This window comes from Neorhizobium huautlense (genome assembly GCF_030811685.1).
GTDB lineage: Bacteria > Pseudomonadota > Alphaproteobacteria > Rhizobiales > Rhizobiaceae > Neorhizobium > Neorhizobium huautlense_A.
This window is the reverse complement of the sequence record NZ_JAUSRF010000008.1, coordinates 111,499-167,843: the sequence shown is the minus strand read 5'-3', so window position 1 is coordinate 167,843 and position 56,345 is coordinate 111,499. Positions and strand designations below refer to the sequence as shown.

General features: G+C 59.1%; 59 protein-coding genes and 2 tRNA genes (1 of these 61 running past the window's edge). 16 read left to right on the top strand and 45 right to left on the bottom strand.

What is annotated here, in order from left to right:
• From J2T09_RS13925 to J2T09_RS13875, 11 genes are all read right to left on the bottom strand, one after another.
• Nucleotides 1-226, bottom strand: partial view of a GlsB/YeaQ/YmgE family stress response membrane protein gene (locus J2T09_RS13925; protein ID WP_112503624.1) — the 5' portion only. It extends 20 nt beyond the left edge of the window; the window shows 226 of its 246 coding nt (coding positions 1-226); the start codon lies at nt 224-226; its stop codon lies off the left edge, out of view.
• Between the two features lie 77 nt (nt 227-303).
• Complete coding sequence (lpdA, locus tag J2T09_RS13920; RefSeq protein WP_306835563.1) at nt 304-1,749, bottom strand: dihydrolipoyl dehydrogenase; 1,446 nt, start codon at nt 1,747-1,749, stop codon at nt 304-306.
• 68 nt (nt 1,750-1,817) lie between these two features.
• Entirely contained in the window at nt 1,818-2,456 is a 639-nt protein-coding gene (locus J2T09_RS13915) for an SGNH/GDSL hydrolase family protein (protein ID WP_306835650.1), read from the bottom strand.
• 69 nt (nt 2,457-2,525) lie between these two features.
• Complete coding sequence (locus J2T09_RS13910) at nt 2,526-2,747, bottom strand: hypothetical protein (RefSeq protein ID WP_306835562.1); 222 nt, start codon at nt 2,745-2,747, stop codon at nt 2,526-2,528.
• 141 nt (nt 2,748-2,888) lie between these two features.
• Nucleotides 2,889-4,241: a pyruvate dehydrogenase complex dihydrolipoamide acetyltransferase gene (locus J2T09_RS13905; protein ID WP_306835561.1), complete on the bottom strand. Its 1,353-nt coding sequence runs from the start codon at nt 4,239-4,241 to the stop codon at nt 2,889-2,891.
• Between the two features lie 15 nt (nt 4,242-4,256).
• Entirely contained in the window at nt 4,257-5,663 is a 1,407-nt protein-coding gene (locus J2T09_RS13900) for a pyruvate dehydrogenase complex E1 component subunit beta (protein ID WP_306835560.1), read from the bottom strand.
• An 18-nt stretch (nt 5,664-5,681) separates the two neighbouring features.
• On the bottom strand, nt 5,682-6,752 hold the full coding sequence (pdhA, locus tag J2T09_RS13895; RefSeq protein ID WP_306835559.1) for a pyruvate dehydrogenase (acetyl-transferring) E1 component subunit alpha: 1,071 nt from the start codon (nt 6,750-6,752) through the stop codon (nt 5,682-5,684).
• Between the two features lie 186 nt (nt 6,753-6,938).
• Entirely contained in the window at nt 6,939-7,256 is a 318-nt protein-coding gene (locus J2T09_RS13890) for an FtsB family cell division protein (RefSeq protein WP_306835558.1), read from the bottom strand.
• A gap of 163 nt (nt 7,257-7,419) precedes the next feature.
• Nucleotides 7,420-8,694, bottom strand: coding sequence for a phosphopyruvate hydratase (gene eno, locus J2T09_RS13885; RefSeq protein ID WP_306835557.1), 1,275 nt, complete (start codon nt 8,692-8,694; stop codon nt 7,420-7,422).
• A gap of 130 nt (nt 8,695-8,824) precedes the next feature.
• Nucleotides 8,825-9,673: a 3-deoxy-8-phosphooctulonate synthase gene (kdsA, locus tag J2T09_RS13880; RefSeq protein WP_306835556.1), complete on the bottom strand. Its 849-nt coding sequence runs from the start codon at nt 9,671-9,673 to the stop codon at nt 8,825-8,827.
• Nucleotides 9,674-9,675: 2 nt separating this feature from the next.
• A complete protein-coding gene (locus J2T09_RS13875; protein ID WP_306835555.1) occupies nt 9,676-10,557 on the bottom strand; it encodes a VOC family protein in 882 nt (293 codons plus the stop codon).
• 173 nt (nt 10,558-10,730) lie between these two features.
• Here J2T09_RS13875 and lexA point away from each other — a divergent pair, with 173 nt between their 5' ends.
• A complete protein-coding gene (gene lexA, locus J2T09_RS13870) occupies nt 10,731-11,450 on the top strand; it encodes a transcriptional repressor LexA (protein WP_306835554.1) in 720 nt (239 codons plus the stop codon).
• Nucleotides 11,451-11,462: 12 nt separating this feature from the next.
• Here the strand turns inward: lexA and J2T09_RS13865 are convergent, their stop codons facing one another.
• Nucleotides 11,463-13,883 carry a ComEC/Rec2 family competence protein gene (locus tag J2T09_RS13865; RefSeq protein WP_306835553.1) on the bottom strand — a complete coding sequence of 807 codons (2,421 nt, stop codon included), beginning with the start codon at nt 13,881-13,883 and terminating at the stop codon, nt 11,463-11,465.
• 63 nt (nt 13,884-13,946) lie between these two features.
• Between J2T09_RS13865 and J2T09_RS13860 the strand changes: the two genes are divergently transcribed.
• Entirely contained in the window at nt 13,947-14,090 is a 144-nt protein-coding gene (locus tag J2T09_RS13860) for a hypothetical protein (protein WP_306835552.1), read from the top strand.
• A 435-nt stretch (nt 14,091-14,525) separates the two neighbouring features.
• The gene (gene gltA, locus J2T09_RS13855) at nt 14,526-15,815 is read left to right on the top strand and encodes a citrate synthase (RefSeq protein ID WP_306835551.1); all 1,290 of its coding nucleotides are present in this window, start codon (nt 14,526-14,528) and stop codon (nt 15,813-15,815) included.
• Between the two features lie 31 nt (nt 15,816-15,846).
• Here gltA and lpxB read toward each other — a convergent pair whose 3' ends face one another.
• The 15 genes from lpxB to J2T09_RS13780 all read right to left on the bottom strand — a co-directional run bounded on the left by lpxB (nt 15,847) and on the right by J2T09_RS13780 (nt 30,848).
• On the bottom strand, nt 15,847-17,025 hold the full coding sequence (lpxB, locus tag J2T09_RS13850; RefSeq protein WP_306835550.1) for a lipid-A-disaccharide synthase: 1,179 nt from the start codon (nt 17,023-17,025) through the stop codon (nt 15,847-15,849).
• Nucleotides 17,022-17,906 carry an LpxI family protein gene (locus J2T09_RS13845; RefSeq protein ID WP_306835645.1) on the bottom strand — a complete coding sequence of 295 codons (885 nt, stop codon included), beginning with the start codon at nt 17,904-17,906 and terminating at the stop codon, nt 17,022-17,024. The genes lpxB and J2T09_RS13845 overlap by 4 nt, the downstream gene beginning before the upstream one ends.
• A gap of 4 nt (nt 17,907-17,910) precedes the next feature.
• Nucleotides 17,911-18,726, bottom strand: coding sequence for an acyl-ACP--UDP-N-acetylglucosamine O-acyltransferase (gene lpxA / locus J2T09_RS13840; RefSeq protein WP_306835549.1), 816 nt, complete (start codon nt 18,724-18,726; stop codon nt 17,911-17,913).
• Nucleotides 18,726-19,187 carry a 3-hydroxyacyl-ACP dehydratase FabZ gene (gene fabZ / locus J2T09_RS13835; RefSeq protein WP_306835548.1) on the bottom strand — a complete coding sequence of 154 codons (462 nt, stop codon included), beginning with the start codon at nt 19,185-19,187 and terminating at the stop codon, nt 18,726-18,728. The genes lpxA and fabZ overlap by 1 nt, the downstream gene beginning before the upstream one ends.
• The gene (lpxD, locus tag J2T09_RS13830) at nt 19,180-20,244 is read right to left on the bottom strand and encodes a UDP-3-O-(3-hydroxymyristoyl)glucosamine N-acyltransferase (protein WP_306835547.1); all 1,065 of its coding nucleotides are present in this window, start codon (nt 20,242-20,244) and stop codon (nt 19,180-19,182) included. The genes fabZ and lpxD overlap by 8 nt, the downstream gene beginning before the upstream one ends.
• 48 nt (nt 20,245-20,292) lie before the next feature.
• Nucleotides 20,293-22,629 carry an outer membrane protein assembly factor BamA gene (bamA, locus tag J2T09_RS13825; RefSeq protein ID WP_306835546.1) on the bottom strand — a complete coding sequence of 779 codons (2,337 nt, stop codon included), beginning with the start codon at nt 22,627-22,629 and terminating at the stop codon, nt 20,293-20,295.
• 196 nt (nt 22,630-22,825) lie between these two features.
• The gene (gene rseP / locus J2T09_RS13820) at nt 22,826-23,950 is read right to left on the bottom strand and encodes an RIP metalloprotease RseP (RefSeq protein ID WP_373458454.1); all 1,125 of its coding nucleotides are present in this window, start codon (nt 23,948-23,950) and stop codon (nt 22,826-22,828) included.
• 69 nt (nt 23,951-24,019) lie between these two features.
• Entirely contained in the window at nt 24,020-24,853 is an 834-nt protein-coding gene (locus J2T09_RS13815; RefSeq protein WP_306835544.1) for a phosphatidate cytidylyltransferase, read from the bottom strand.
• Entirely contained in the window at nt 24,853-25,596 is a 744-nt protein-coding gene (locus tag J2T09_RS13810) for an isoprenyl transferase (protein WP_306835543.1), read from the bottom strand. The genes J2T09_RS13815 and J2T09_RS13810 overlap by 1 nt, the downstream gene beginning before the upstream one ends.
• Before the next feature lie 47 nt (nt 25,597-25,643).
• Entirely contained in the window at nt 25,644-26,204 is a 561-nt protein-coding gene (gene frr, locus J2T09_RS13805) for a ribosome recycling factor (RefSeq protein WP_112731154.1), read from the bottom strand.
• Between the two features lie 57 nt (nt 26,205-26,261).
• Nucleotides 26,262-26,984, bottom strand: coding sequence for a UMP kinase (gene pyrH / locus J2T09_RS13800; protein ID WP_306835542.1), 723 nt, complete (start codon nt 26,982-26,984; stop codon nt 26,262-26,264).
• 97 nt (nt 26,985-27,081) lie between these two features.
• A complete protein-coding gene (gene tsf / locus J2T09_RS13795) occupies nt 27,082-28,008 on the bottom strand; it encodes a translation elongation factor Ts (protein WP_306835541.1) in 927 nt (308 codons plus the stop codon).
• A gap of 246 nt (nt 28,009-28,254) precedes the next feature.
• Complete coding sequence (rpsB, locus tag J2T09_RS13790) at nt 28,255-29,028, bottom strand: 30S ribosomal protein S2 (protein WP_306835540.1); 774 nt, start codon at nt 29,026-29,028, stop codon at nt 28,255-28,257.
• Between the two features lie 182 nt (nt 29,029-29,210).
• Nucleotides 29,211-29,924, bottom strand: coding sequence for a pentapeptide repeat-containing protein (locus J2T09_RS13785; RefSeq protein WP_306835539.1), 714 nt, complete (start codon nt 29,922-29,924; stop codon nt 29,211-29,213).
• Nucleotides 29,925-30,017: 93 nt separating this feature from the next.
• Nucleotides 30,018-30,848, bottom strand: coding sequence for a cell envelope integrity EipB family protein (locus tag J2T09_RS13780; protein WP_306835538.1), 831 nt, complete (start codon nt 30,846-30,848; stop codon nt 30,018-30,020).
• 113 nt (nt 30,849-30,961) lie between these two features.
• Here J2T09_RS13780 and J2T09_RS13775 point away from each other — a divergent pair, with 113 nt between their 5' ends.
• The 4 genes from J2T09_RS13775 to J2T09_RS13760 are packed head-to-tail and all read left to right on the top strand — an operon-like array spanning nt 30,962 to nt 33,843.
• Nucleotides 30,962-31,432 carry a RidA family protein gene (locus J2T09_RS13775; RefSeq protein WP_306835537.1) on the top strand — a complete coding sequence of 157 codons (471 nt, stop codon included), beginning with the start codon at nt 30,962-30,964 and terminating at the stop codon, nt 31,430-31,432.
• Entirely contained in the window at nt 31,429-32,157 is a 729-nt protein-coding gene (locus J2T09_RS13770) for a glycerophosphodiester phosphodiesterase (RefSeq protein ID WP_306835536.1), read from the top strand. Before J2T09_RS13775 ends, J2T09_RS13770 begins: the two co-directional genes overlap by 4 nt.
• Nucleotides 32,158-32,188: 31 nt before the next feature.
• On the top strand, nt 32,189-33,376 hold the full coding sequence (locus J2T09_RS13765) for a GNAT family N-acetyltransferase (protein ID WP_306835535.1): 1,188 nt from the start codon (nt 32,189-32,191) through the stop codon (nt 33,374-33,376).
• A gap of 35 nt (nt 33,377-33,411) precedes the next feature.
• A complete protein-coding gene (locus J2T09_RS13760; RefSeq protein WP_306835534.1) occupies nt 33,412-33,843 on the top strand; it encodes an HIT family protein in 432 nt (143 codons plus the stop codon).
• Nucleotides 33,844-34,004: 161 nt separating this feature from the next.
• On the opposite strand, the gene J2T09_RS13755 is transcribed toward J2T09_RS13760, so the two are convergent.
• The 8 genes from J2T09_RS13755 to J2T09_RS13720 all read right to left on the bottom strand — a co-directional run bounded on the left by J2T09_RS13755 (nt 34,005) and on the right by J2T09_RS13720 (nt 41,128).
• Nucleotides 34,005-34,346, bottom strand: coding sequence for an AzlD domain-containing protein (locus tag J2T09_RS13755; RefSeq protein WP_306835529.1), 342 nt, complete (start codon nt 34,344-34,346; stop codon nt 34,005-34,007).
• Entirely contained in the window at nt 34,343-35,080 is a 738-nt protein-coding gene (locus J2T09_RS13750; RefSeq protein WP_306835527.1) for an AzlC family ABC transporter permease, read from the bottom strand. The genes J2T09_RS13755 and J2T09_RS13750 overlap by 4 nt, the downstream gene beginning before the upstream one ends.
• 73 nt (nt 35,081-35,153) lie before the next feature.
• Complete coding sequence (locus J2T09_RS13745; protein ID WP_306835525.1) at nt 35,154-35,684, bottom strand: RNA 2'-phosphotransferase; 531 nt, start codon at nt 35,682-35,684, stop codon at nt 35,154-35,156.
• 159 nt (nt 35,685-35,843) lie between these two features.
• Nucleotides 35,844-38,375 carry an ATP-dependent Clp protease ATP-binding subunit ClpA gene (gene clpA, locus J2T09_RS13740; RefSeq protein WP_306835524.1) on the bottom strand — a complete coding sequence of 844 codons (2,532 nt, stop codon included), beginning with the start codon at nt 38,373-38,375 and terminating at the stop codon, nt 35,844-35,846.
• Between the two features lie 9 nt (nt 38,376-38,384).
• Nucleotides 38,385-38,738: an ATP-dependent Clp protease adapter ClpS gene (gene clpS, locus J2T09_RS13735; RefSeq protein ID WP_306835522.1), complete on the bottom strand. Its 354-nt coding sequence runs from the start codon at nt 38,736-38,738 to the stop codon at nt 38,385-38,387.
• A gap of 356 nt (nt 38,739-39,094) precedes the next feature.
• Entirely contained in the window at nt 39,095-39,298 is a 204-nt protein-coding gene (locus J2T09_RS13730) for a DUF3126 family protein (protein ID WP_132273477.1), read from the bottom strand.
• 125 nt (nt 39,299-39,423) lie between these two features.
• Nucleotides 39,424-40,248, bottom strand: coding sequence for a serine O-acetyltransferase (gene cysE, locus J2T09_RS13725; RefSeq protein ID WP_306835515.1), 825 nt, complete (start codon nt 40,246-40,248; stop codon nt 39,424-39,426).
• Nucleotides 40,249-40,351: 103 nt separating this feature from the next.
• Entirely contained in the window at nt 40,352-41,128 is a 777-nt protein-coding gene (locus J2T09_RS13720; protein WP_306835513.1) for an alpha/beta fold hydrolase, read from the bottom strand.
• A gap of 158 nt (nt 41,129-41,286) precedes the next feature.
• Between J2T09_RS13720 and J2T09_RS13715 the strand changes: the two genes are divergently transcribed.
• From J2T09_RS13715 to J2T09_RS13705, 3 genes are all read left to right on the top strand, one after another.
• On the top strand, nt 41,287-41,541 hold the full coding sequence (locus J2T09_RS13715; RefSeq protein WP_306835511.1) for a hypothetical protein: 255 nt from the start codon (nt 41,287-41,289) through the stop codon (nt 41,539-41,541).
• A 113-nt stretch (nt 41,542-41,654) separates the two neighbouring features.
• On the top strand, nt 41,655-41,900 hold the full coding sequence (locus J2T09_RS13710; protein WP_132273473.1) for a zinc-finger domain-containing protein: 246 nt from the start codon (nt 41,655-41,657) through the stop codon (nt 41,898-41,900).
• Nucleotides 41,901-41,916: 16 nt separating this feature from the next.
• On the top strand, nt 41,917-43,086 hold the full coding sequence (locus J2T09_RS13705; RefSeq protein ID WP_306835504.1) for an FAD-dependent monooxygenase: 1,170 nt from the start codon (nt 41,917-41,919) through the stop codon (nt 43,084-43,086).
• On the opposite strand, the gene J2T09_RS13700 is transcribed toward J2T09_RS13705, so the two are convergent.
• A complete protein-coding gene (locus J2T09_RS13700; protein WP_306835502.1) occupies nt 43,087-44,277 on the bottom strand; it encodes a cystathionine beta-lyase in 1,191 nt (396 codons plus the stop codon).
• Between the two features lie 341 nt (nt 44,278-44,618).
• Here J2T09_RS13700 and J2T09_RS13695 point away from each other — a divergent pair, with 341 nt between their 5' ends.
• The 4 genes from J2T09_RS13695 (at nt 44,619) to J2T09_RS13680 (ending at nt 48,903) form a co-directional block, all read left to right on the top strand.
• Nucleotides 44,619-45,641: an amino acid ABC transporter substrate-binding protein gene (locus J2T09_RS13695; RefSeq protein ID WP_306835500.1), complete on the top strand. Its 1,023-nt coding sequence runs from the start codon at nt 44,619-44,621 to the stop codon at nt 45,639-45,641.
• 119 nt (nt 45,642-45,760) lie between these two features.
• Nucleotides 45,761-46,954: an amino acid ABC transporter permease gene (locus tag J2T09_RS13690; RefSeq protein ID WP_306835498.1), complete on the top strand. Its 1,194-nt coding sequence runs from the start codon at nt 45,761-45,763 to the stop codon at nt 46,952-46,954.
• Nucleotides 46,955-46,957: 3 nt separating this feature from the next.
• Nucleotides 46,958-48,118 (top strand): amino acid ABC transporter permease, encoded by a 1,161-nt coding sequence (locus tag J2T09_RS13685; RefSeq protein ID WP_306835496.1) that lies wholly within the window; start codon nt 46,958-46,960, stop codon nt 48,116-48,118.
• 14 nt (nt 48,119-48,132) lie between these two features.
• Nucleotides 48,133-48,903: an amino acid ABC transporter ATP-binding protein gene (locus J2T09_RS13680; protein ID WP_306835490.1), complete on the top strand. Its 771-nt coding sequence runs from the start codon at nt 48,133-48,135 to the stop codon at nt 48,901-48,903.
• Between the two features lie 83 nt (nt 48,904-48,986).
• Here J2T09_RS13680 and J2T09_RS13675 read toward each other — a convergent pair whose 3' ends face one another.
• Both J2T09_RS13675 and J2T09_RS13670 read right to left on the bottom strand, forming a co-directional pair.
• Nucleotides 48,987-49,601 (bottom strand): hypothetical protein, encoded by a 615-nt coding sequence (locus tag J2T09_RS13675; protein ID WP_306835489.1) that lies wholly within the window; start codon nt 49,599-49,601, stop codon nt 48,987-48,989.
• A 223-nt stretch (nt 49,602-49,824) separates the two neighbouring features.
• On the bottom strand, nt 49,825-50,148 hold the full coding sequence (locus J2T09_RS13670; RefSeq protein WP_306835488.1) for a hypothetical protein: 324 nt from the start codon (nt 50,146-50,148) through the stop codon (nt 49,825-49,827).
• Nucleotides 50,149-50,208: 60 nt separating this feature from the next.
• Here J2T09_RS13670 and J2T09_RS13665 point away from each other — a divergent pair, with 60 nt between their 5' ends.
• Nucleotides 50,209-50,736 carry a PAS domain-containing protein gene (locus J2T09_RS13665; protein ID WP_306835487.1) on the top strand — a complete coding sequence of 176 codons (528 nt, stop codon included), beginning with the start codon at nt 50,209-50,211 and terminating at the stop codon, nt 50,734-50,736.
• 88 nt (nt 50,737-50,824) lie between these two features.
• Here J2T09_RS13665 and J2T09_RS13660 read toward each other — a convergent pair whose 3' ends face one another.
• From J2T09_RS13660 to J2T09_RS13650, 3 genes are all read right to left on the bottom strand, one after another.
• On the bottom strand, nt 50,825-51,022 hold the full coding sequence (locus J2T09_RS13660) for a hypothetical protein (RefSeq protein ID WP_306835486.1): 198 nt from the start codon (nt 51,020-51,022) through the stop codon (nt 50,825-50,827).
• Between the two features lie 211 nt (nt 51,023-51,233).
• Nucleotides 51,234-51,310, bottom strand: a tRNA-Arg gene (locus J2T09_RS13655).
• Nucleotides 51,311-51,329: 19 nt separating this feature from the next.
• Entirely contained in the window at nt 51,330-51,635 is a 306-nt protein-coding gene (locus J2T09_RS13650) for an ETC complex I subunit (RefSeq protein WP_306835485.1), read from the bottom strand.
• A gap of 260 nt (nt 51,636-51,895) precedes the next feature.
• Between J2T09_RS13650 and J2T09_RS13645 the strand changes: the two genes are divergently transcribed.
• Nucleotides 51,896-52,312 (top strand): MerR family transcriptional regulator, encoded by a 417-nt coding sequence (locus J2T09_RS13645; protein ID WP_306835484.1) that lies wholly within the window; start codon nt 51,896-51,898, stop codon nt 52,310-52,312.
• 67 nt (nt 52,313-52,379) lie between these two features.
• Here the strand turns inward: J2T09_RS13645 and J2T09_RS13640 are convergent, their stop codons facing one another.
• From J2T09_RS13640 to J2T09_RS13625, 4 genes are all read right to left on the bottom strand, one after another.
• Nucleotides 52,380-54,920, bottom strand: a complete 2,541-nt coding sequence (locus tag J2T09_RS13640) for a heavy metal translocating P-type ATPase (protein WP_306835483.1) — start codon at nt 54,918-54,920, stop codon at nt 52,380-52,382.
• 186 nt (nt 54,921-55,106) lie between these two features.
• Nucleotides 55,107-55,183 (bottom strand) — tRNA-Pro (locus J2T09_RS13635).
• 92 nt (nt 55,184-55,275) lie between these two features.
• On the bottom strand, nt 55,276-55,752 hold the full coding sequence (locus J2T09_RS13630; RefSeq protein ID WP_306835482.1) for a DUF192 domain-containing protein: 477 nt from the start codon (nt 55,750-55,752) through the stop codon (nt 55,276-55,278).
• A gap of 2 nt (nt 55,753-55,754) precedes the next feature.
• Nucleotides 55,755-56,333, bottom strand: coding sequence for a cold-shock protein (locus J2T09_RS13625; protein ID WP_306835481.1), 579 nt, complete (start codon nt 56,331-56,333; stop codon nt 55,755-55,757).
• Nucleotides 56,334-56,345 lie beyond the last annotated feature (12 nt).

Genomic DNA, 56,345 nt, shown 5'->3' with positions numbered 1-56,345 from the left:
CGACAAATAGCAAAATGCAGGAACCGACGAAACCCTGCACAAGGTAACCCAGCCATCCGCCGGCGACATGGATGTTAGCGCTGTCGAAGATCGCATTGGCGAGCACCGCACCAACGATGCCGATGATGATGTTCATGAATATGCCGAAGCGCATATCCATCAGCTTGCCGGCAAGCCAGCCTGCCAAGCCCCCGATGATGATTGCTGCAAACCAGCCGACGCCCATTCCACTCTCCTGATGTTCAAAACCCAGATATGGTTAGGGCCTCACCCGGACGCAATGCCGGATAAGGCCCCGCAATATCAGGCGTTCAGCACGCGGCCATAGGCGTCGAGCACGCTTTCCTTCATCGATTCCGAAATGGTCGGATGCGGGAAGATGGTGTGCATCAGGTCTTCCTCGGTCGTCTCCAGGTTCATGGCGACAACAAAACCCTGGATCAGTTCAGTGACTTCCGCACCGACCATGTGGGCGCCGAGCAGTTCGCCGGTCTTCTTGTCGAAAATGGTCTTGACCATGCCCTGATCCTCACCGAGCGCCACGGCCTTGCCGTTGGCGGCAAAGGAGAAGCGGCCGACGCGGATATCGCGGCCCTGCTCCTTGGCCTTCGCTTCGGTCAGACCAACCGAGGCGACCTGCGGGTTGCAATAGGTGCAGCCCGGGATCTTGCTCTTGTCGGTGGCATGAACATTCGGAAGGCCGGCGATCTTTTCGACGCAGACAACCGCTTCATGCTCGGCCTTGTGGGCGAGCAGCGGGCCACCGGCAACATCGCCGATCGCGTAGATGCCGGGAACATTGGTCTTGCCGTAGCCATCGATGACGATGAAACCGCGGTCGGTCTTCACGCCGGCGGCTTCCAGACCGATGTTTTCGATGTTTGCCTGTACGCCGACAGCCGATATCATGCGGTCAGCAGTGATCTTTTCAGACGAACCGTCCTTCTTCTCGATGGTGGCGGTGACCGAGTTTGAACCCTTCTCGATCTTGGCGACCTTGGCTTCGAGAAGGATCTTGATGCCCTGCTTTTCGAACTGTTTTTTGGCGAAGGCGGAGATTTCCGCGTCTTCGACCGGCATGACCTGGCTCATGATTTCGACGACGGTGACGTCGACGCCCATGGTGCGGTAGAAGGAGGCAAATTCGATGCCGATGGCGCCCGAGCCCATGACCAGCAAGGACTTCGGCAGTTCTTCCGGCTTCATGGCTTCAAAATAGGTCCAGATCAGCTTGCCATCCGGCTCGATACCCGGCAGCGCGCGCGGACGCGCACCGGTCGCAACGATGATGTGCTTGGCGGTATAGGTGCCCTCGCCCAGCGTATTCTTCGGCACCGGACCCTGCGGCTCTACGACGGGCTTCGTCGATTTGCCGACGACGATCTCGCCCGGCTTGGTGATCTTGGCTTCACCCCAGATGATATCGACCTTGTTCTTCTTGAACAGGAAACCGACGCCGTTGTTCATGCGCGCGGCAATGCCACGCGAACGGGCAACGATTGCCTTTACGTCGGGCTTGATCGTGCCTTCCAGCGTCAGTCCGTAATCCTTGGCGTGGCTCGCCGTGTGCAGCACGTCGGCAGAGCGCAGCAGCGCCTTGGTCGGGATGCAGCCCCAGTTGGAGCAAATGCCGGCGAGATGTTCGCGCTCGACGACGGCGACTTTCATGCCGAGCTGGGCAGCACGGATCGCCGCGATATAACCGCCGGGGCCGGAGCCGATGACGATGAGGTCGTAAGATTGAGCCATTGTTTTCTGCCTTTATCTTCAAGTCATTGTAGGCGGCCTGCATGAGCGGCCGGCCAGGTGTTGCCCGGTTACAAACCGAGCATCATACGGACGATTGGTTCCAGACCGCGGCCGATGGCCCGCGTATGTTCTGCCGTCAGGTGCACGCCGTCGATCGGGCTTGTCTTCGCGACCGAACCCGCATCGAAAAAACCGCAGCCGAGATCATCGGCAAGGTCACGATAGAGCGATGCCAGCATGGTCGATTGTTCGATGCCGCCGCGAAAGATGGCCGAAAAGATCGGATCAGCCGTCTCGGCAAGTGGTGGTGGCGCGATGATCAGCACATCCGGTGCGTCATAGTCGAACGAATATTCGTGGTGGCGAACAAGTCCCACAAGCCGCTGGATGCCCGCGCGTGCTGCGTGTGCCGTACCGGCGATGACCGGCTTCATGTCGTTGGTGCCGAGCATGATGATGACGAGATCGAGAGGCTGATGCGTATGCAGAAGCGTCGGAAGGTTTTTGACGCCATTGCGGTCGCAATCGGCAAGATGATCGTCGTAGCCGGTGGTGCGACCGTTGAGACCTTCGGCGATAACGGTGACGCCTTCACCGAGGGCCGATGCTAGAACGCTTGGCCAGCGATCTTCGAACGCGTGACGGCCGGAACCTTCAGGATCGAAACCCCAGGTGATGCTGTCGCCAAAGCAGAGAACGGTTTTCATATTGTCCATATGCCAGTCATTCCCTGCAGGCGACGACCAATACCAACAATTCGGAAATCGCGGCTTTGATCACTTGCCTTTCATCAACGCCTCAACCCGACTCTCAAGCTCGGCAATCCGATCCTCAAAGTCGCCGGTTATGAATTTTGACATCATCGTATCCGCGGTCAGAGCATTACGAATGCTCTTCTGACCATTATCGAGCTTATGCAATTGCTGCTTTATATCTGCGATATCGGTGCGAATTTCTCGCAACATCGGAATGATCATGTCTGCAGGTTCATTCGCCATCGAATACGCTCCTTCGCGCTTCTGACTGCCTTCCCATCCAAATATGGATACAGAGCAGTCAAATGTCACGACCGAGTTGTATCGTCCGACAACACCCGCAAAACGGAGCCGGCCGCGGCATGCACCGCGGCCGAAACACCATTATACCAGCATCGACATCGGGTTTTCGATGTAGCGCTTGAAGGCGGAAGCGAGTTCCGCGCCGAGCGCGCCATCGATGACGCGGTGGTCGAAGGCAAAGGTAGCCGTCATCACCGTGCCGACCTTGATCTCGCCATTCTTGACGACCGGCTTTTCCACACCGGCACCGATCGAAACGATCGAGGCCTGCGGCAGGTTGACGATCGATGTGAACGACGACACGCCGAACATGCCGAGGTTGGACACGGAAGTCGTGCCGCCCTGGTATTCTTCCGGCTTCAGCTTCTTGTCGCGGGCGCGCTTGGCCATGTCCTTCACCTCGTTCGAGATGACCGACAGGGATTTTGTTTCGGCCTTGCGAACGATCGGCGTGATCAGGCCATCCGGGATGGAAACGGCAACGCCGACATCGGCGTGCTTGTGCAGAACGCGGGCGGTCGAAGTCCAGGAGGCGTTTGCCATCGGAACATCGCGCAGGGCCAGCGCCATCGCCTTGATGATGAAGTCGTTGACGGAAAGCTTGAAGGCCGGAACCTCGCCCTTCTCCGTCTTCTTCACCGGTGCAGACTTGTTGATGTCCGCACGCAGCGCCATGAGGTTGTCGAGCAGGCAATCCATCGAGATCGTGTAGGACGGAACCGTCTGCGTCGACTCGGTGAGGCGGGCCGCAATCGTCTTGCGCATGCCGTCATGCGGCAGAAGTTCGTAGGAACCATCCGCAAACAGTTTTAGCACGTTGTCGTCCGAAGGACCCTTGGCGAGCGCCGGGGCGGCAGCAGACGGGCCAGCGGCAGCCGGAGCAGCCTTGGCCGCACCACCGGCAGCGGCCTTCTCGACGTCAGCCTTGACGACACGGCCATGCGGGCCGGTGCCGGTGACGGCGGAGAGATCGAGACCGGCTTCCTTAGCCAGACGACGAGCAAGCGGCGACGAGAAAACGCGATTGCCGTCTGCGGCAACCGGCGCCGGGGTCGAAGCTGCCGGAGCAGCGTCGGTCACCGGCTTTTCAGCCTTCGGAGCTTCCTTGGCGGCTTCTGCCTTCGGAGCTTCGGCTTTCGCTTCCGCCTTCGGTGCGGAACCCGCACCGGCAGCAGCGGCAGCAACGTCTTCGCCTTCTTCGGCAATGATGGCGATCAGGGCGTTGACCTTGACCGCTTCGGTGCCGGCCGGGACGACGATCTTGGCGATCACGCCCTCATCCACGGCTTCAACTTCCATCGTCGCCTTGTCGGTTTCGATCTCGGCGATCACGTCGCCGGACTTGACCGTATCGCCTTCCTTGACGAGCCACTTGGCGAGGTTGCCCTCTTCCATGGTGGGCGACAGGGCAGGCATGGTGATGTTGATAGGCATCGTATCACCTCTTCCTTACTTGTAGCAGACGGTCTTCACCGCCTGAACGACTTCGTCGACAGTCGGCAGAGCCAGCTTTTCGAGGTTTGCCGCGTAAGGCATCGGAACGTCCTTGCCGGCAATCGTCAGGATCGGCGCATCGAGATAATCGAAAGCCTGCTGCATGACGCGGGTGGCGATTTCGGTGCCGACCGAGTTCTGCGGGTAACCTTCCTCGACGGTGACGAGACGGCCGGTCTTCTTGACGCTCTCAATGACGGTCGGAAGATCCATCGGACGCAGCGTGCGCAGATCGATCAGTTCGACATCGATGCCTTCCTTTTCGAGCTCGGCAACCGCCTTGGTGGCGTAGGTCATGCCGATACCGAAGGAAACCACGGTCACGTCCTTGCCCTTGCGGTGGATGCGCGCCTTGCCGATCGGCAGGACAAAATCATCCATCTTCGGAACTTCGAAGGACTGACCGTACAGGATTTCGTTCTCAAGGAAGACGACCGGGTTCGGATCGCGGATGGCAGCCTTGAGCAGGCCCTTGGCGTCAGCTGCCGTGTACGGCATGACGACCTTGAGGCCCGGGATCTGGCTGTACCACGACGCGTAGTCCTGGCTGTGCTGGGCGCCAACGCGGGCAGCCGCACCATTCGGTCCACGGAAGACGATCGGAGCACCCATCTGGCCGCCGGACATGTAGAGCGTCTTGGCAGCGGAGTTGATGATCTGGTCGATCGCCTGCATGGCGAAGTTGAAGGTCATGAACTCGACGATCGGCTTCAGACCGGCCATGGCAGCACCGACGCCGACGCCGGCAAAGCCGTGTTCGGTGATCGGGGTGTCGATGACGCGACGGTCGCCGAATTCCTGCAGCAGGCCCTGCGTAATCTTGTAGGCGCCCTGATATTCGGCGACTTCCTCACCCATGACGAACACGTCGCCATCGCGGCGCATTTCTTCGGCCATGGCGTCGCGCAGCGCTTCGCGCACGGTGGTCATGACCATTTCGGTGCCGGCCGGAATATCCGGATCGGCAGCGACTTCGAGCTTCGGCTGGGCCGGAACCTTGGCAGCAGCAGGGGTTTCCTCGGAAGCTTCGCGTGCCTTGCCGCCAGCGGCGTCAGAGGTTGCAGCCGGCGTATCGGCATCGGCCTTCGGCGCGTCTGCGGAAATCGAGTCGGCGCTTTCGCCCTCTTCGAGCAGCACGGCGATCTTGGTGTTGACCTTGACGTTTTCGGTGCCGGCCGCGACCAGCAGCTTGCCGATCACGCCTTCATCGACGGCTTCCACTTCCATGGTCGCCTTGTCGGTCTCGATCTCGGCGATGACATCGCCGGACTTGACGGCGTCACCTTCGTTCTTCAGCCACTTGGACAGCGTGCCTTCTTCCATGGTCGGAGAAAGCGCGGGCATCAGGATATCAATAGGCATGTGTTCTCTCCCCGCGGCTCAGAGCAAGATGTCGGTGTAGAGCTCGGATGCATCCGGCTCGGGGTCGTTCTGCGCAAAATCGGCCGAATCCGAAACGATGTCGCGGATATCCTTGTCGATCGCCTTCAGATCGTCTTCGGTCGCCCAGCCGCCATCGAGAATGCGCTGGCGCACCTGCTCGATCGGATCCTGCTCGGAGCGGATCTTCTGGACTTCTTCCTTGGAGCGATATTTCGCCGGGTCGGACATCGAGTGGCCGCGGTAACGGTAGGTCAGCATTTCGAGGATGATCGGGCCCTTGCCGGAACGGCAATGTTCGAGAGCCTCTTCAGCCGCCGCCCTGACGGCGCGGACATCCATGCCATCCACCTGGACGCCGGGAATACCGAAACCGACACCGCGCATCGAATAGTTCGCCTGCGCCGTTGCGCGGGCAGTCGATGTGCCCATGGCGTAACGGTTGTTCTCGACGATATAGATGATCGGCAGTTTCCAGAGAGCAGCCATGTTGAAGCTCTCGTAAACCTGACCCTGGTTGGCAGCGCCGTCGCCGAAATAGGCGACCGATACCGAGTCATTGCCACGGTAGGAGTTCGCGAAGGCGAGACCCGTGCCGAGCGAGACCTGTGCACCGACGATGCCGTGGCCGCCGTAAAAATGCTTCTCTTTCGAGAACATGTGCATCGAGCCGCCCTTGCCTTTCGACAAGCCGCCCTGACGCCCGGTCAGTTCCGCCATGACGCCGCGCGGGCTCATGCCGGCCGCCAGCATGTGACCGTGGTCACGGTAAGCGGTAATAACCTGATCGCCTTCCTTCTGGGCCATCTGCATGCCGACAACGACAGCTTCCTGGCCGATGTAAAGGTGGCAGAAGCCGCCGATGAAGCCCATACCGTAAAGCTGGCCGGCCTTTTCTTCAAAGCGGCGGATGAGCAGCATTTCACGATAGGCGTGAAGCTCGTCGTCCTTGCCGAAATCCGGCGTGTTCTTGCCGGTGAATTCCTTAGGAGCCGATTTGGAAACGGATTTGTTTGCAGACTTTGCCGCGGATCTGCGGCCGGACGTGGACGCGGTTTTAGCAGGCGCCATCTATCCCTCCCTATGTACTGCGCTTAATCGAAGTAGGGCTCGCCATACCATTGTGGCGCGTCCCGGTTTCGAGGCGTAACATAGGCACAAATGTGCGCGCCAGCAATGACATATTTGCATGGCTCACATGCTTGATAAACCTATGATTTATCAAGAAAAATTTTGATTAACCTGAACTCGGTTAAGTTAGCGATTGCCGTTAAAAATGACAATCTCGTCCGCGCGCGAGACGTTGAGCTGGTAACGCGCGGTTTCGTCGAGCATATCCCGCTCCATCGAGCCATCGCTCAGAAGCGCAACCTGACGCTCCAGCGCCTGGCGTTTTTCCGTCAATTTAGCGAGATCGGCCGCACGCAGCACGCGCTGACGCTCAAACTCCTCCGTTGCTATCAGCCCGAGATCACCATGGACGGAATGATAACCGAAATAACCGAGAAAAGCGACGGTGATGGCGGGAAGGACAAAACGGCCCAGTTTTCTTGGCTTATGATGCTTGGTCCACATGCTCGTTGAGAATCCCGTCACGCAATAATCTGCCCTGACAGTCGCAGAACTTGTTTAAGCAATCGTTGACCATGTTGGCGTGAACGCGGAAACGCAAAAACCCGCGACCTGAGCCGCGGGCTTTCACAATCAAACGCGGCAGCCTTGCGGCCACGCGACAATCTTAGAACTTCAGGATCGAGCGACCGGCATAAACAGCCTGCGGGCCGAGCATTTCCTCGATGCGGATCAGCTGGTTGTATTTGGCGAGACGATCCGAACGCGACAGCGAGCCTGTCTTGATCTGACCGCAGTTGGTGGCGACGGCGAGATCGGCAATCGTCGAGTCCTCGGTCTCACCCGAACGGTGCGACATGACGGCGGTGTAACGCGCCTTGTGCGCCGTCTCGACCGCATCGAGCGTTTCGGTCAGCGAGCCGATCTGGTTGACCTTGACGAGGATCGAGTTGGCGGTGCCCATCTTGATGCCGTCGCGCAGGCGGGCCGAGTTGGTGACGAACAGATCGTCGCCGACCAGCTGAACCTTGGAGCCGATCTTGTCGGTCAGGTACTTCCAGCCATCCCAGTCGTCTTCGGCCATACCGTCTTCGATCGAGATGATCGGGTATTTTGCGGCCAATTCTGCGAGGTAATCGGCCATGGCTTCCGGCTCGAGCGTACGGCCCTCGCCTTCCATCTCGTATTTGCCGTTCTTGAAGAACTCGGTCGAGGCGCAGTCGAGGCCGAGGAAGACGTCTTCACCCGGCTTGTAACCGGCCTTTTCGACCGACTTCATGATGAAGTCGAGGGCTTCCGGGGCGCTCTTCAGGCCCGGCGCAAAACCGCCTTCGTCACCAACATTGGTGTTGTGGCCCTGCGCGCCCAGTTCCTTTTTCAGAACGTGAAAAATTTCCGAACCAATACGAACGGCATCGGCAATCGATTCCGCGCCGACCGGCATGACCATGAATTCCTGGAAATCGATCGGGTTATCGGCATGGGCGCCGCCGTTGATGATGTTCATCATCGGAACCGGCAGAACGTGGGCAGCTGCACCACCGATGTAACGGTAGAGCGGCAGACCGGAGGATTCGGCAGCAGCCTTGGCAACGGCGAGCGATACGCCGAGGATGGCGTTGGCGCCGAGACGCGACTTGTTCGGCGTACCGTCCAGCGCGATCATCGTCTTGTCGATATGGATCTGGCTTTCGGCATCGAAACCACCGATGGCATCGAAGATTTCGGTGTTGACGGCTTCGACAGCCTTCAGCACGCCCTTGCCACCATAACGCTTGCCGCCATCGCGAAGCTCGACGGCTTCATGCGCACCGGTCGAAGCGCCCGACGGAACGGCAGCACGGCCCATCGTGCCGTCTTCGAGATAGACGTCGACCTCAACGGTCGGGTTGCCGCGGCTGTCGAGGATCTCGCGGGCAATGATATCGGTAATGGCAGTCAATGGTCTCTCCTCAGGTTGACGTCTCGTCGGTCACTGAAAATGGCTCACAATCAATGACACGGCAATTACAGTGCAGGCACTTTTGGTTCCTTGACGGTGGTCAAAAGTGCAATTTGTCACATGGGCTACTTCAAGCGGCCTTGGCGATGGCGTCGAAAGCCAGCAGTTTTTCCAGAAGTTTCGGCATGTCCTTCAGATGCACCATGTTCGGGCCATCTGACGGCGCATTGTCCGGATCCTCATGGGTTTCAATGAAAACGCCGGCGACGCCGACAGCCACCGCTGCACGCGCCAGAGTTTCCACGAACTCGCGCTGACCGCCGCTCGAACCGCCCTGCCCGCCCGGCTGCTGCACGGAATGGGTGGCATCAAAAATAACCGGTGAACCAAGCGACGCCATGATCGGCAGCGAACGCATGTCCGACACCAGCGTATTGTAACCGAAGGATGCGCCGCGCTCGCACAGAAGCACATTGCCGTTGCCGCTTTCAGTAAATTTCGCCTGGACATTCTTCATGTCCCAGGGCGCCAGGAACTGGCCCTTCTTGACGTTGATGGCGCGGCCGGTTTTTGCGGCCGCGACCAGAAGATCGGTCTGGCGCGACAGGAAGGCCGGGATCTGCAGAATGTCCACAGTCTCGGCGACAACAGCGCACTGCTCTTCCGTGTGGATATCGGTCAGAACCGGAAAGCCGAATTCCTTCTTGAGATCGGCAAAGATTTCCATTGCCGTTTCGAGCCCGATGCCGCGCTTGCCGGCAATCGAGGTGCGGTTCGCCTTGTCGAAGGACGACTTGTAAACGAGACCGATACCCAGCTTCTCGCAGAGTTCAGACAGCGTGCCAGCAATCATGAATGCATGATCGCGGCTCTCCATCTGGCAGGGGCCGGCAATCAAAGAGAGCTTTTTGCTGTTGGAAAAAAGGACCTGCTTGGCCCCCTCGCCGACGGTTACTTCGGCCTTGGCGCTGACAGCCATGATCACTCCTCGAAAGCAAATACGGCACCCTGCCCGGGCGCCGGGGCAACCACGATGCGACTGCCCTTATCCATGAATGCGACGTCATTAGCAGCAAGCACAGCCCGTGTCACGGTGAGATCGGAAACACGGAAGACGATGGCAGCGCCGGTGAGGCGCGGCACTGGCAACGCCGCAAATCCTGCATCAGCCGCGAACTCAGCCTTGAAGGCGCTAGTGGAAAACAGTGTCACGACGGCATTGCTCGCGGAGAAGACATGATGGCTGTCCGCGGCCGAATCCGCTGCGCCATTGAACATGATCTGCAGGCGCTCGACACAGGCGGCCATTGCATCTTCCGACACCAGCACGATCTCCGCTAGCCCCGACACACCATTTTCATGGCGCTCCAGCGCCGCTCGATCCGCCGGCAAGGGATCAAGCCGCTGACACGTGAACACCCCGAACGAATCGGTATCGCCGCGCGTTGCAAAGGCGAGGCGGAAACGTGCGAGTTTTTCCGATCCATCCGGCAACCGTACCAGCCTGGAGAATTCCAGCATCTCGCCGCCTGAAAGTTTTGCGCGGCTAAAACGCTCATGGTCTGAACGCGCATCCTTCGTTGCCAGTGCAATGGCGGAAAACCCCTCATCGCCCATCACCGCACGCGCATGCCGATCCTCAGCCACGAACACATTCCCGGCCGCAATCGCGCGTTCATAAAGGCCCGCATCCACCACGGAGAGCGGCTCCAGATAAGTGCCGTCTCCCATGAAAACACAGGTATTTCCGGTGCCGAACGGATGTGCGGCATCGGCTGCGACCGTGAAGCCGAGCAGGCTTAATCGACGGCGCGCACGATCAAGCGAAGAGGTGGGCAGAACGATATGATCGATGGTGAACATAGCCGCCCCTTTTCAAAACGGGTTTCAGGATGAGTGATCAACCTTTCCCGGCTCATGATCAAGATCAGCATGCGCACGCTTCGTTCCGGGCATTACCAATTTTCGCCCCTTGCAGAACACACATGGAACATATAGTGTCCGTTCTGGATTTGTTTCACCTTCAAGGACCCGCCATGCTCACGCGCAAACAGCAGGAACTGCTTCTGTTCATTCACGAACGCATGAAGGAATCCGGCGTCCCACCGTCGTTCGACGAGATGAAGGATGCGCTGGATCTGGCCTCCAAATCGGGCATTCACCGCCTGATCACGGCACTTGAGGAACGCGGCTTCATCCGCCGTTTGCCCAATCGGGCACGCGCGCTTGAAGTCATCAAGCTGCCCGATGCCTACAGCGCCAGCCTGACGCCGCGCAAGCCTTTCGCACCGAGCGTCATCGAAGGCAGCCTTGGCAAGACCCAACCGGTCAAGACGGCCACGCCACCGCCGGTCGCCAATGACAGTTTTGCGGCAACGACCGTCCCGGTCATGGGCCGTATCGCCGCAGGTGTGCCGATCTCGGCAATCCAGAACACGACGCATGAAATCGCCGTGCCACCGGAAATGCTCGGCAATGGCGAACATTACGCGCTGGAAGTGCGCGGCGATTCGATGATCGAGGCCGGCATTCTCGATGGCGATACCGTCATCATCCGCAACGGCAACACAGCCACGCCGGGCGATATCGTCGTTGCGCTTGTGGATGACGAGGAGGCGACGTTGAAACGTTTCCGCCGCAAAGGCGCGTCGATTGCTCTTGAAGCTGCAAATCCGGCCTATGAGACCCGCATCTTCCCGCAGGAACGCGTAAAAGTTCAGGGCAAGCTGGTCGGCCTCATTCGCCGCTATCACTAGTTTAGGTCCGGGCTAAGGCTTCGCGCCGCTGCTCAAAGATTGCAGCGGCTCCGGCAATGCCGGATCAAAAATATTTCGCCGCCAGTCATACTGGCGGTGACGCATCCAGGAACGATCGGCACCAACCATGGCGGCGATGAACGACCAATCCTGAGGATCGGATTTTCCGTTAAATCGGATTTCCAGCGCCCCCGTGCGGCGCAAAGCCTCGCCATTAATCATCAGGGCGCCCGACCGGCAGCGATCGAAACGGGCGCGCGCGGCGATGACCACTTGCACGACATCACAGGCGGTGCCGGCAAAACGCGCATCTTCGACGACCGCGACCGTCGCGCCGTCGTTTGATTTTGCGACACACCATGATCGAGCCGCGCAGACGAATGTTTCGGAACGGTTCTCCAGTAATGCTTTTTGCATTGCCTGTCGGGTTTGGGCCAGCTCTTCAGGCTTTAACCGTTCTCGGCCTGCCCTTGCGCCGGCAGAAGGTGGCGCTGCTGCCGGCGCGCCAATTTTCTGTGCGGGATCGGCTGCCTGTGCAACTGAGGAGGCAAGTGAGCCCGAACCCGGCGTTTCCGCGTCCAAATTACTTGCCACCGAAGCGACGATTGGCGGGGATGCCGTCTCCTTGTTCCCGGGTGTCGGAAGGTCCAGCAAGACCGGCCCGGTCGGCTGCGGTAACGATAAAGCGTGACGCCACTGCGAATAGATGAAACCGGGCGGTCGAGCGCGGCTGGCGTTGACCTGCGCCCCTTCCAGAAACGCGGCGAGACTGCCATCTTCCGAAACCAGAAAATCCGGTGGCGGATCGTGTCCTGCCCGCCATGAGAGAAAAATGGCCAGAGCCAGAAGCGGCAACCCCAGGAGATGAAGCCGCGTCCGCAGCAAGGTGAGGACAAGAAAACCGGCCGTTGCCACAGGCAGGAACCCCGACGGCTGACGGCCGATACCGACATCGCCTCCCCAGCCGGCGATGGTCTTGGCGACCACGATGACGCCCTGCAGACCGAAACCCATGATTTGCAGAAAAGGGCCATCGAGGCCGAAGGGCATCAACAGCATTCCGATCAGACCGAATGGCATGACGATGAACGACACGAGCGGCATGGCGGCCAGATTGGCAACCAGCCCATAGGTGGACATCCGATGGAAATGATCGATGGAAAAGATCGCCGTCGAAAGCCCGCCGATCAGCGAGGTGACGAACACGCCACCGATGAGATGCCCGACGGCAAAAACCGGCTTGAGCGTGGCCGGCCGCCATGGCGGATCATCGCCGTTTTTCTCCCGCCGCCGGCTCCACGCCGAATATCCCGCAACCAACGCCACGGTCGCCGCAAAGGACATCTGAAAACTCGGGCCCAGAATTTCCGAAGGCGAGACGACAAGCACCACGAGCGCCGCCAGCGCCACATTGCGCAGGCTGATCGACGGACGATCGAAAAACACCGCCGCAAGCATGATCGCCATCATGATATAGGCGCGCTCGGCAGACACGCCGAAACCGGAGATCAGATAATAACCGGTCGCCATCAGCAGGGCCGCCGCAGCTGCCAGTTTCTTGACTGGAAAGGCCTGCGCAAACCCCGGCAAGAGAGCAAGCAGGCTGCGCATGCCGACAAAAAAGATGCCGGCCGCGAGCGCCATGTTCAAACCCGAAATCGCAACGATATGCGCCAGCCCGGAAACACGTAGCGCCTCGGTCGTCTCACTGGAAATGGCACGCCGCTCGTCGGTAACGATGGCGGCGGCAAAGGCTCCGGCATCGCCGGGAACGGTATCACGGATGCGTGTCGCGATCGCGCTACGCCAGGTGAAGAACATCCGCTCCATGGACTGTCCCCAACTGACCGTGACGGTCCCATCGGCGAGGCTCGGCGTGCCGTAAAAATAACCGATGGCGCCAACGCCGTCGAAATATGAATTGAAGGCAAAATCCACAAGGCCCGGCAGCGCCGGACCTGACGGCGGCGATAATCGCGCCCGGCCACTGATCCGATCCCCGATATCAAACACCGTCTTGCCGCGGGAAATCACGGTGATGCGCCCCGGTTGTCGCCGCAGCGTCGGCATTTCCGTCTTTTCGAGTGCCAACACGTAACGCCAGCGCCCTTTGCCGCTCGGCTCTCGCATTTCGACCACGCCCGTCACCATCGTCGTCACAGGCTGATCGAGCATGACGGTGGCCATTCGCCAGTTTTCACAGGCTGCCAGCAGCATTCCCGCCAAAAGGAAAAGCACGGCCAGCGCCGCGTGACGCTTCCACCCATGATGCCCCCGCAGAACCAGACCGAGGGTGGCGCAGGCCAGCAAAGCACCAATCAGGGGCCATGTGGCAGGCTCGGTCGGCAGCGCAAACCAGATGACGGCCCCGAGACCGACAAGAACCGGCAAGGCCAGAAAGGCATGCCCATGCGACTGTTCCTCGGCCAGCATTGCCGGCAGCGCCGCATTCAGGCGCGCGACAGCCGCCCAACATTTCGACGCGAGAGTGTAGGAATGATGCGGAACAAGATCGAAAGATCGCTTCGCGCGGAAAATTCGCAGGCCAGGAAACGCAGCGCCTACCGATCGGAGCCGGGTGCGACCATTCGCGCCATTGCCCCGGTGGCCGCCATCCCTTTCGTCCGCCCCGGCAAGTGAGTCCATAAGTGCATGGGAGTGGCCTTCCTGACCTCCATCCGAAGCATCTCGGGAAGGCAAATTCGACCGAAAGTCCGGCTTCGGCATAAGCTCCGCCGGCATCCGCCCCTCCCAAACGCCGCCCAACCAAACACCACCAAGGATTGCACCTGCAGCAACAATCCGTCAACGCCAAAATCACTCCTTCGAGCTGGTTTGCAGGAGAGCGGAGAGAAAGGCCGGATCAGGTTAGGCACCGCGCCGGTGAAACAAACCCGCAAGCAGCTCCAACTATAGATTGCCGAGAAAACCGACGGTTTGCCTACATATTTTTCGCATTGCACAAATACCGCCCACAGGCGCTTGGCAGCGAGCGTCGGATCATATAGCTAATCAGGACGCTTCTTTTCTTTTGGCGCTTCTCCAGCGCCATTTCCGCCTATTTCGGAGGATTATATGACGGATACGAGCGCAAACATCGTTCTTGGCGATAAAAAAGTCGAGATGCCGGTCAAGAAGGGCACGATTGGGCCTGACGTGATCGACATCGGCGCATTGTACAAGAACACCGGCGCCTTCACCTACGACCCCGGCTTCACCTCCACTGCGGCGTGCGAATCCAAGATCACCTATATCGACGGCGACAACGGCGTGCTTTTGCACCGCGGTTACCCGATCGAACAGCTGGCTGAACACGGCGACTTCCTGGAAACCTGTTACCTGCTGCTTTACGGCGATCTGCCGACCGCCGCACAGAAGAAGGATTTCGATCATCGCGTCACGCACCACACCATGGTGCACGAGCAGATGAACAAGTTCTTCAGCGGCTTCCGTCGTGACGCACATCCGATGGCCGTCATGGTCGGCACGGTTGGCGCTCTGTCGGCCTTCTATCACGACTCGACCGACATCACCGATCCGCATCAGCGCATGGTTGCCTCGCTCCGCATGATCGCCAAGATGCCGACGATCGCTGCGATGGCCTACAAATACCATATCGGCCAGCCCTTCGTTTATCCGCAGAACGACCTCGACTATTCGACGAACTTCCTGCGGATGTGCTTTGCCGTCCCCTGCGAAGAGTACAAGGTGAACCCGGTTCTGGCGCGTGCCATGGACCGCATCTTCATTCTGCATGCGGATCACGAGCAGAACGCCTCGACCTCGACCGTTCGTCTCGCCGGCTCTTCGGGCGCCAACCCGTTTGCCTGTATCGCCGCTGGCATTGCCTGCCTCTGGGGCCCCGCTCATGGCGGCGCCAATGAAGCAGCGCTGAACATGCTGCAGGAAATCGGCACGGTCGACAAGATTCCGGAATACATTGCCCGCGCCAAGGACAAGAACGATCCATTCCGCCTGATGGGCTTTGGTCACCGCGTCTACAAGAACTACGACCCGCGCGCGAAAATCATGCAGAAGACCACGCATGAGGTTCTCGCAGAGCTTGGCCACAAGGACGATCCGCTTCTGCAGGTCGCCATGGAGCTCGAAAAGATCGCGCTGACCGATCCTTACTTCATCGAGAAGAAGCTCTATCCGAACATCGACTTCTATTCGGGCATCACGCTGAAGGCGATGGGCTTCCCGACCACGATGTTCACCGTGCTCTTCGCTCTCGCCCGCACCGTCGGCTGGATCGCGCAGTGGGCCGAAATGATCGAAGATCCGCAGCAGCGTATCGGCCGCCCGCGCCAGCTCTATACCGGCGAGGCCCAGCGCGATTACGTTCCGGTTTCCAAGCGCTAAGCTCGGGACATTGAGACAAAGAAAAACCCGGTCAATGGCCGGGTTTTTTATGGACAAGAAGATCGATCACGATGGCGGCGGCCGCTTCTCCCGGCGGCACGGGCACGCTGAGGTTTTTCCAGGTCAGATCGAAACCTTCCAGCATGGCCCGGCGCGGGCTGCTGTCATATGAAAGCTGTTCGGCCCAACGGCAGAGCGCACCGGGACGCACCACTTCATTGATATATTCCGGAACGACCACACGATCTGCGATGAGGTTTGGCAGAGCGCCGGACCATATCTTGATACGTTTGGCCATCATGGTGATCAGCCAATCGGCCTTGTAGGCGGAAACGACCGGAACATTCGCCAGAGCAAGCTCGAGGATGACGGTTCCGGATGCCGCGATCGCCGCATCGGCTTCGGCGAAGGCTGCCCATTTACCCGACTGGTCAGACATGACCTCCGGCTTGATCTCGAAACCGGAAACGATTTCCCGCACCAGTGTTTCGCGCCGTTTGACGGTCGGCAGAATAAAACGCGTCGGCCCGTTGCGGCGGACGAACTCCTGCATCACCTCGCCAAAGATCGGCAACAGGGCCTTGATCTCGGCCCCACGTGAGCCTGGCAGGAGCAAAATTGTCTTCGCATCATCAGCGCTTCTCAGCGGTCGTTGCGCGCGCAATTCGCGAACGCGCAAAATGTCGGGATCTGCCGTCAGGCGATGGCCGACAAAATCCGTGCGTGGCCCACCCAGACGTTGCATTGCCTCGGGCTCGAAAGGCAGTACTGCCAGTACGCGGTCCACATAAGGCAACATCGCCTTGGCGCGATATTCCTTCCAGGCCCAGACGCTGGGGCAGACATAATTGACGACCGGCAGATCGGGCAGAGCCGCCCTCACCTTCTTCGCCACGCGATGGGTAAAATCCGGGCTGTCGATGATGATCAGCACATCCGGTTTTGCGGCAATGATCGCATCCGCCGTCTGGCCGATACGGCGGATCAGGCTCGGCAGACGCGCCAGAACCTGGGTAATGCCCATGATCGACAATTCGGAAAAATCGAAGAGCGAATGCAGGCCCTGCGCCTCCAGCGCATCGCCGCCGACGCCAACCAGTTCGATTGGTGCTGCGGTCTTCGTTTTCAATGCGGCAATCAGATCGCCGCCGAGCAGATCTCCCGAAACCTCGCCGGCAATCACGGCAACCTTCAGAACACGCTCACTCATGACAACCCCTCATCCGGCAGTCCGGCATCGATGCCGCAGACAAAAATGCCCTCGGCATCCGCCAGTGCAATCATCTCCTCACGGTCGAGCACCAGCGCGCGGCCAACTTCCACGGCAATACCGGCAAGGCCCGCTGCCACCGCATTGCGTACGGTCGAAGGCCCGATCGTCGGCAGGTCGGCGCGGATATCCTGCTGCGGTTTGCAGAGTTTGACCAGCACGCCCTTGCGGCGCGCGGAAACGCGACCGGCTGCCCGCAGAGCCGCAACGCGCTGCAGCATGGCATCCGTACCCTCGACACCTTCCAGAGCAACGATACGACCACCGACGCTGACGGAGCCCTGACCGACATCCAGTTCACCCAGCAGACGCGCCGCATGGCCTGCCTTGTGGATATCGCGACGATCATCATCCGAGGGCGAAACACGGCCGATCGGACCGACCGTTGCCAGAAGATCCGGCGCGATCTGGTGCACGCCCATGACCTCACAGCCCATGGCCTCGAACAGGCGGATGACCATCTGCAACACGGTATCGTCGCCACCCGCCAGCAGCGTGCGCACGACGGACGGCATCTTGCGGATCGTGCGCCAAGTGGGCCGGATTTCGCGCCATTCCGGCCGGCGGGCCACACCACCGGACATAACCACACGGCCGATACCGAGATCCCGCACGGCCTTTTCGATCGTCGCCAGATCACCGACGCTGGCCGGAACACATTCGAAGCTGGAAAAATCGCGGTCGGCTTCGCTCTTCAAGGGAACGATCAGGGGATCCTCGCCAGCGCGACGGGCGGCTTCGGCCACATAGAACGGCAAAAGGCCGCTTCCGGCGATGATCGCCAAGCGGCCTTTCGAAGAGTTTGCCGGAACGCCGGCCAAAATATCAGGCCTTGCCACGATGCGGCGAGGAAATCGCACGATCGCTATCGGCACCTATGAAGTCGAGGATTTCCATGACTTCCGGGCAATCGGCATATTCGTCACGCAGCGCTGCGGCATTGGTGCGGATATTGCCTTCGGCTTCAAAGATATCCTTGAAGGCACGGCGAACCTTGTGGATGGTTGCGCGTTCAATACCGGCGCGCGTCATGCCGACGACATTGAGGCCGCCAAGAAGGCCGGGATTGCCGTTCAGCATACCATACGGGATGACGTCATAGTTCACCGCAGACAGGCCGCCGATAAAGGCCTGACGGCCGATACGGCTGAACTGGTGCACGGCGGAACCACCACCGAGGATGACGCGATCGCCAACCTTCACGTGGCCGGCCAGCATCACATTGTTCGACATGATGATGTCATTGCCGAGAATGCAGTCATGCGCGACATGAGAATTGGCAAGGAACAAGCAACGATCACCGACGACGGTCGTGCCGCCGCCTTCCACCGTACCGGTGTTCATCGTCACGCCTTCACGCATCGTGCAGTTTGCGCCAACAAACAGCGTGGTTTCCTCGCCAGCGTGATGAACGCTCTGCGGATCGCCACCGATCACCGCCATCGGGAAAATACGTGTGCCGGAACCGATTTCGGTACGGCCGCTGACAACGGCATTGGAGATCAGTTCGACGCCATCCTTGAGGACGACTTTCGGACCGACCCGACAGAACGGACCGATCGAGACGTTCTCGCCGATGACCGCACCATCCTCGACAACTGCCATGGGATGGATGCGTGCGCTTGCTGCTATCGTGCTCATTACTCGCCCTTGCGGCGGATCATTGCGCCGATATCTGCTTCCGCGACCACGGCACCATCCACCTTTGCATCGCAGTGGAACTTCCAGATGTTGCCGCGCTGCTTCTGCTTGGTGACATGGAACTCGACGCGATCACCCGGCACGACCGGCTTGCGGAAGCGGGCATTGTCGATCGTCATGAAGTAGACGAGATTGCCGCCCTCACCTTCCTTCAGCGCGCAGATGGCGCCGGCCGTCTGGGCCATGCCTTCAACGAGCAGAACGCCCGGCATGATCGGCTGGTCCGGAAAATGTCCGGTGAAATGCGGCTCGTTGGCCGTCACGTTCTTGATGCCGATCGCCGAATTATCACCGTCGATCCCGATGATCTTGTCGACCAGCAGGAAAGGATAGCGGTGCGGCAAGAGCTTCATGATCTGCTGGATGTCTGCCGACGCCAGGGTCGTGTTGCCCTCAGCCATTCCGGTCTCCTCTTTTCTTTGCGCGTTCATCGGAACGCATCATGATTTCTGCAATATCTCTCAGGAAGTCGGGCATGGGTCGCGCCGGAATCCCACCATATTTGGCCTTCGGCGGAATATCGCCGACAACACCGCTCATGGCGGCGATCTGCACGCCGTCGCCGATCGTGATATGACCATTGATGCCCGAAGCACCACCGATCATTACGCCGTCGCCGATGGTGGTCGATCCGGCAATGCCCGTACCCGATGCAAGGCCGCAATGACGCCCGATGCGAACGTTATGGGCAATCTGCACCAGATTATCGATCTTCGTGCCTTCGCCGATTACGGTATCATCCATGGCGCCACGGTCGATCGTCGTATTGGCGCCGATCTCGACATTGTCCTGAATGATCACCCGGCCGACCTGCACGATCTTCATGAAACCGCGCGGACCCGGTGCATAACCAAAACCGTCCTGGCCGATGCGTGCGCCGTTGTGAATGATCACGCCATTGCCGATCATCGATGCAATAACCGAAGCGCCTGCGGCAATCGTGCAGTCACGGCCGATCGTCACATTGGCGCCGATGACGGCCCCTGCTCCGATCCGGGTGCCGGAACCGATTTCAGCGCCTGCACCGATGACAGCCATCGGCTCGACATGCACGCCATCTTCCAGACGTGCCGTCGGATCGACGTAAGCCGCAGGCGAAATGCCCGCAGGCTCGGAGGTCACGGCGCTCGGCCGTAGACCTTCAGGATGCAGGAGAGCGCCAGCTGCCGCGAATGCCGAATGCGGCGTGCGTGTCAGAAGCACCGGAATATGATCGGGAACAGCAGAACGCAGCCCGGCATCACACAGGATGGCCGAGGCCTGACAGGTTTCGAGTTCTGCCTTGTTCTTGCGGGAAAGGATGTAGCAAATGTCGCCGGCCTTTGCCCGCGATACCGGCGAGACCGAACGGACCAACCGTTCGCCAGCCGTTTCATCCAAAAGCTCCGCCCCCAGGTGGCGGGCGAGCTCTTTCAAGCTCACCCCCTCATGGGGCGGAAAAAATCTGTTATCGTCCATCAGCCTCAGCTCCAGAACATTTTATGTGGTCGTTCTGGACCAGAAGGATCAGAACTGGTTGGCCATGCTGAAGCGGAAATTCTGCGTTTCGTCGTAGTCTTCCTTGGCAACCGGCACGGCGTAATCGACGCGCAGCGCACCGAAGGGCGAAGCCCAGGTGATACCTGCACCAACCGACGCACGGATGGAGTTGTCGTCACGCAGCGGGTCAGTGCCCGTGATCGAAACCTTGTTGCCGTACAGCACGCCTGCGTCAGCAAAAGCGTTCAGACGCAGACCGAAATCTTCAGGCAGGCCCGGAGCAGGAATGCTGACTTCCGCAGACGCGTTGAAGTAGGTGGTGCCGCCAATTGCATCATCACCGACACGCGGGCCGATACCATTGTTCTCGAAGCCGCGAACCTGCTTACCGCCGAAGGTGAACTGGTCGAAGATGTTCAGATTATCGCCTGTGGCGATAACATGACCGGCGCCTACAGCAACCTGACCGATGATATCGGCTTCATCCGAAAGCAGGGCGAAGTAACGGGCACGGCCATAAATCTTGTAGTATTCGGAATCGCCACCAAGACCCGCATATTCATGCGTCGCGGTTGCATAGATACCTTCACGTGGAAGGGTCATGCTGTCGACCGTGTTGTAGGTCAAGGTCTGCGAGATCGACGACTGCACGTAATCGCCATGTTCGATCATGTCGATATACGGCTGCGACAGATTGGTCGTGGTTTTCCAATCGCCGTTACCGTCGTAACCGATTTCCTTATAGGTATAACGGAAGGTCGTCGCCAGATCTTCGGTGATCGGCGCCGTCACGCGCAGCGTGAAGCCCTGTTCGTTATAGTCGTAATAGTCCTCGTTCGAAGACTGGCTCCTGAACACATCGAAACCGGCCGCCAAGCGATAACCGAGGAAATAGGGCTCGGTGAACGACAGCGAGTAGGTACGCGCATCATCAAGACCGCCACCGACGGCAATACGGATGTACTGACCACGGCCGAGGAAGTTCTTTTCTTCGATCGAGGCTTCGAGGATCGCGCTGTCGCTGCTCGGCGAGTAACCGACGCCGATACCGAACGAACCGGTCGACTGATCTTCGACGTCAACAACGATGACGACGCGGTCAGCAGACGTGCCCTGCGTGGTCGAGATGTTGACCTTGCCGAAATAGCCCAGAGCTTCGAGACGACGCTTGGCGCGCGTGATCATCGTCTGGTTGAAGGCATCGCCTTCGCTGATATCGAACTCGCGACGGATGACGTAGTCACGCGTGCGCGTATTGCCACGGATCTCGATACGCTCGACATAGGCGCGCTCGCCCTGATCGACCAGATAGGAAACACCGATCGTGTTGTTCTGGAAGTTACGGTCGCCACGCGGCGTGACGCGTGCGAACGGGTAACCCGCAGCAGCAACACGCTCGGAAATGGCTTCCATCGACTTCTGGATGTCGCTGGCCTTGTAGGTGTCGCCCGTCTGGGTCCTTACCAGCCCCTGCAGGTCTTCGGCATTGACGCCATCGACCGTCGATTCGACGCGAACGTCACCAAAGGTGTAACGCTGACCTTCCTCGACGGTGAAGTTCACCGTGTAGGCGTTCTTGGACTCATCCAGAACAGCATCCGAGGAGACGACGCGGAAGTCGGCATAACCGTGATTGAAATAGAACTGACGCAGCGCCTCTTCATCCGCACGACGCTTGTCTTCGTTGTAGACATCCTTGCGGGTCAGGAACGACAGCGGGCCGGATTCCTTCGTGGCGATGACATCACGCAGACGACGATTGCCGTAAGCCTGGTTGCCGACGAAATTGATGTCGGAAATCTTGGTGCGGTCACCTTCATTGATCTGGAACGCGATGTTGACGCGACCCTGACCAACCGGAACAACCTGCGTGGTGATTTCGACATCGCTGCGGCCGGTCGCCGAATAGGCTTCCTTGAGGCGCGCGACATCCGAAGAAAGCAAGGCATCGCTGTAGGGACCAAGCGGCTGCGTCTGCACGACGCCGGCAAGCTTGTCGTCCTTGATCTTGCGATTGCCATTGAAAACAACCTGGTTGACCAGCTGGTTTTCACTGACAGTCACGACGAGCGAACGGCCCGAAACGCTGATGCGAACGTCGGAGAAGTAACCTGTGGAATAAAGACGCTTCACCGATTCATCGATATCGACTTCCGAGAAGCTGACACCCGGACGAATGGTGATGTTGGAGCGAACGGCTTCCTCGCCGGCGCGCTGCGCACCACGGACTTCGACCCGCTGAATGGTGGCGGCCTCAGCAACAGGGGCAGAGGCAAGTACAACGACACCCGCACCCGATGCGACAACACTAGCAGACAGCGCAAACGCCGACACCGCGTTCAAAAACTTTGAACCAGCTTTCATATTCACTTCTTACCTTTTTCCGTTGTCCCCAATCGGGCAGAACCCGACTCCGGCCACGTGTGTCGTTTTACCTTCTTTTGTCCTACAAGCAAGGCATTGCGTTAATTTCTATTTACTTCCTTCACAGGCGTGGCGCATTCGCCACGCGCACGTGAAAACAGGGTAAATAAACGGTTTCCGTACCGTTCTGAAACACTTAACCGATCCACCTGCCGATCGTGTCATTCCATGTGGCGAACACCATCAGCGTCAGAATCAGCGCAAAGCCAAGCCTGAAGACAATCTCCTGAACGCGTTCGTTCAGGGGACGTCCCCTCAGCGCCTCAAGCGCGTAAAGCAGCAAGTGGCCACCGTCAAGCACCGGCACCGGCAGCAAATTCATCAAGCCCAAGGATACGGAGATCACGGCGGCAAAATTCAGCACGGCGACAAAACCGAGCGTCGCCATCTGGCCCGTGGTTTCCGCGATGCGAATCGGACCACCGATCTGATCCGCACTCATGCGGCCGGCAAAGATATTGCCGATGTAACGGCCAGTGCCGGTGATGATGTTGCCGGTTTCCTTAAAACCCTCGATGACGGCCGCACCCGGCGAAAACTGCTGGACGCGGAAATTGCCGCGCTGTTCGTTCGTCACGATGCCGATCAGGCCGAGCTCGACCTTGTTGCCGAAACGATCGGTGATTTCCTCGCGCTTTGGCACCATCGGCAGGTCCAGCCGCGAACCCTCGCGCTCCACCGTCACGATGATCGGCACGAGCGGGCGAATGCTGACGTAACGGCGAACCTCGTCAAAGGTGGATACCTCGTGACCATCGAGCGCCACGAGCTTGTCGCCCACCTCGACACCGGCAACCTGCGCCGCACTGTCGGGACGCACTTCGGCAACCACCGGATCGGCAACCACCTTGCCATAGACGGTGAAAAGCACGGCGAAAATGGCAATGGCCAGAATGAAATTGGCAATCGGGCCGGCCGCGACGGTGGCTGCTCTTTTCCACAGCTTTGCGCCGGCCAGCGTCTGGCTTCGCTCCGCCTCGTTCATGCCGGCAAGCGCATCGGCGCCCGGCATGCTCGCGGCATCCTCGTCACCGTAGAACTTGACGTAACCACCCAGCGGAATCGCCGAGAGCTTCCAGCGGGTCCCGTGGCTGTCCGTATAACCGATCAGTTCCGGGCCAAATCCGACCGAAAACGCCAGAACGCGAATGCCGCTCCAGCGGCCGACAAGATAGTGTCCCATTTCGTGCACGAAAACGAGCACGGAGAGAACGAGAAGAAACGGTATGATATAACCGGTAAGCACGCTGAAAATTGCCATCACGCCATCCATTCCTGCTTTTCCGGCTCCCTATCCGTTTTCGAGCATACGATTCTGTTGCAGCGATCCTTAGAGACCGAAAAGAAAACCGGCAACAGAGGTTTCCCCATATCCCGTCCAGGCGGCATGCGCCATTGCCAGAAGAAACGCCGCAAAACAGGCAAAAACGAGACCATCGACGCGGTCCATCACACCACCGTGACCGGGAATGAGATGACTGGAATCCTTGACGCCAAAACGGCGCTTGATGAAGGATTCGAACAGGTCACCGATCTGGCTTGCCACCGACAGAACCAATGCCAGAAGGACGGTCCGCAGCGATATCTGTGAAAAGAATGCCAGCACGAGCAGGCTTCCAAGCGCAATGCCGGAAACCGTGCCGCCAATGGCGCCGGACCAGGTCTTGCCGGGCGAGATGCGTGGCGCGAGTTTCGGGCCACCGATGGAGCGACCGAAGAAGTAGGCGAGAATATCCGTGCCCCAGACGACGGCAAACAGAAAAAGCGTCGCCATCAGGCCGACCTGGTCGCCGCCGCGGATCGCCGCCAGCGAAATGCCGCTCAGACCCGCATAAAGAACGCCGCCGGGCATCCAGCCGCTGCCGCGGCGCAAAAACTTCAGAAGCAATGCCGTGACCGTGAAGCCACCCAGAAGCGGCGCACCTAGCGAGACATCACCGAATGCGAGATTGGCCGCAATACAGACGACGGCCACCCAGCCAAAGGCATCACCGCGCAGGTCCACCTCCGGCAGTCGCGTCATCTTCGACCATTCATAATAGATCAGAAGAGACATGCCTGCGGCGAAAGCACGAAAAGGCGTGCCGCCATACCAGGTGGCGGCAAGGGTAACCACGGCCAGAACGATCGCGGAAATGGTACGTTTTTGAAGTTCGCTTGCCATTAGCCGGCAACCGCTGCGGGCTTGGCAGTCAGGCCGCCAAAACGTCGGTCGCGCGCAGCATAGGTCTTCAATGCCTCAAAGAACATCTGGCGATCGAAATCCGGCCAGAAGTCGGGCAGGAAAAGAAACTCCGAATAGGCGGCCTGCCAGAGCAGGAAGTTCGAAAGGCGTTCCTCGCCACTGGTGCGGATGATCAGGTCCGGGTCCGGTATGCCGACCGTGTCGAGGCGCTGGTCGATCATGGCCGAATCGATATCTTCCGGCCTCAGCAGACCGGCGGCGACTTCGCTTGCCAGGCGCTCGACAGCCCGCAGAATCTCGTTCCGCGAGCCATAATTGAAGGCGATGACAAGGGTCAGGCCCGTGTTGCCTTTCGTCGTCTCTTCCGCCTCGATCAGCATCGGCAGAAGATCGCCCTCAAGATTGCGGCGATCACCAATGATGCGGATGCGCACATTGGACCGATGCAGTTCCGCAAGATCCCGACGGATGAAACGGCGCATCAGACCCAACAGGTCAGAAACTTCCGTTTCCGGACGGCTCCAGTTTTCCGAGGAGAAGGCAAACAGGGTCAGATATTCGACACCCGCCTCGCCTGCGGCCTTCACCGCCTCGCGAACGGCCTCGACGCCTTTCGTATGCCCGATCGTGCGCGGCAGGCCGCGCTGGTTCGCCCAGCGACCGTTGCCATCCATGATGATGGCAACATGTTTCGGGATCACGGGTAGATCAGGTTTTACCATTTTCGGTCCGACGTTTATGACAGCGACGAGCGAGAAATCAGCAGGCCTTAGACCTGCATGATTTCCTTTTCCTTCTCCGCAAGCAAGCGGTCCAGCTCGGAAATCGCATCATCTGTCATCTTCTGGATCTTTTCCGACTGCGCACGGCTGTCGTCCTGACCGATATCGCCGTCCTTCTCAGCCTTTTTCAAGGCGTCCATGCCGTCACGGCGCACGTTGCGCACAGCAACCTTGCTCTTTTCCGTGTAGTCATGAGCGACCTTGACCAGCGACTTGCGGCGCTCTTCGTTGAGCTCCGGCAGCGGAATACGCAGGTTCTGGCCATCCATGATCGGGTTCAGGCCCAGATTCGATTCGCGGATGGCGCGATCGACGGCGTTGACCATCGACTTGTCCCAGATGGACACGCCGAGCATGCGCGGCTCGGGAACCGTGATATTGGCGACCTGATTGAGCGGTACGCGCGAACCGTATGCTTCGACCGTGACCGGATCGAGAATGTTGGCAGAAGCACGGCCCGTGCGCAGCGATGCGATATCGCTCTTGAAGGCCGTGACCGCGCCGTCCATGCGACGCTTGATGTCGTTGAGATCGATGGCACCGCTCATCTTACACTCCGTCTTTTGTTTTGAGGTCCGCAGCGATCTCGCGCGGACCTGTTGAACTCAATTGTCAGCAACGATGGTCTTCAGACCACCACCGGTCAGGATTTCCGCGAAGCCGCCGCGTTCGTGGATCGAGAAGACGATAATCGGGATCGTGTTCTCCTGCGCAAGCGCGACTGCCGTAACATCCATCACGGCGAGGCCCTTTTCCAGAACTTCCGCATGGGTCAGCTTGTCGAAACGGGTTGCCGTCGGGTCCTTCTTCGGGTCGGCGGTATAGATACCATCCACCTGGGTTCCCTTGAACAGCGCTTCGGCACCGATTTCGGCGGCACGCAGGGCGCCGGCACTATCGGTCGTGAAGAACGGGTTGCCGGTACCACCGGCAAAGATCACCACGCGCCCCTGCGAGAGATGATGCAACGCCTGGCGCTGCGAGAAGCTTTCACAGATTTCCGGCATGGAAATGGCCGACAGAACGACCGTATCGACACCGAGCTTGCGCAGCGAGGTCGCCAGCGCCAGCGCGTTAATGACGGTTCCCAGCATGCCCATATGGTCGCCGGTGACGCGGTCGCCACCCTTGGAAGCGACGGCCACGCCGCGAAAAATGTTGCCGCCGCCGACAACGATGCCGACATCGACGCCCATGCGGCGCGCGTCGGCGATATCTGCCGCGATACGATCCGCGACTGTCACGTCAATGCCAAAACCCTGGCTGCCCATCAGGGCTTCGCCGGAAACTTTCAAAAGCACACGTTTATAAATTGGCTGGGAAGACATGGATACTCCTTCGAGGCTCGCACCGCCAAGCCGGATACACGAAGGGCACCGCGTTGTCACGCGATGCCCCTGTGATTATTGAGATTGTATAAAGATATCAGCCCTTGGAAACGGCTGCGACTTCTGCTGCGAAGTCGGTCTCTTCCTTCTCGATGCCGTCGCCGAGCAGAAGGCGAGCCATGCCGGTGACTTCGATCGGTGCGCCGACTTCCTTTTCAGCGGCCTTGACAGCTTCGCCGACGGTCAGGTCAGGGTTGATGACGAAAGCCTGCGACAGAAGAGCGACTTCTTCGAAGAACTTGCGCATGCGGCCTTCAACCATCTTTTCGATGATGGCTTCCGGCTTGCCGCTCTCGCGCGACTGTTCGATGAAGACGTTGCGTTCGCGCTCGGCGACAGCAGCATCGACTTCTTCCGAACGGATGGCGAGCGGAGCCGTTGCAGCAATGTGCATGGCAACCTGACGGCCGATAGCGTTCAGGGCATCCTTGTTGCCGGTCGACTTCAGGGCAACCAGAACACCGAGTTTGCCGAGACGGTCGGCAGCAGCGTTGTGGATGTAGGTGGCAACAACGCCATCTTCGACTTCGAGAGCAGCCGAACGACGCAGGTTCATGTTTTCACCGATGGTGGCAACAGCATCCTTGATGGTGTCGGTGACCGACTTGCCGCTTGCCGGATAGGTGGCTTCGCCAACGGCTTCAACGGTGCCGTCGGTGGTCAGAGCCACATCGGCAATGCCGCGAACCATGGTCTGGAAAGCGTCGTTACGGGCAACGAAGTCCGTTTCGGAGTTGACTTCGACGACAACAGCCTTGGTGCCGTTCGAAGCAACGCCGATCAGGCCTTCAGCAGCCGTGCGGCCCGACTTCTTGTCGGCCTTGGCAATGCCCTTGGCGCGCAGCCAGTCGATTGCTGCTTCGATGTCGCCGTTGTTTTCGGTCAGCGCCTTCTTGCAGTCCATCATGCCTGCGCCAGACTTTTCGCGCAGTTCCTTCACCAGTGCAGCGGTGATTTCAGCCATTGTGAGCCTCTTGTCGGTTCGAGTTGCGTGCCGCCGGAAAAACCTCGGCGAACTCAAGGTTTTGGGAACGAATGTACCCGGAAGTATGACAGGGTGATGAAGATCATCACCGGCCTGCCGTCTCAACCGCGAAAGTTATCGGATGCGGGAGGACAGGTCCTTAAACGACCAAGGCCAGGGATTGTTATCTCTGGCCTTGGACGAATTCGAAAAGAAGGAGCGATCAGCGCCGCTCCGTCCCGGCAATTAAGCCTGAGCTTCGGCATCGCCTTCAAGCGCCGGCTCTGCCGGAGCTTCAGCCATGGCGCCGAGGTCACGGCCCGAAGCGCCCTGCTGACGAGCAATGCCGTCGATGGCAGCACGAGCCATCAGGTCGCAGTAGAGCGAGATGGCGCGCGAAGCGTCGTCGTTGCCCGGGATCGGGTAGTCGATCAGGTCCGGATCGCAGTTCGAGTCGATGATAGCGACGACCGGGATGCCCAGGCGCTTGGCTTCGTCGATAGCGATCTTTTCCTTGTTGGTGTCGATGATCACCATCAGGTCCGGAGTGCCGCCCATGTCGCGGATACCGCCGAGAGCCTTTTCAAGCTTCTCGCGTTCGCGCTCGAGGTTCAGGCGCTCTTTCTTGTTGTAGCCGGACTGTTCCGAAGACAGGATCTCGTCGAGCTTGCGCAGACGGGCGATCGAGTTCGAAATGGTCTTCCAGTTGGTCATCATGCCGCCGAGCCAACGCGAGTTGACGTAGTACTGGGCAGAACGCTTGGCCGAGTCAGCGATCAGCTCGGAAGCCTGACGCTTGGTGCCGACGAACAGAACGCGGCCGCCACGGGCAACGGTGTCCGAGATGACCTGCAGGGCGCGCGACAGCATCGGAACGGTCTGCGCGAGGTCGATGATGTGGATGTTGTTACGATCGCCGAAAATGTACGGCTTCATCTTCGGGTTCCAGCGGTGAGTCTGGTGGCCGAAGTGGACGCCTGCTTCGAGAAGCTGACGCATGGAGAAATCGGGCAATGCCATGCCTAGTTATCCTTTTCCGGTTGAACCTCCGCAAGGCGAACAGCACCCTCTTCGAGAATGCCACCGGGCGGAACTGCCCGGATTTCTCCCGGACGATCCCATGCCTTACGTGTGGAATGGTGGTGCCCATACAGCGCTTCGCCCGTCAGATCAAGGCGAAAGCGTAAAAAAATCTTATCGCTTCAGTCGTCGCCGCAAGGCCACATCGCGGGCGCCTGCAAGCCGCTCGGCAGTTTCGTGCCCTTGTCGCCGCAGGCAAGGTCGACTTGCGCCTGGGACAGATCGGCAGCGCCGGAAAGATCAAGCCCCTCGATATGCGTCAGGAACATGAAGGCGCGATCGAAGCGGGGCGGCTTGGTGAAGGTCGCCTTGCTGAGGTCGGCACGCGAGAGATTTGCGAGCGTGAAGTCAACATCGGTCAGGTCGGCCTTGTCATAGGTCGTCCGGCCAAGCTCCGCCTTTTCGAAATTGGCACCCGTCAGGTTAGAGCCGCCGAAATTGGCCCGCTGCAACTCGGTGGATTCGAAATTGGCATTTTTTGCCGAAATGTTTTGAAGTCCGGCGCGGTATCCTTCGGCACGAGAAAAATCAGCGCCGTCTGCAGTGGAGCCGGTAAACCAGGCGCGAATTAAGCGGGCCTTATGGAGATTGGCACCGGTAAAATTGTTGTTCCTGAGATCGGTCAGCGAAAAATCGGCCTCGGAAAGGTTCGCCCCCTGAAAGTCGTTGCCCGACATCATCAGGTTCTTCTTGATGCAGCCGCTCCAGTCGACCTTTGCCGCCGGATAAGAACCACAACTGCCCGCACCGGCAACAGTCGGCACGACAAGATAGCTCGCGCCGGCAATGAACGCCGCACAAAAAAGACCGGAGATTATACCAGACTGCCGATACATAGCGCCCGACTTCCAACTCAGCTTCGAACTTCCGTCCATATATATGGGGCAGATCAACGATAACGTCATCACTTTGTGCTGACAATCAGTCGTTTATTTACAATCCGGCGCCTTATCGAGCACTTCGAGCTTTGCAAGCTGCCCGGTCAGAACGAAATCACCATAATCCATGGTCAGATCACGGGTAATTCCGTTATCGTAGAGCTTGAACGACATGCGGTAGATCGGCACCGCATCGCCCTCGCCGCTATCGTTGAAATAGGCAATCGTGACCGGCCAATAGGACTGTTTGGAAAACTCGCCTGCCTGACCGGCATCCGTGTCATCGGCAGCAGGGGTCTGCTTAGTTCCGACGACGGTCGAGGTCAGCATGCTCTTGTCGCCATCCTCGGAGCCGTCGAACACCCGGGCTTCGAAGAAGCGCTTGCCCTTACGGGCGTTCTCCAGCACGTCCAGCATGTGCTGGGTGGGGAACTGGCTTGGCGTCAGGTCCAGTTCGCGCGCATCCGGCTTCTGCAACTCGACCTTGACACCCGTCGAGACATTCGTCGCCTCTCCGCTCACCTGCTTGTCGAGCTGTTCATCGGTAAAGGACTTGGTCTCGAAGCGGAATTCCTTCAAATCCGCATTCTCGAATGTCGTCGTCTGCTGGTCAGTGGTGCGCTGGTCTTCGCCGGTATCCGTCTTGGTGACGAATCGGAAATTGGTTGTGAAGCCGGTGCAGGCCGAACCGGTGAATTCGTAGACCATGCGTCCATACATGCCCTCGATGCCGGAACGCTCCGAAACATCCTTGAGCTTGAGATCGTAGACAGCGCGGTGCGGGACCAGCGCCCGTGCACCTTCGACGCCGGCGGCGGCCGATGAGGCGGTGGACGCCATCAATGTCGCCGTGAATGCCAGCCCGAGCGTCAAACGAAACATTCAATCTCTCCTATCGGATCGACGGCGCAATGTTATAAGAACGCCATCGAGTAATGCTTATCGTCCTGCATGCAGGATTTCTGCTCATATTACAACAAAAGCCGGAGACCGAAATGTCCGATGCCATCGAAAGCCGCCTGAAGGAACTGGGGATCACCCTGCCCGTCGCAGCCGCGCCCGCCGCCAACTACGTATCCTACGTCATCAGCGGCAACCTGCTCTACATTTCCGGCCAATTGCCGACTGAAGATGGCAAACTTGAGATCAAGGGCCTTATCGGCCAGGACGTCGATGTCGCAACCGCCAGCCGCGCCGCCGAACTCTGCGCCATCAACATTCTCTCGCAGGCCAAGGCAGCGCTCAACGGCGACCTCAGCAAGATCAAACGCGTCGTCAAGCTCTCGAGCTTCGTTGCGTCGGCGCCGGGCTTCACCGAGCAGCATATCGTCACCAATGGCGCCTCGAACCTGATCGCCAATGTTCTCGGCGAAGCCGGCAAGCACGCCCGCGCTGCCGTCGGCATGGCTGCCCTGCCGCTCAACGCCGCCGTGGAAATCGAAGCCATCATCGAGATCGACGTATGACATCTGCATCCTGGATCAAGGACCTGCCGGTCGCCCATCGCGGCTACCACGACATGAACAATGCGATCTGGGAAAACACGCTGTCCGCCTTCGAGCGGGCAGCGGAAGCCGGTTTCGCCATCGAATGCGACCTGCAGCTCTCGGCCGACAGCGAAGTCATGGTTTTCCATGATGACACACTCGACCGCCTCTGCGGCATTTCCGGCGATGTGCGCGAGCGCACCGCCGCCGAACTCGGCGCACTGTCGATCGGCGGCACCAAGGATCGTATCCCGACGCTGAAGCAGATGCTGGCGCTGGTCGATGGCCGTGTACCTCTGGTCATCGAGATCAAGGGCCGCACCGCCGAACTGGACGACGGTTTTGTGGAAGAGGTGCTGGATGTGCTGGAAGGTTACAAGGGCAAAGTTGCCCTGATGAGTTTCGACCACCACATCCTGCGCGACTTGAAGCGGGTCGAAGCGCCCTACCCGCTCGGCCTCACCGCCATGGGCGACAAGCCGGACGATTTCTTCAAGCATGACGATGCGATGCATCTCGGGCTGGATTTCATCTCCTACCACTGGCCGCACCTGCCCAACACATTTATCACGGCACAGCAAAAAGCCGGCATTCCCATCATCACCTGGACGGTGAGGGATGAAATGGCGCGCGAACATACCTATAAACATGCTGACCAGATGACGTTCGAGGGTTTCGACCCGAGGGAGACTTCCTCCCGCTAAAAAGCAGGTTTTCTGCCGCCAAAAGAGACGCATGACCGGAAATCTCACGATCCGCATCGAAAACGCGTTCAAAGCGATCAGCCCTGAAAGCTGGTCGCGCCTCTCCGGAACCCACCGGGGCGGCACCCTGCCCTACAACCCCTTCCTCTCCCATGCCTATCTCTCCGCTCTTGAAGAGTCCGGTTCGGCCACAGCAAAAACCGGCTGGCACGGCCATCATCTTCTGCTCGAAACAGAAGGTGGAAAACTGATCGGCGCCATTCCCGGTTATCTGAAAAGCCATAGCCAAGGCGAATACGTGTTCGATCACGGATGGGCCGACGCCTTCGAGCGTGCCGGCGGGCAATATTACCCGAAACTGCAATGCACCGTGCCATTCACGCCGGCCACGGGCCCTCGCCTGCTTACCGCCGAAGGTTATGATGCCGATGTGATGCAGGACACGCTGGCGGCCGGATTGCAGGAAGTGACGCGCCAGCTTGGCATATCATCCGCTCATGTCACCTTCGTGCGCGAAGAAGAACTCGCGGCGCTGGAGGATGACGGTTATCTGCACCGCACCGATCAGCAGTTTCATTTCATCAACAATGGTTATGCCGATCATGCGGCCTTTCTCGACACCTTGTCATCCCGCAAACGCAAGGATCTGAAAAAGGAGCGACGCGCCGCACTGGAAAACGGCATCAGCATAGACTGGCTGACCGGCTCGGACCTGACGGAAGAAATCTGGGACCAGTTTTTCACCTTCTACATGGACACAGGCGGCCGCAAATGGGGTCGCCCCTACCTCACGCGAAATTTCTACTCGCTGATCGGCGAACGCATGCCCGACGATATCCTGCTGGTCATGGCAAAGCGTGAGGGAAAATATGTCGCCGGCGCCATCAACTTCATCGGCGAGGATGCGCTTTACGGCCGCCATTGGGGCTGTATCGAGGATCATCCGTTTCTGCATTTCGAGGTCTGTTACCATCAGGCCATCGATTTTGCATTGGCCAAGGGCCTCAAACGGGTCGAGGCCGGTGCGCAGGGTGAACACAAGCTGGCGCGCGGATACCTGCCCGTCACCACCCATTCCGCCCATTACATCGCCCATCCGGGCCTTCGAAACGCCGTCGCCCAATATCTCGAGCGCGAACGGCGTGACGTCGAGGAGATGAGCGGTTATCTGAACGAACACAGCCCGTTCCGCAAAGGCGAGCGGCAGGAACAAGACTGAAGCGCGAACAAGCGCATCCAATGAGAGGACATTCCATGAGCGGCATCGCCTATGACGACGGCAATATCTTTGCAAAGATCCTGCGCGGCGAAATTCCCTGCCACCGCGTTTATGAAGATGCCGATACGCTGGCCTTCATGGATGTGATGCCGCAGGCGCCGGGCCATCTTCTCGTCATCCCAAAACAGCCGTCGCGCAACATGCTGGATGCCGATCCTGCCGTGCTCGCGAAAACCATCGCCGTCGTGCAGAAACTCGCCAAAGCCGCCAAGGATGCATTCGATGCGGATGGCGTGTTTATCGCGCAGTTCAACGAACCGGCGGCCGGCCAGACCGTATTCCACCTGCATTTCCACATCATCCCGCGCCATGAGGGTGCGGCGCTGAAACCGCATTCCGGCAAGATGGAAGATGGCGACGTGCTTGCGACCCATGCCGAAAAAATCATTGGCGAGCTTGGCAACTGATAAGGTGCCATACGGTGAATACGTCATCCTAGGGCTTGTCCCTAGGATCTAACCACGCCGATAATATCAAACCGTTGCAGATCCTCGGGACAGGCCCGAGGATGACGACGGAGGGGTTGGCGACCTTGTCCGCAGTTTGAGACGGGCATTGCTGAATGCCTCTACGGCTGCAAAAACAGCAGTCCCGCAATGAGGATGGCGATCGGCACCAGCACGCCGACCGCCACTCTTTTTCCCGTCCCGAGAAACACCGCAAAACCGATGCCGGCTGCGGCCAGTCGCAGCCAGAGCGGCGAGTTGGCAAGCGTGCCGGTCGGAAACACGATCAGCTTGGCCGTGACCGCCATCACCAGCGATGTCGCAACCGCCCTCACCCAATAGAGCGCCTCCGAATCCTCGTTCAGCCGATGGCCGATCAGAACACCCAGCCAGCGCCAGATATCGGTTGCCAGAAATCCGGCAACGATAATAACCACATAGGTCCACCATCCCTCCGCCATCACGCAGCCTCCGATTTTGCCAAGAGCTTGCGGCGGCGATTGCGGTCGATGAGATAGGCGACGGTACCGCCGCCGATGCCGGCCACAAGAACATCAAATCCCGGCACGATCAGCGCCAGCGTCGGCCCGGCCACGATGCCGATGACAAAGGCAATTTTCACCACCGGCTGCACCGCACTCGCCCAGATCGACGAGATGAAATAGACCGGCGTCAGCATGAACAGGGCGCCTGCGATGACCGGCGGAAACTGCGACACCACGCCGTAACTGACACCGACGATCAGCGTATTGGTCAATGTCAGCGTCATGCCGAAACCGGCGAAAAACGCGACGCGATGATCGCGCGGCACATCGCGCAGATGCCGCGAGGCAAACACCCAGGACGTGATGGCGATAAAATGCGAGACGAACAGCAGCACCGGCAGCGGCGTCTTTTTGGTGCGCATTTCCGGCATGATCGATGCCACCATCGGCATCATGCGGATCGATGACAGCGTCACGGCAATGAAGGACGCGGCGATATGGGCATTGCCCAGCATGGTGCCGATCAGAATCATCTGCGCCGGCAGCGCCCAAATGCCGAGCGTCATCGCCACCGCCTCGCCGCGCGTCAAACCCGATTCCAGCGCGAAGGCGCTGAAACCGACATATGATGTCATCAGAATGAAGGCGGGCAAGGAGAAGATGCCGCGCATGCCGGTGAAAAACCAGCCGAGATTGCCGCGAGGTGAAGACATGAAAAATCCGATTGCCGTTCGTCAACCGGACTAACGAAACCGCGCCGTCACGACAAGCCCAACCTATTGACGATCAGAACGCCAGATAGGCCGGCGGCACGCTGTCCGTCAGCCACACGCCATTATCCGCCTGAAAGAACGAAAACCCGTCGCGCTGCATGGCGGCCGTATCGACCTTCAGCACCACCGGCTTGCCGTGACGACTGCCGACCTTGATGGCGGCCTCCTCATCGAGCGACAGATGCACATGCCGCCGGCTGCCGGCCTTCAGCCCTTCCGCAAAGATCGAATCGAGATTATCCCGCGCCGTGCCGTGAAACAGGCTTGCCGGCGGCTCGCTTGGCGTCAGCGCCAGATCGATCGCTACCGAATGTCCCTGCGCCGCCCGGATCGACTGGCCGTCATCGGACAAGCTGAACCGCTTCTTGTCATTTGTCGCAACCGTGTTTTCAAGGATTTCGCGGTCGATCTTAAAACCCTGCTTTCGCGCGGCAGCGATCAGCGCATCAACCGGCGTCCAGCCATTGGCATCCAGCGTGATGCCCAGTCGCTCCGGCGCATGACGCAAAACATGGCTCAAAAGCCTGCTGATTTCGCTCGACATCGGTCCGTCTCCTCGGGCCGACGTCAGATGCCAGCCTTCATTGTCTGTTGTGTTCAAGGACGGCGTAAATAGGCGACGGCTCGGCAACGTAAACCCGAAAACGACAATGCCGGGTTTTTACCCCGGCATTGCCATCACTCAGAACCGCAGATGCGGATTTTACTTCTTCTTCGGAGCCTTCGGGGCGGCACTCTTTTTCGGCGCTGCCTTGGCCGGCTTTTCCTCGGCGATCACGTCACCATCGTCCGCGACCGCAGCCTTGGCGGCACTGCCGCCCTTGGTCTTCGGTTCGGGCTTTTTCGCCGTCTTGGCCTTGGAAACCTTGCCCTTGGCCTCTTCAGCCACGCCCTTCACCTCGGCCTCCGGCTTCGGCTTGACCGGCACGGCTTCCGGAATGCATTCGAGCTTCAGCGTGCTCTTGTCATCTTCGTCCTTGCCGAGCGTGACGTTGACCACACCACCCTTGCGCAACTTGCCGAACAGGATCTCGTTGGCAAGAGGCTTCTTGATGTGTTCCTGGATGACACGCGACAGCGGCCGCGCACCCATCTTCTCGTCATAACCCTTGTCGGCAAGCCAGGCGATCGCATCCTGATGCAGGTCGAACGTGACATTGCGTTCCGAAAGCTGGCTTTCCAGCTGCATCACGAATTTCTGCACGACCTGATGGATGACTTCCGTCGGCAGCGGTGCGAACGGGATGATCGCATCGAGACGGTTGCGGAATTCCGGCGTAAACAGGCGGTTGAGCGCCTCTTCGTCTTCACCGGTGCGCTTGGAGGAACCGAAGCCGATGGCGGCCTTGGCCATTTCCGATGCGCCCGCATTGGTCGTCATGATCAGGATGACGTTACGGAAATCGATCTTCTTGCCGTTGTGGTCGGTCAGCGAACCATGGTCCATAACCTGCAGCAGGATATTGTAGATATCCGGATGCGCCTTCTCGATTTCGTCGAGCAGGACCACGGAATGCGGATGCTGGTCGACGCCATCGGTCAGAAGACCGCCCTGGTCGAAACCGACATAACCAGGAGGTGCGCCGAGCAGTCGCGAAACCGTGTGTCGTTCCATGTATTCCGACATGTCGAAGCGCAGCATTTCCACGCCGAGCGACGAGGCAAGCTGTTTGGCGACTTCCGTCTTGCCGACGCCTGTCGGGCCGGAAAAGACGTAGGAGCCGATCGGCTTGTTCGGTTCGCGAAGACCGGCACGGGCCAGCTTGATCGCCGTCGACAACGCCTCGATCGCCTTGTCCTGGCCGTAGACGACGGAACGCAGTTCCTTTTCCAGGTTGGCGAGAACCATCTCGTCATCCTTGGAAACCGTCTTGGCCGGAATGCGGGCCATCGTGGCGATCGTCGCCTCGATTTCCTTCTCCGTAATCAGCTTGCGGCGCTTGGAAGCGGTCAGCAGCATCTGCGCCGCACCGGTCTCGTCGATCACGTCGATCGCCTTGTCCGGCAGCTTGCGGTCGGAGATATAGCGGGCCGAAAGTTCGACAGCCGCCTTGATCGCCTCGTTGGTGTAACGCAGCTTGTGATATTCTTCGAAATAGGGTTTCAGGCCCTTCATGATCTCGATCGCATCGTCGATCGACGGCTCGTTGACGTCGATCTTCTGGAAACGACGCACCAAGGCCCGGTCCTTTTCGAAGAACTGGCGATATTCCTTATAGGTGGTCGAACCGATGCAGCGGATTTGGCCCGAGGACAGAGCCGGCTTCAACAGGTTGGACGCATCCATGGCGCCGCCCGATGTCGCACCCGCACCGATGACGGTGTGGATCTCGTCGATGAACAGAACCGCGCCCGGAAACTCTTCGAGTTCCTTGACGACCTGTTTCAGACGCTCCTCGAAATCACCGCGATAGCGGGTGCCGGCGAGCAGCGTGCCCATGTCGAGCGAAAAGATCGTCGCGTCGGCGAGCGCTTCCGGCACCTTGCCTTCAACGATACGCTTGGCGAGACCCTCGGCAATCGCCGTCTTGCCGACGCCCGGATCACCCACGTAGAGCGGGTTGTTCTTGGACCGGCGGCACAGGACCTGGATCGTACGGTTCACCTCGGAATGGCGACCGATCAGCGGATCGATGCGACCATCCTTGGCCTTGTCGTTCAGGTTGACGCAATAGGCCTTCAGCGCATCGGCGGGCTTCTTGGTCGCACCATCATCCTGCTCGCGCGAGGAGGATGATTTTGCATCCGCATCACCGTCTTCGGCACCGCGAGGCGTGCGCGCCTGCGAAGCACCCGGACGCTTGCCGATGCCGTGGCTGATGTAGTTGACCGCATCGTAGCGCGTCATTTCCTGCTCCTGCAGGAAGAAGGCGGCATGGCTTTCGCGCTCGGCAAAGATGGCGACGAGCACGTTGGCACCGGTCACTTCCTCACGACCGGAAGACTGGACGTGAATGACCGCGCGCTGGATCACGCGCTGGAAGCCGGATGTCGGTTTTGAATCCTCGTCGTAACCGGTGACGAGGTTGGCCAGTTCGTTATCGACGTAATCGGACACCGTCTTGCGAAGGTTGTCCAGATTGACATTGCACGCGCCCATCACAGCCGCCGCATCGGAATCGTCGATCAGCGCAAGGAGCAGATGCTCCAGCGTTGCATATTCGTGGTGCCGCTCATTGGCGAAGGTCAGTGCCTGATGCAGCGCCTTTTCGAGACTAGGCGAAAATGTTGGCACGGCGTTACCTCACTTCTTTTCCATAACACATTGCAGCGGATGCTGATGCTGTCGGGCGAAATCCATGACCTGACTTACTTTGGTCTCTGCGACCTCATACGTAAAGACACCACATTCGCCGACGCCATGATTATGGACATGCAGCATGATGCGCGTCGCCGCGTCGAGGTCCTTCTGGAAAAAACGCTCCAGAACATGAATGACGAACTCCATGGGAGTGTAGTCGTCATTCAGCAAAAGCACACGGTAGAGACTTGGCTTCTTGGTCTTCGGTTTCGTTCGGGTGATCACCGACGTCCCGCGATTACCCTCGTCGCCGTTTCCGTTCTTGTCGTCCTGCATAAAGATCGGCACTGCGATCATCGTCTTTCATTCCCCAGTCGTCCGGCAGCCGATCATTGGGAGGTTGATCGAACCGGACATTGGACCTTTAACTTAGTTCATTCGCGAAGGATTTTAAGCCCTCCACGCGTGTGCGCAATCACAATTCCGAAACGGAAGCCATCCATGAAGCGGAAAATGCGGGACTGCACGGCAGTATCACGTCATCCCGACAACGATTGAACTCGCTGTTGTCGGTCATATAGGAGCGGCGGCTCATCGAAAAAAGATGCGCCCGCTAGCTTGCGCCGGGCCGACGCTCCGAAAACCCTCGAAAGCGCCCATGAAAAAAGCGGGCATGAAAGCCCGCCTCGTTCATGTCCGGTATCCGATATCGATCAGAGATCGACGTCGAGGATCGCCATCGTAAAGTTGTAGGAACGCTCTTCGTCCTCATCATCGATGTAAACCACACCGAGGAATTCATCGCCGGCATAGACCTCGGCCGAGTCGTCCTTGCGCGGGCGCGCCTTGACCACGAAGGTCGGGTTGAAAACGCGCTTGAAATAGGCGTCGAGTTTCTTGATTTCGTCCGGTTTCACTGGCGTTTCTCCGTCTGTCGTTCGTGTTGCGGCGCTTGTGACATGGGTTGGCGGGAAATGTAAAGACGGGAAAAACCTCCATCCTCAATGATGAGAATGGCGAGATAGCGCAGAGGCTTTCAGGGTCAATCCTCGGCCAGCAGCATCTGGTCCATGACGCGAGACGGCTCCGAGCAGCCGGCACTGCCGACAACCTTTGCGGGAACGCCAGCGACCGTCGTGTTGTGCGGCACGGACTTGAGCACGACAGAACCCGCTGCAACACGAGAGCAATGGCCGATCTCGATATTGCCCAAAATTTTCGCCCCTGCCCCGATCAGCACGCCATCGGCGATCTTGGGATGACGGTCGGCGCCTTCCTTGCCGGTACCGCCGAGCGTCACGCCATGCAGGATCGATACATTGTCGCCGATCACGGCCGTTTCGCCGACAACCAGGCCGGTGGCATGATCAAGGAAAATGCCCTTGCCGATGCGGGCGGCGGGATTGATGTCCGTCTGGAAAACGCTGGACGACCGGCTCTGCATGTAAAGTGCGAAATCGCGACGGCCACGGTTCATCAGCCAGTGCGCAAGGCGGTGCGTCTGCAGGGCATGAAAACCCTTGAAATAGAGAACGGCTTCAAGGAAGCGCAGGCATGCGGGATCGCGGTCGTAGACGGCCTGGATATCGACACGCAGGATGGCACCCCATTCCGGCCAGTCCGCCAGCATTTCCTCAAAGGTCTGGCGCAAAAGAACGGCCTGCAGATCCGGATGATCGAGGCGTTCGCAGATCCGGTGGATGACGCAATCCTCCAATGAGCGGTGGTTCAGCACCGTCGAATAGAGAAATGCGGCCAGCAGCGGATCATGCTCCGCTCCGGCGCGCGCTTCCTGGCGCAGCGTATCCCAGATCGGATCCACCATGGCGACGGCATCCTTCTGCAGGGCCTCGTGACGTGCGGACATGGAGACTTCCTTGTTTCTTCAGGCGCTCATTATATAGAACAAGTTTGCGACGATACCAATGGCACCGGAAATGCATTCCGGTGAACCATAAGTTCAACGCCATTCAAAGGCTTGCGTAGAATTCCAGCACCGCCGCCTTGAACACGCGGTCGCCGACGGCGAGCATGTGATCGCGGTTGGGGATATCGAGTGCGCGTGCATTCGGCATCAGCGCTGCCAGTTCCTGCGGCGAACCGGCGATATCGTCCCTGGTGCCGACACCGATCAGCGTCGGAATGTCGATTTTGCCCATATCGGAACGCTCGACCAGATCGCGTGATCCGCGGATACAGGCCGCCAACGCATCGCGGTCGCTCTTCGTCTGCTCGGCAAACATGCGGAACATACGGCCACGATCATGGGTAATGTCGTCGATGACATCAGCCACCAGCGCATCGGCGATCGGATCCCAGTCACCGACACCATCGGTCATGCCGATACCAAGACCACCGAGAACGAGCGAGCGGATACGCTCGGGATTGGCCAAGGCCGCGAAGGTGGAAATGCGCGCGCCCATCGAATAACCCATGACATGCGCCTTTTCGATGCCGAGATGATCGAGCAGCGCGATCGCGTCGGTCGCCATCACCCACGGACGATAGGCTTCGGCATCGCGTGGCTTGTCGCTGGCGCCATGGCCGCGATTGTCGAGTGCGATGACGCGGTAGCCCGCCTCGCCCAGCGTTTTCAGCCAGCCCGGATGCACCCAGTTGACCGTCGCCGTCGAGGCAAAACCGTGGATCAGCAGCACCGGATCACCGGACGGTTCGCCTTCGTCGAAGAAGGCAATCTTCAGGCCATCATGATCGAACTGCGAAAAGGTCGGAGCATTGAGGTTCATGGCATATCCTGTCTGGACGACATATTTCGTCATGCGGTCAAACCGCTTGTCGGTGCTTAAACGCAATTTTTGGTGCAAGTTTCAAGTGCGCAGGATCAAATCCTCTTCATCAAGGCAAACTCGCAGTCTATAAGCGCGGCAAATCGAAAGGACAGATCTTGGCTGCACGCGACCGATATTCCCGAAAGCTCGAATGCTCGCAATGCGGACACGCCGGTTATGCCGAGGTTTCCGAGGACGACGATCCGCGCCGCAAGACGCCGGGATTTCAGGTGGACGAGATGCCTGTCGGCTTCGTCACGGAATTTGCCGCCAACGATCCGCGCAAATACATGATCCGCTGCCGCTGCGGCCACAAGTTCCGCTTTCTGCAGAAGACCGTTTATGCGCCGGGTGGAGAACCTCGGCGCTGACCTGACGAAGGACAGGATGCGACCTTTCGGAAAATGGTCACATCGGAATTTTTCCTACACATTCAGCGGGCCTCACTATATGGTCGCTCGCAACTCATCGATCGGAGACGAACATGGCCGGGCATGCAATTCCTCACTTCCAGAACGACGGCGGTCACGCGGCCATCGAAATCGGCGTCAAGGAATTCATGTGCACGGGTGCCAATGTGCCCTTCGACCATCCGCACATCTATATCGACATGGGCGACGACAACGAGAAGGTCTGCTCCTATTGCTCGACGCTCTATCGCTACAATCCGAACCTGAAGGCCGACCAGACCGAGCCGGCCGGCTGCGTTTTCCACGTCAAGGCGGCCTGACCTCCGGTTCAAGCGCATGACAGTAAAAAGAGTTGCGATCGTCGGCGCCGGCATGGCCGGCCTGACGGCGGCCCTGGCATTGGCGCGTCGCGGCATTGCCAGCGATATCATCGAACAGGCAACGCGCCTTGAGGAAGTCGGCGCCGGCCTTCAGGTTTCGCCCAATTCCGCCCGCATATTGGCTGACCTCGGCGTCCTCAAAACGCTGGAACCGATCTGGAACGAGCCCGATCATATCGCGCTCGCCTCCGGCCTGTCGTTGCGTGTGCTCGCCAATGTGCCGGTCGGCCGGTTCGCACGCGAACGCTGGGGCGCGCCTTATGGCGTGCTGCACCGCACGACGCTTCAGCGCGCTTTGCTCTCGGCTGTCGAAAAACAGCCTTTGTGCAAGATCCATCTCGGCGTGCGACTCGACTACCCCGGCCATGACGCCTTTGCAGCCATCACGGGCCATCGTCCCGATCTCATCATCGGTGCGGATGGCGTGTGGTCGCAGGTGCGCACCATCGTACCGCAGGCACCGATCCCGACCTTTTCCGGCAATATCGCCTGGCGGCTGACCGTGCCGGCGGCCAAGGCACCCGCCGCCTTGAAGGTGAATGCGGTAACAGCCTTCATGGGACCGGGCGCGCATCTGGTGTCCTATCCATTGAAGGAAATCGACGGATACAACGTCGTTGCCATTTCCACCGGCCTCAATCCGGGCCAGACGTGGCAGGCGCACGCCAATACGAAACAGCATGACCTGCTGATGCAGCAGTTCTCGCTTTGGCATTCGCAAATCCAGGACCTTCTCAGCGAGGCAAAGGACGCGACCTTCTGGCCGCTCTATGAAGTCGAACGTGGCCGATGGCACAACGGCAGCGACACGGTTCTGATCGGTGATTCAGCGCATGCAATGATGCCATTTGCGGCACAGGGCGCCTCCATGGCGATCGAGGATGCGGCACGCCTCGCCGTTCATCTGAGCCGGTCAGGTTCCCTGCCGGACAGGCTCGCAGCGTTCGAGCAGGAACGTGTGGCCAGAACCGACAAGGTGCGCAATCGCGGCGCCTTCAATCGTTTTGCCTATCATGCGCGCGGCCCGGTGCGGCTGGCGCGCAATCTCGTCCTGTCGATGCGGTCGCCGCAATCGCTTGCGGCCGACCTTGACTGGCTCTACGGCTTCAACGCCGCCGATCCGTGATCACTTCACCTCGGAAGCCGCCGCAAAGCCGGCTTCCAGATCACGCTTGATGTCAGCGACATCTTCAAGGCCGATCTGCAGGCGAATAAGCGGCCCCTCGCTCGGCGCCTTGCGGATCGTGCGGTCGGACAGATTGACGGGCACCGCAAGGCTTTCAAAACCGCCCCAGGAATAACCGAGGCCGAACAGCTTCAACCTATCCAGAAACGCGTGCGAACGGGTCTTGAACTGAGCCTGTTCATCGACCTTCAGCACGAAGGAAAACACGCCGCTCGCCCCCTTGAAGTCGCGTTTCCAGATAGCATGGCCGGGAAAACTCGGCAGCGCCGGATGCAGAACCCTGGCGACGTCATCGCGGCTTTCCAGCCATTTGGCGATCTCCAGCGCACTTTTCTGGTGGTGCTCAAGGCGAATGCCCATCGTGCGCAAACCACGCAGGATCTGGTAGCTATCGTCCGGCGCACCGCAAATGCCCATCGCGCCATGTGCGGCCAGAAGCGCCGGCCAATGTTTTGCATTGGCGGAAACGGAGCCCATGACGATGTCGGAATGGCCCGATGGATATTTCGTCGTCGCATGAATCGACACATCCACACCGAAATCGAGCGGCCGGAAATAAAGCGGCGTCGCCCATGTATTGTCCATAGTCACGACGCAATCATGCCTGTGGGCGGCATCGCTGATGGCGCGGATATCCTGCATTTCCATCGTGTTCGAACCCGGCGCCTCCGTGTGAACCAGCTTCGTATTCGGGCGGATCAGCGCCTCGATGCCGGCACCGATTTCCGGATCGTAATATTCGACCTCCACACCCATGCGCGTCAGCATCGTATTGCAGAAGTGCCGTGCCGGCTCATAAACCGAATCGACGATCAGGGCATGATCGCCCGCTGACAGATAGGCGAGGAACGGAATGCTGATGGCGGCAAGCCCGGATGGGACCAGAACGGTGCCGGCGGAACCTTCGAGTTCGTTGAACGCCTCGCACAGCGCATCCGTCGTGGTCGTTCCGCGGGTGCCATAGGTATATTTCTGGTCACGCCGCTCCATCGTGGCGCAATCGGGAAACAGCACCGTGGAGGCGTGTACGACCGGCGGATTGACGAAACCGTGATAATCGCGGGGATTATAGCCGATATGCGCCAGCCGCGTGTTTGATCCAGCATTGTCTAAAAAAGCGTCTTTTTTCATGTCCTGCTCACGGCCCTTTTTCAAAGATGTGACGTAATCTTTGGCAGACGCGCATGCGAAGGGTCAAGTCGCAGGCAAAAGCGAGAAAATATCGGCGTTACGATAGCTTAGCGCTTATGCAATGCATGCTTAGTTATTGAGCTTTTGCCCTGCCAATGTGCATATTTTCGCAATTATCATGGTTTGAGGCAGGAATTAGGCAGGCACATCTTGACCATGACTGGTTTTGCGACTGTGATAGGCATTGCTCGTCATGGGGAGGCCTTGCGAGCAGCCGTGGCATGCGCCGTTATGCTTGCCGCCGGCGGGGATCAATCACAAAAACAGATAAGGTTGGGAAAATGAAAAAGACGCTTCTGTCAGCTGCGATTGGCGCGGCAGTCCTGGGCATCAGCTCGGCGGCATCCGCTGCGACACTTGATGACGTCAAGGCAAAGGGCTTCGTTCAGTGCGGCGTCAACACCGGTCTCGCCGGCTTTGCACAGCCGGATGCATCCGGCGCCTGGAAGGGTTTTGACGTCGATTACTGCCGTGCCGTTGCTGCCGCCATCTTCGGCGACGCCGACAAGGTGAAGTACACGCCGACCACCGCGCAGAGCCGCTTCACCGCGCTCCAGTCTGGCGAAGTCGACATTCTGGCTCGTAACACCACCTGGACCATCAGCCGCGACACCGCGCTCGGCTTCAACTTCCGTTACGTCAACTACTATGACGGCCAGGGCTTCATGGTTCCGAAGTCGCTCAACGTGAAGTCGGCTCTCGAACTGTCGGGCGCCGCCGTCTGCGTACAGTCGGGCACCACGACCGAACTCAACCTCGCCGACTACTTCCGCACCAACAACCTGCAGTACAACCCGGTCGTCTTCGAAAAGCTCGAAGAAGTGAACGCCGCCTACCAGGCCGGCCGTTGCGACGTCTACACGACCGACCAGTCGGGCCTGTATGCAACGCGTCTGGCGCTGTCCAACCCGGATGAGCACGTCATTCTGCCGGAAATCATCTCCAAGGAGCCGCTCGCTCCGGCCGTCCGTCAGGGCGACGACAAGTGGCTCGACGTCGTGACCTGGGTTGGTTACGCGCTGGTACAGGCTGAAGAATTCGGCATCACCTCGGCCAATGTCGACGAGATGAAGAACTCGACCAACCCGGACATCAAGCGCTTCCTCGGCACCGAAGCCGATACCAAGATCGGTACCGACCTCGGCCTGACCAACGAATGGGCTTACAACGTCGTCAAGGGCGTCGGTAACTACGGCGAAGTCTTCGAGCGCAACATCGGCCAGGGCAGCCCGCTGAAGATCGCTCGCGGCCTCAACGCTCTGTGGAGCAAGGGCGGCCTGCAGTTCGCGCCGCCGGTTCGTTGATCGCATGACATGAAGTCCGCAGGACGCATTGCCGTCCTGCGGACTTTCTCGCATCCAAAAATATAAAAAATAAAACAAAAACAAATGACCCATGAAGGGTCACAGGGGATTGGCAAAGCATGACGGATAGTACCGTAACTGCGCCCCCGCCCAAGCGGGAAACCAAATCACTTATCTACGACCCCAAGGCGCGCAGCATCTTCTTTCAGGTGCTCACGCTTGTCGGTGTCGTTGTTGCCGTCATGTGGATCGCCCACAATGTCAGCAGTAACCTCGCGCGTACGAACACGGCTTCGGGCTACGGCTTTCTGAACGGCCGCTCCGGATTCGATGTCGGTCAGTCGCTGATCGCCTATTCGAGCGATTCGACCTATGGCCGCGCCATTCTGGTAGGCTTGCTCAACACGCTTCTCATTGCCGTCACCGGCATCATCACCGCAACGATCGTTGGTTTCATCATCGGCATCGGGCGCCTTTCGAAAAACTGGCTGATCGCCAAGCTCTGCATGGTCTATGTGGAAATCTTCCGCAACATTCCGCCGCTGCTTGTCATCTTCTTCTGGTATTCCGGCGTGCTCGCCGTCCTGCCGCAGCCGCGTGATGCCATCCAGGGTCCGCTGTCGACCTTTCTCAGCAATCGCGGCCTGACTTTCCCCTACCCGATCTGGGGTGACGGCGCGTCGGTCATTCCGATTGCCTTTGTCATTGCCGTCATCGGCGCCATCGGCTTCGCCGTCTGGCAGAAGAAACGCCAGATGGCCACCGGCAAGCAATTGCCGACCGGCTGGATTTCCGCCGCCATCATCATCGGCCTGCCGCTGCTTGCCTTTCTGGCCGTCGGTGCGCCGCTGACCTTCGATTATCCGGTCGAAGGCCGCTTCAACCTGTCCGGCGGCGGCACCATTCGCCCCGAATTCGTTGCTCTCTATCTCGCACTGTCGCTTTATACCGCTGCCTTCATCGCGGAAATCATCCGTGCCGGCATCAAGGGTGTCGGCAAAGGACAGACGGAAGCTGCTGCGGCACTCGGCCTTCAGCCGAACAAGACGACCCAGCTCGTCGTCGTGCCCCAGGCTTTCCGCATCATCATCCCGCCGCTGACCAGCCAGTATCTCAACCTGACGAAGAACTCTTCGCTCGGCGTCGCGATCGGCTTTCCGGAACTGTTTTCCACCGGCAGCACATCGCTCAATCAGACCGGTCAGGCGGTCGAGATGATCTCGATCATGCTGGCCATCTATCTGACGATCAGCATCCTCACCTCGCTGTTCATGAACTGGTTCAACGCCAAGATGGCACTGGTGGAGAGATAAGCGATGTCCGACAACACACTCTCCTATGTCCGCGCCGACATGCTTGGCGCCGAACCACCACCGATCAGCAACAAGTCCGTGGCCGGCTGGCTGCAGACCAACCTCCTGGCGACACCGAAGGACGTGGTCCTGACCATTATCGCGCTGGCGGTTCTGGCATTCACCCTGCCGGGCATTATCAACTGGCTGTTCATCCAGGCAAGCTGGGTCGGCTCGGACCGTTCGGTCTGCGCCACCATTGCCCAGGGCGGCATCCAGCCGGACGGCTGGAAAGGTGCTTGCTGGGCTTTCGTTCAGGATCGTTTCCAGCAGTTCATCTTCGGGCGCTACCCGATCGATGAGCGCTGGCGCGTCATCCTCGTCGGCCTGATGCTGATCGTGCTGCTGGTCCCTCTGCTGATCCCCAAACTGCCGCACAAGACGATCAACGCCGTGCTTCTGTTCGTGGTGTTCCCGATCGTGGCATTTGTCCTGCTGCGCGGCGGCGACTTCGTTGGCCTGCAGCGCGTCGACACCCCACTCTGGGGCGGCATGATGGTGACGCTGATCCTGTCCTTCGTCGGTATCGCAGTCTCCTTCCCGTTCGGCATCCTTCTGGCGCTCGGCCGCCGGTCGAACATGCCGATCGTGAAAATGTTCTGCGTGATCTTCATCGAAGTGATCCGCGGCGTGCCGCTGGTCATGGTTCTGTTCATGGCCAACGTGATGTTGCCGCTCTTCCTGCCGGTTGGCTGGACGATCGACAACTTCCTGCGTGCGGTCGTCGGCGTCGCGCTGTTTGCCTCGGCCTATATGGCGGAAGTCATCCGTGGCGGCCTGCAGGCCATTCCGAAGGGACAGGCTGAAGGTGCCGATTCCCTCGGTCTCAGCTACTGGCAGAAAACCCGCCTGATCATCCTGCCGCAGGCGATCAAGGTGGTCATTCCCGGCATCGTCAACACGTTCATCGGACTGTTCAAGGATACATCGCTCGTGTCGATCATCGGCATGTTCGACCTCCTCAACATCATCCGCCTGAACTTTGCCGACACGACCTGGATCACGCCGATGACGCCGCTGACCGGCCTCGTCTTCGCCGGCTTCGTGTTCTGGATCTTCTGCTTTGGCATGTCGCGCTATTCCGCCTTCATGGAACGGCACCTCGATACCGGCCACAAACGATAATAAGGGGAAAAAACATGGCTGACGCCCAACCCAAAATGACCGTTTCCACCACGGACACCGCTGTCGAGATCATCGGCATGAACAAGTGGTACGGCGATTTCCACGTGCTGCGCGACATCAACCTGAAGGTGATGAAGGGTGAGCGCATCGTCATCGCCGGACCGTCCGGCTCGGGCAAGTCGACGATGATCCGCTGCATCAACCGACTGGAAGAACACCAGTCGGGCAATATCATCGTCGACAATATCGAGCTCACCAACGATCTGAAGAAGATCGACGAGGTGCGCCGCGAAGTCGGCATGGTGTTCCAGCACTTCAACCTCTTCCCGCATCTGACAATCCTGGAAAACTGCACGCTGGCGCCGATCTGGGTCCGAAAGATGCCCAAGAAGGAAGCCGAGGAAGTGGCGATGCACTACCTCAAGCGCGTGAAAATCCCGGAACAGGCCCATAAATATCCGGGCCAGCTGTCCGGCGGTCAGCAGCAGCGCGTGGCGATCGCCCGCTCGCTCTGCATGAAGCCGAAGATCATGCTTTTCGACGAGCCGACGTCGGCGCTCGATCCGGAAATGGTCAAGGAAGTGCTCGACACGATGGTGAGCCTTGCCGAAGAAGGCATGACCATGCTGTGCGTGACCCACGAAATGGGCTTTGCCCGCCAGGTCGCCAACCGCGTCATCTTCATGGACCAGGGCCAGATCGTCGAACAGAATTCGCCGCAGGAATTCTTCGACAACCCTCAGCACGAGCGCACCCGCCTCTTCCTCAGCCAGATCCTGCATTAAAATTCTTCTGGCCGAAAACACCAAGGGGCGCCGCGAGCGCCCCTTTTCATTACTGCCGTTTCGCACAGGCAACGGCGGCCAATTCACCACTTGAACGTATAACGGGCGCTGATGTTGCTGGTCGGCTCTGTTGCCGCGGTCGTCTGTTCAATGCTGCCATTCAGCGAAAGGCGCGCGCTAATCTTCTGCTCGACGGCGATCCCGGCGCCCAGTTCCCTGAACGTATCGAGCGCCTTGGCCTGCAGGATCACGGCCGTCCCGCTGGACGCGCGCGAAACCTTGACGGACTGGCTTGCCTCGCCGATCCAGTTGGATGCAGCACCATCATAACGCATGCCGTATTGCCGGTTCACCTCGATATCCAGTGCCTCGCTGGCAATGCGCTTTTCCGACATGATTACCCGGGCGCCACTGCTGCCGGTCACCGCGTCGAGATTGATGCGGATGTCGCGGTTTAGCTGATAGGCAGGCGTCTGAATGCTCGAAGCGGTAACCTTGCCCCAGAATTTGACCGGGGTGTTCACCACCGCATTCTTTTGCGAATCCAGACCGAAATTGATGCCCGCTTCCGGCTGCAACTCGTTGGGCAGACGCAGGCCGAGCTTGACGCCGTAGCTGGTGTCGGAGTTTTTTGTAGGCGTCCAGATCAGCGGTCTCTCGTCCGCCAGGCTCTGCCCCGCCAGAAGCATCAGAGCCATGGGCGCCAAAACGGCGCATGTTGTTGAAACAAATCTTGCCATGCAATCCTCATCGAGGCTTGGATCTGTGCGCGCGCATTCACTTCGATGCACTTCGACGCAGTTCGGACCTGCACGAAACATTGACGGCCCCAACGGCCCTGCCCCATGCTGACGAAGTTCCGGAACGGCAAAGCAGTCCCGGAGACGAAATCGATTACGATGTAATGGTGCTTTTCAGCTTTCAAACCATGCCAATGGCACGGCTGTCCGCCACCGCGTCATGCAGTAGCTGCAACGCATATAAGAATACAAAAGAATGCGGCTTTTTCAAATCCTGAATGCAACATGAACAGGAAAGCTTGGTTACAAGATTTTTCGCGCGATAAATTTGCCGCACCGCAATAGGCGTGTCAGTCCAATTAGGCGGCTGAAATGCCTGAAATCCGGTCACCGACAAAAAACGGAGGATTTCGCCCCGCAATGCATCATTTCGGGAAACGTATCGACCAGGCGCAACCGCCTGATGAATGCCATGTCCACAACGCAACACAGGCCACACACGCATAGCGCTTGCTATTTCGGTATTGAGGAATAGTCTTTGGAAAGCTGCTGTTGAGGCCTCCCAATGAGCGAACCAGAAACAAGCATATTCGCACTATCATCCGACGATGCCGGCGTATTCAATTGGAATGTCGACACCAATCTCTTATGCGCCGACGAACATTTCGCAGACATTTTCGGGCTGGATCCCGATGATGTCCGAAATGGCCTGCCGATCGAAACATATCTCGCGGCCATCTGGGAGGGTGATCGCCGCAGTGTCGCCAAAACCCTGCATCAAGCGATTTCGACCGGCGGTTCCTGCTTTCAGGATTACCATGTCGCCCGCCCCGATGGCAGCATCGTGCATGTGGTCGGCATTGGCCGTTGTTTTCGCAATATTCAGGGCGAAGCTACACGTTATGTCGGTGTCGTCTTTGACGATGTCGAACTGGACGACACACAGACAGCGACATTGCTCGACCTTTATTATCGCAATGCCGAACGGGCAGCCTTCGAACTCGAAGAAGATGCCGGGTCAGACGTGCTGACCCGAGCCGTGAACCGACTGGAAGAGAAAGAAAAGAAAAGCCGCATCACTGTCCATCACTGACAGCCCTCTTTTTCAATCCTGAAATTCTTTCCCGCGCGAAATCCCGCATAGGTCGCAGCCCGGTCTCCTGCACCAAGCAGGCTGGCAATCAGCCATCCAGACGCAGGCTCAACTGACGCCCCGGCTTCAGGGCTGCAACCGGCTGACGCGTATTGGCGATCTGGATCCGCTCGAAGCGATCCTTCTTCTCACGCTCCCAACGCTCGCGGCGCTCTTTCGATTTTTCAACGGCCGCCAAGGCGCGTTCAATGACCATATTGGAACCGGCTGTACGCTCTGCATGCATGGCGTTCTCCTGCATCGAGATGCTTTGTTCTCTTTATGTTCTGTCATTTCTAAAAAAATGTCAAGCGCGGGCGAGAATCGACGTCTTTCCCAAGCGTTTTGACATCGTTGTCACCGGCATTTTCTCTCGGCCCGGAGAGAACAAAACACAAAAAAGCGCCCGACATTCGCCGAGCGCTCCAACACATTTCTTTTCAAGATCAATAAGTTAGTGGCGACCCCTGCAGGACTCGAACCTGCGACCTACTGCTTAGAAGGCAGTTGCTCTATCCAGTTGAGCTAAGGGGCCTTACCGGCCGACGCTGGTATCAGTGGGTCCAGGGCGTCGTGCGGCTGTAACGGAAATTGTCGGTGTAGGACACGACCTGGCGGGCCGGTTCCTTCGGCTGGATGACGCGGTATTCGATACCGTTGCGTTCCGCATAGGCGCAAGCCTGTTCCAGCGTTTCGAATGTCAGCTTGAGCTGCTGTTTCATGTCGCCGGAAGAGGTATAGCCGAGGATCGGATCGATCCGGCGCGGTTCTTCCTGATCGAATTCCAGAAACCAGAGATGCGTCTTCGCCTTGCCGGACTGCATCGCGGTCTTGGCTGGACGATAGATCTTGGCGGACATGCTCAGCTCCCCATATGGACATGAAATCCGGGATCGATGATCTTCGCGCCGCGTTTTCACCCGGCATGTGAAAGACCCATCGAAACGGACGACACCACAACCCATATTGATGTCTGGAAGCGTTCGTTGCGACCGCGCGCTCCCGGTGAATTCCGTTGTTCCGCTGGCCATAAAACTCCATTAGAACAATTGCTGAATGGACCGACTGACCCTTGAAGTCAAGCGTGGTTCTCAAGAACTTGCGGCAGTGGAGGCGACATATGCTGACGATTGGTGACTTGTCCAAAACGACCGGCGTCAAGGTGCCCACCATCCGGTATTACGAGCAGGCGGGCCTCCTCTCCCACAGCGAACGTTCGGAAGGCAATCAGCGGCGATATTCAAGGTCGGAGCGCGAGCGCCTGTCCTTCATCAAACATGCGCGCGAGCTGGGCCTTACCATCGATGCCATCCGCGAACTGATCGATCTCAGCACCCACCCGGAAAAACCCTGCGGCCAGGCGGACCGCATTGCCGCCGAACAATTGGCTGCTGTTCGGGAGAAGATCGCGCGCCTGAAAAAGCTGGAGGCGGAACTGGAGCGGATTTCCAGCCATTGCCACACCAATCAGGTGCGTGATTGTTATGTCATCCAGGCGCTGGCCAATCACGAACTCTGCACCAGCGAACACGACTGACAAAAACAGAAACGTCGCCCGACATTTTCGGGCGACGTATTGTTTTCGGCAATATTGGCTTTCAAGGCTAGCGGATCGGCCGCAACAGCCGCAGCGCGTTCATGGTCACCAGCACAGTCGCGCCCGTATCGGCCAGGATGGCCGGCCACAGTCCGGTCACACCGATGACGGTGGTGACAAGGAACACCGCCTTCAGGCCCAGGGCGATGGTGATGTTCTGAAAGATGGTGCGCATGGTGCGCTTCGACAGATCGACCATCAGCGCCACATCACCGACACGACCGTGCAGCACGGCGGCATCCGCCGTTTCCAGCGCCACATCGGTGCCGCCGCCCATGGCGATGCCGATATCGGCGGCGGCAAGCGCCGGCGCATCATTGATGCCGTCACCGATCTTGCCAACGACAAAACCTTGGCTCTTCAGCTCGCCGACGATCCGCTGCTTGTCTTCCGGCATCAGTTCGGCCCGCACCTCGATGCCGAGCTGCGCTCCGACAGCCGTTGCGGTTCGGGCATTGTCGCCGGTCAGCATGATCGTCTTGATACCGGCATCGGTCAGCGTCTTCAGGCCCGCCACGGCATCGGCGCGCGGTTCATCACGAAGGGCGATGGCGCCGGCCAGAGTTTTGTCGATAATCAGAACAGACACGGTCTTGCCCACATCATTCAGTGCAGTGATCGACCGGGCATGTGCCGGAGACAAGGAGACCTGCTCGGCGGCGGCCTTGGGCGAACCGAGAAAAACCTCCGCACCGTCGATCACGGCCGTCACGCCCTTGCCGCCCAGCGCCTGTCCGGCGCTCGCCGGCAGAAGCGCGAGACCGTCTTCGTCGGCCTTCTCCAGAATAGCGCGCGCCAGCGGATGGCTCGACCCCGCTTCCAGCGAGGCGGCATAACGAAGGACCTCTTCACCGCTGCGGCCAAACGGCAGGATATCCGTCACGACAGGCTTGCCGGCGGTCAGCGTACCGGTTTTGTCGAAGGCGATGGCGGTGAGTTTGCCGAGCCCTTCCAGCACTGCGCCCCCCTTCATCAACAGGCCACGGCGGGCACCCGCTGAAAGGGCAGCCGCGATCGCCGCCGGTGTCGAGATGACCAGCGCGCAGGGGCAACCGATCAGCAGTATCGCCAGACCCTTGTAGACCCATTCATTCCATTCCCCACCCGCCAACAGCGGCGGCAGGATTGCCACCAGAGCGGCCACCAGCACCACGCCCGGCGTGTAATAACGCGAGAAACGATCGATGAAGCGCTCGGTCGGCGCCTTCTTTTCCTGCGCTTCCTCGACAAGGCGCACCACACGGGCAATGGTATTGTCTTCAGCCGCCGCCGTGACACGCACGCGCAGCGCCGAATTGCCGTTGATCGTGCCGGCATAAACCGGCGAATCGATCGTTTTTTCCACCGGCACGCTTTCTCCCGTCACCGGCGCTTCGTCGATCGCGCTTTCACCCGCAACGACAATGCCGTCGGCGGATACCCGGTCGCCGGGACGCACCAGAATGATCGAGCCGACAGCCAGGGTTTCCGCGGCCACTTCGCGGGTCTTTCCGTTCTCTTCCACCAGCGCCGTTTTCGGCACCAATGCCGTCAGCGAACGAATGCTGTCGCGCGCACGGCCGGCGGCCACGCCTTCCAGCAATTCACCGACAAGGAACAGGAACACGACCGTCGCCGCCTCTTCCGTCGCATCGATGACAAGAGCACCAACGGCGGCAATCGTCATCAGCATTTCAATCGAAAACGGCGTGCCGAAACGTGCCGCCATAAAGGCGCGGCGCGCGATCGGCACAAGGCCGACCAGCATGGCAAGAATGAAGGCATAGGTGGCGATGGCCGGCACGAGATGCCCAAGTGTATAGGCGGCGGCAAGGGAAAGGCCGGAAACGATGGTCAGACGCCCCTTTTTGCTCTTCCACCATGGCCCCTCACCCGCGCCATGATCGTGACCATGCAGGCCAGCGGCTTCCGCCGGCTCATCGCCATGCTGATGACCATGATTCGAACCCTCGCGAGCGGGAGCGATCCTGACGATCGGCGTTACGGAAAAACCAAGTCCGGCCACCTGCTTTTCGACTGCGGCCAGATCGGTTTCGGCCCCATGGGTCACAGTCAACGTGCCGGCCGTCACCGAAACATTGACATCCTCGATGGCCGGCAGGCGACGCAATGCCGTATCGATCTTCGCGGCGCAGGATGCGCAATCCATGCCGCCTACGCGAAAACGGGATTGCAGAACGGCACTACCTGCCGTCTCCACATGGTTATCCGTCTCTCCGTGATCATGGCCGTGGTGGCCGAAATGATCGGCGTGATCGTGGTGGCTGTGGCTGCAACCCGGACCATGGACATGGCCGCCGCGCGCCGGTGCCATGGCCCCTGTTTTCGGCACCATGATTCTGGCGGCAAAACCGAGGCTAGAAAGCGTCCTGCCGATTCCCGCCAGATCGCCATCCGCATCATGTGCCACCGTCATCGTGCCGGCAGTCACCGACACCGATACATCCGAAACGCCCGGCATGCGACGAACGGCGCGATCGATCTTGGTGGCGCAGGACGCGCAATCCATGCCTTCGACGGCAAAACGGGTCTGAACGGGCTTTTTCATGGGAATGATCCTCTTCTCGATGGGATCATTCGTACGACCTCTAGTAACTAGAGCTACAAGCGCTAATTTCGCGCAATCGGGAAAAACAGCGCAGATATCGTTCCAGAGAAAACAGCAACACTGTTTTCTTTCAATATTTTCAGATTTTCGGGAATTTGAAATCGATCAGCCATGTGAGCTGATCAATGGTCGGAGTGGAGAGATTCGAACTCCCGACCCTCTGGTCCCAAACCAGATGCGCTACCAGACTGCGCTACACTCCGTTCCAAAGATGACTGCGAGATACACGGTTCATGCCGTTGCCGCAACAGCAAAAAACGCTGTTTGCGCAACATTCGTCAAACCAGTCCACCATTTATTTCGCATTGCCGATCTGGCGGCTCTTTACCGTGTCGCCCGGCTTGATGCCCAAAGCCCTGGCACGACCACCATTCAGCTCCAGAACATATTTGACCGGCCCGCGCGAGGAAATGATCGCATCCGACTGCGGCGTCGCGTTTTCGTGGATATGGCTGATGGCCCCGTCCTTGCGGATGAACAGCATGTCGAGCGGCAAAAGCGTGTTGCGCATCCACATGCTGACATCGCGCGACATGCCAAAATCGAACAGCATGCCGCTATCCGCCGCCATTTTTTCGCGCAGCATCAGGCCCTGCTCGCGCTGTGCATCATCAAGAGCCAATTCCACCGTGAACTTATGGCTCTGCCCACCAGCCGTTTCGATGACCAGCGGCTCCGTGCCAAAACGCACCGGCGCGGCCGCAGCACCACCCACAAACAGAGAGAGCGCCAGAACGGCGCTCGCAAAAAAAGTCATAACAGCGGCACGCATGATCAATGCGCCCTGTTGCCGGGCGTCGGGTTGTCCGGGTGGATTTCCGCCGCCATCATGCCCTTGTCGCCGGGTCCGAAGCGCACCAGAACCACCTGGCCGGGGCGCAGCTCGGTCAGGCCGAAACGGCGCAGCGTTTCCATGTGGACAAAAATGTCCTCGGTGCCCTCGCCGCGCGTCAGGAAGCCAAAGCCCTTGGTGCGGTTGAACCACTTGACGATGGCGCGCTCAAGCCCGCTGGTCGGCGTTACCTGAACATGGGTGCGAACCGGCGGCATCTGTGAGGGATGCACCGCCGTCGACTGGTCCATGGAGAGAATGCGAAACGCCTGGAAACCGCGATCCCGTCGCTGGATCATCGCCACGATGCGCGTGCCTTCCAGGATCGTCTGGTAGCCGTCGCGGCGCAGGCAGCTCACATGCAGCAGAACATCCTGCATGCCATTGTCGGGAACGATGAAACCAAATCCCTTGGCCACGTCGAACCATTTTACCACGCCGGTGATTTCAATGAGCTCGACCGGTTCGCCCGAGAGCTCTTCGAATGCGGCAATGTCTTTCGATGACATTCTGTCAGCCATGTTTTCTCAGCC

Coding starts and splice junctions, on each gene's coding strand:
- lpdA (WP_306835563.1), bottom strand. CDS start 1,749: ATGGCTCAATCTTACGACCTCATCGTCATCGGCTCCGGCCCCGGCGGT.
- J2T09_RS13915 (WP_306835650.1), bottom strand. CDS start 2,456: ATGAAAACCGTTCTCTGCTTTGGCGACAGCATCACCTGGGGTTTCGAT.
- J2T09_RS13910 (WP_306835562.1), bottom strand. CDS start 2,747: ATGGCGAATGAACCTGCAGACATGATCATTCCGATGTTGCGAGAAATT.
- J2T09_RS13905 (WP_306835561.1), bottom strand. CDS start 4,241: ATGCCTATCAACATCACCATGCCTGCCCTGTCGCCCACCATGGAAGAG.
- J2T09_RS13900 (WP_306835560.1), bottom strand. CDS start 5,663: ATGCCTATTGATATCCTGATGCCCGCGCTTTCTCCGACCATGGAAGAA.
- pdhA (WP_306835559.1), bottom strand. CDS start 6,752: ATGGCGCCTGCTAAAACCGCGTCCACGTCCGGCCGCAGATCCGCGGCA.
- J2T09_RS13890 (WP_306835558.1), bottom strand. CDS start 7,256: ATGTGGACCAAGCATCATAAGCCAAGAAAACTGGGCCGTTTTGTCCTT.
- kdsA (WP_306835556.1), bottom strand. CDS start 9,673: ATGGCTGTCAGCGCCAAGGCCGAAGTAACCGTCGGCGAGGGGGCCAAG.
- J2T09_RS13875 (WP_306835555.1), bottom strand. CDS start 10,557: ATGTTCACCATCGATCATATCGTTCTGCCCACCTCTTCGCTTGATCGT.
- lexA (WP_306835554.1), top strand. CDS start 10,731: ATGCTCACGCGCAAACAGCAGGAACTGCTTCTGTTCATTCACGAACGC.
- J2T09_RS13865 (WP_306835553.1), bottom strand. CDS start 13,883: ATGCTGGCCGAGGAACAGTCGCATGGGCATGCCTTTCTGGCCTTGCCG.
- J2T09_RS13860 (WP_306835552.1), top strand. CDS start 13,947: ATGATGCGGAACAAGATCGAAAGATCGCTTCGCGCGGAAAATTCGCAG.
- gltA (WP_306835551.1), top strand. CDS start 14,526: ATGACGGATACGAGCGCAAACATCGTTCTTGGCGATAAAAAAGTCGAG.
- lpxB (WP_306835550.1), bottom strand. CDS start 17,025: ATGAGTGAGCGTGTTCTGAAGGTTGCCGTGATTGCCGGCGAGGTTTCG.
- lpxA (WP_306835549.1), bottom strand. CDS start 18,726: ATGAGCACGATAGCAGCAAGCGCACGCATCCATCCCATGGCAGTTGTC.
- fabZ (WP_306835548.1), bottom strand. CDS start 19,187: ATGGCTGAGGGCAACACGACCCTGGCGTCGGCAGACATCCAGCAGATC.
- lpxD (WP_306835547.1), bottom strand. CDS start 20,244: ATGGACGATAACAGATTTTTTCCGCCCCATGAGGGGGTGAGCTTGAAA.
- bamA (WP_306835546.1), bottom strand. CDS start 22,629: ATGAAAGCTGGTTCAAAGTTTTTGAACGCGGTGTCGGCGTTTGCGCTG.
- rseP (WP_373458454.1), bottom strand. CDS start 23,950: ATGGCAATTTTCAGCGTGCTTACCGGTTATATCATACCGTTTCTTCTC.
- J2T09_RS13815 (WP_306835544.1), bottom strand. CDS start 24,853: ATGGCAAGCGAACTTCAAAAACGTACCATTTCCGCGATCGTTCTGGCC.
- J2T09_RS13810 (WP_306835543.1), bottom strand. CDS start 25,596: ATGGTAAAACCTGATCTACCCGTGATCCCGAAACATGTTGCCATCATC.
- frr (WP_112731154.1), bottom strand. CDS start 26,204: ATGAGCGGTGCCATCGATCTCAACGACATCAAGCGTCGCATGGACGGC.
- pyrH (WP_306835542.1), bottom strand. CDS start 26,984: ATGTCTTCCCAGCCAATTTATAAACGTGTGCTTTTGAAAGTTTCCGGC.
- tsf (WP_306835541.1), bottom strand. CDS start 28,008: ATGGCTGAAATCACCGCTGCACTGGTGAAGGAACTGCGCGAAAAGTCT.
- rpsB (WP_306835540.1), bottom strand. CDS start 29,028: ATGGCATTGCCCGATTTCTCCATGCGTCAGCTTCTCGAAGCAGGCGTC.
- J2T09_RS13785 (WP_306835539.1), bottom strand. CDS start 29,924: ATGTATCGGCAGTCTGGTATAATCTCCGGTCTTTTTTGTGCGGCGTTC.
- J2T09_RS13780 (WP_306835538.1), bottom strand. CDS start 30,848: ATGTTTCGTTTGACGCTCGGGCTGGCATTCACGGCGACATTGATGGCG.
- J2T09_RS13775 (WP_306835537.1), top strand. CDS start 30,962: ATGTCCGATGCCATCGAAAGCCGCCTGAAGGAACTGGGGATCACCCTG.
- J2T09_RS13770 (WP_306835536.1), top strand. CDS start 31,429: ATGACATCTGCATCCTGGATCAAGGACCTGCCGGTCGCCCATCGCGGC.
- J2T09_RS13765 (WP_306835535.1), top strand. CDS start 32,189: ATGACCGGAAATCTCACGATCCGCATCGAAAACGCGTTCAAAGCGATC.
- J2T09_RS13760 (WP_306835534.1), top strand. CDS start 33,412: ATGAGCGGCATCGCCTATGACGACGGCAATATCTTTGCAAAGATCCTG.
- J2T09_RS13750 (WP_306835527.1), bottom strand. CDS start 35,080: ATGTCTTCACCTCGCGGCAATCTCGGCTGGTTTTTCACCGGCATGCGC.
- J2T09_RS13745 (WP_306835525.1), bottom strand. CDS start 35,684: ATGTCGAGCGAAATCAGCAGGCTTTTGAGCCATGTTTTGCGTCATGCG.
- clpS (WP_306835522.1), bottom strand. CDS start 38,738: ATGATCGCAGTGCCGATCTTTATGCAGGACGACAAGAACGGAAACGGC.
- cysE (WP_306835515.1), bottom strand. CDS start 40,248: ATGTCCGCACGTCACGAGGCCCTGCAGAAGGATGCCGTCGCCATGGTG.
- J2T09_RS13720 (WP_306835513.1), bottom strand. CDS start 41,128: ATGAACCTCAATGCTCCGACCTTTTCGCAGTTCGATCATGATGGCCTG.
- J2T09_RS13710 (WP_132273473.1), top strand. CDS start 41,655: ATGGCCGGGCATGCAATTCCTCACTTCCAGAACGACGGCGGTCACGCG.
- J2T09_RS13705 (WP_306835504.1), top strand. CDS start 41,917: ATGACAGTAAAAAGAGTTGCGATCGTCGGCGCCGGCATGGCCGGCCTG.
- J2T09_RS13700 (WP_306835502.1), bottom strand. CDS start 44,277: ATGAAAAAAGACGCTTTTTTAGACAATGCTGGATCAAACACGCGGCTG.
- J2T09_RS13695 (WP_306835500.1), top strand. CDS start 44,619: ATGAAAAAGACGCTTCTGTCAGCTGCGATTGGCGCGGCAGTCCTGGGC.
- J2T09_RS13690 (WP_306835498.1), top strand. CDS start 45,761: ATGACGGATAGTACCGTAACTGCGCCCCCGCCCAAGCGGGAAACCAAA.
- J2T09_RS13685 (WP_306835496.1), top strand. CDS start 46,958: ATGTCCGACAACACACTCTCCTATGTCCGCGCCGACATGCTTGGCGCC.
- J2T09_RS13680 (WP_306835490.1), top strand. CDS start 48,133: ATGGCTGACGCCCAACCCAAAATGACCGTTTCCACCACGGACACCGCT.
- J2T09_RS13675 (WP_306835489.1), bottom strand. CDS start 49,601: ATGGCTCTGATGCTTCTGGCGGGGCAGAGCCTGGCGGACGAGAGACCG.
- J2T09_RS13670 (WP_306835488.1), bottom strand. CDS start 50,148: ATGCGTGTGTGGCCTGTGTTGCGTTGTGGACATGGCATTCATCAGGCG.
- J2T09_RS13665 (WP_306835487.1), top strand. CDS start 50,209: ATGAGCGAACCAGAAACAAGCATATTCGCACTATCATCCGACGATGCC.
- J2T09_RS13660 (WP_306835486.1), bottom strand. CDS start 51,022: ATGCATGCAGAGCGTACAGCCGGTTCCAATATGGTCATTGAACGCGCC.
- J2T09_RS13650 (WP_306835485.1), bottom strand. CDS start 51,635: ATGTCCGCCAAGATCTATCGTCCAGCCAAGACCGCGATGCAGTCCGGC.
- J2T09_RS13645 (WP_306835484.1), top strand. CDS start 51,896: ATGCTGACGATTGGTGACTTGTCCAAAACGACCGGCGTCAAGGTGCCC.
- J2T09_RS13640 (WP_306835483.1), bottom strand. CDS start 54,920: ATGAAAAAGCCCGTTCAGACCCGTTTTGCCGTCGAAGGCATGGATTGC.
- J2T09_RS13630 (WP_306835482.1), bottom strand. CDS start 55,752: ATGCGTGCCGCTGTTATGACTTTTTTTGCGAGCGCCGTTCTGGCGCTC.
- J2T09_RS13625 (WP_306835481.1), bottom strand. CDS start 56,333: ATGGCTGACAGAATGTCATCGAAAGACATTGCCGCATTCGAAGAGCTC.